The 45,016-nt window shown below is 36.9% G+C and carries 39 protein-coding genes (1 of these 39 running past the window's edge); 27 read left to right on the top strand and 12 right to left on the bottom strand.

Translation table 11 applies throughout. The features are described 5' to 3' along the window. On the bottom strand, positions 1 to 1,904 hold a 1,904-nt coding region (locus ACY651_RS05775), incomplete at its 3' end, for a DNA methyltransferase (protein WP_462250637.1). 335 nt (positions 1,905 to 2,239) lie between these two features. Here ACY651_RS05775 and ACY651_RS05770 point away from each other — a divergent pair. Next, positions 2,240 to 4,018, top strand: coding sequence for a T9SS type A sorting domain-containing protein (locus ACY651_RS05770; RefSeq protein WP_462250635.1), 1,779 nt, complete (start codon positions 2,240 to 2,242; stop codon positions 4,016 to 4,018). A gap of 331 nt (positions 4,019 to 4,349) precedes the next feature. Here ACY651_RS05770 and ACY651_RS05765 read toward each other — a convergent pair whose 3' ends face one another. Then, a complete protein-coding gene (locus tag ACY651_RS05765) occupies positions 4,350 to 5,717 on the bottom strand; it encodes an amidohydrolase family protein (RefSeq protein WP_462250633.1) in 1,368 nt (455 codons plus the stop codon). Positions 5,718 to 5,862: 145 nt separating this feature from the next. Continuing rightward, entirely contained in the window at positions 5,863 to 8,934 is a 3,072-nt protein-coding gene (locus ACY651_RS05760) for an amidohydrolase family protein (protein WP_462250631.1), read from the bottom strand. A 104-nt stretch (positions 8,935 to 9,038) separates the two neighbouring features. Between ACY651_RS05760 and deoC the strand changes: the two genes are divergently transcribed. From deoC to ACY651_RS05740, 4 genes are all read left to right on the top strand, one after another. Next, on the top strand, positions 9,039 to 9,713 hold the full coding sequence (deoC, locus tag ACY651_RS05755) for a deoxyribose-phosphate aldolase (protein ID WP_462250629.1): 675 nt from the start codon (positions 9,039 to 9,041) through the stop codon (positions 9,711 to 9,713). 29 nt (positions 9,714 to 9,742) lie between these two features. Next, positions 9,743 to 10,204 carry an SPOR domain-containing protein gene (locus tag ACY651_RS05750; protein WP_462250627.1) on the top strand — a complete coding sequence of 154 codons (462 nt, stop codon included), beginning with the start codon at positions 9,743 to 9,745 and terminating at the stop codon, positions 10,202 to 10,204. A gap of 117 nt (positions 10,205 to 10,321) precedes the next feature. Continuing rightward, a complete protein-coding gene (locus ACY651_RS05745) occupies positions 10,322 to 11,500 on the top strand; it encodes a M20 metallopeptidase family protein (RefSeq protein ID WP_462250625.1) in 1,179 nt (392 codons plus the stop codon). 182 nt (positions 11,501 to 11,682) lie between these two features. Beyond that, positions 11,683 to 13,083, top strand: a complete 1,401-nt coding sequence (locus ACY651_RS05740) for an MBL fold metallo-hydrolase RNA specificity domain-containing protein (RefSeq protein WP_462250623.1) — start codon at positions 11,683 to 11,685, stop codon at positions 13,081 to 13,083. A gap of 33 nt (positions 13,084 to 13,116) precedes the next feature. Here ACY651_RS05740 and ACY651_RS05735 read toward each other — a convergent pair whose 3' ends face one another. The 3 genes from ACY651_RS05735 to ACY651_RS05725 all read right to left on the bottom strand — a co-directional run bounded on the left by ACY651_RS05735 (position 13,117) and on the right by ACY651_RS05725 (position 16,696). Continuing rightward, entirely contained in the window at positions 13,117 to 14,358 is a 1,242-nt protein-coding gene (locus ACY651_RS05735) for an NAD(P)/FAD-dependent oxidoreductase (protein WP_462250621.1), read from the bottom strand. 154 nt (positions 14,359 to 14,512) lie between these two features. After that, positions 14,513 to 15,583: a hydroxyproline-2-epimerase gene (locus ACY651_RS05730; protein WP_462250619.1), complete on the bottom strand. Its 1,071-nt coding sequence runs from the start codon at positions 15,581 to 15,583 to the stop codon at positions 14,513 to 14,515. A gap of 21 nt (positions 15,584 to 15,604) precedes the next feature. After that, complete coding sequence (locus ACY651_RS05725) at positions 15,605 to 16,696, bottom strand: glycoside hydrolase family 130 protein (protein WP_462250617.1); 1,092 nt, start codon at positions 16,694 to 16,696, stop codon at positions 15,605 to 15,607. 102 nt (positions 16,697 to 16,798) lie between these two features. Between ACY651_RS05725 and ACY651_RS05720 the strand changes: the two genes are divergently transcribed. After that, positions 16,799 to 18,067 carry a sterol desaturase family protein gene (locus tag ACY651_RS05720; protein WP_462250615.1) on the top strand — a complete coding sequence of 423 codons (1,269 nt, stop codon included), beginning with the start codon at positions 16,799 to 16,801 and terminating at the stop codon, positions 18,065 to 18,067. On the opposite strand, the gene ACY651_RS05715 is transcribed toward ACY651_RS05720, so the two are convergent. Next, positions 18,068 to 18,595, bottom strand: coding sequence for a DUF6702 family protein (locus ACY651_RS05715; protein WP_462250613.1), 528 nt, complete (start codon positions 18,593 to 18,595; stop codon positions 18,068 to 18,070). Positions 18,596 to 18,680: 85 nt separating this feature from the next. On the opposite strand from ACY651_RS05715, the gene ACY651_RS05710 reads away from it, so the two are divergent. Further along, positions 18,681 to 19,262, top strand: coding sequence for a HupE/UreJ family protein (locus ACY651_RS05710; protein WP_462250611.1), 582 nt, complete (start codon positions 18,681 to 18,683; stop codon positions 19,260 to 19,262). A gap of 215 nt (positions 19,263 to 19,477) precedes the next feature. Beyond that, a complete protein-coding gene (locus ACY651_RS05705; RefSeq protein WP_462250609.1) occupies positions 19,478 to 21,880 on the top strand; it encodes a M1 family metallopeptidase in 2,403 nt (800 codons plus the stop codon). Between the two features lie 294 nt (positions 21,881 to 22,174). Here ACY651_RS05705 and ACY651_RS05700 read toward each other — a convergent pair whose 3' ends face one another. After that, a complete protein-coding gene (locus tag ACY651_RS05700) occupies positions 22,175 to 22,858 on the bottom strand; it encodes a toxin-antitoxin system YwqK family antitoxin (protein ID WP_462250607.1) in 684 nt (227 codons plus the stop codon). Between the two features lie 24 nt (positions 22,859 to 22,882). On the opposite strand from ACY651_RS05700, the gene ACY651_RS05695 reads away from it, so the two are divergent. The 7 genes from ACY651_RS05695 (at position 22,883) to ACY651_RS05665 (ending at position 31,231) form a co-directional block, all read left to right on the top strand. After that, a complete protein-coding gene (locus ACY651_RS05695; RefSeq protein ID WP_462250605.1) occupies positions 22,883 to 25,498 on the top strand; it encodes a VPS10 domain-containing protein in 2,616 nt (871 codons plus the stop codon). A gap of 230 nt (positions 25,499 to 25,728) precedes the next feature. Beyond that, entirely contained in the window at positions 25,729 to 26,559 is an 831-nt protein-coding gene (locus ACY651_RS05690; protein WP_462250603.1) for a hypothetical protein, read from the top strand. Positions 26,560 to 26,568: 9 nt separating this feature from the next. Next, positions 26,569 to 27,033, top strand: a complete 465-nt coding sequence (locus ACY651_RS05685; protein ID WP_462250601.1) for an OsmC family protein — start codon at positions 26,569 to 26,571, stop codon at positions 27,031 to 27,033. Between the two features lie 49 nt (positions 27,034 to 27,082). Next, the gene (locus ACY651_RS05680) at positions 27,083 to 27,823 is read left to right on the top strand and encodes an LOG family protein (protein ID WP_462250599.1); all 741 of its coding nucleotides are present in this window, start codon (positions 27,083 to 27,085) and stop codon (positions 27,821 to 27,823) included. 320 nt (positions 27,824 to 28,143) lie between these two features. Continuing rightward, positions 28,144 to 28,548 carry a hypothetical protein gene (locus ACY651_RS05675; protein WP_462250597.1) on the top strand — a complete coding sequence of 135 codons (405 nt, stop codon included), beginning with the start codon at positions 28,144 to 28,146 and terminating at the stop codon, positions 28,546 to 28,548. A 10-nt stretch (positions 28,549 to 28,558) separates the two neighbouring features. After that, positions 28,559 to 28,753: a YgaP family membrane protein gene (locus ACY651_RS05670; protein ID WP_462250595.1), complete on the top strand. Its 195-nt coding sequence runs from the start codon at positions 28,559 to 28,561 to the stop codon at positions 28,751 to 28,753. 63 nt (positions 28,754 to 28,816) lie between these two features. Next, positions 28,817 to 31,231, top strand: a complete 2,415-nt coding sequence (locus tag ACY651_RS05665) for a heavy metal translocating P-type ATPase (RefSeq protein ID WP_462250639.1) — start codon at positions 28,817 to 28,819, stop codon at positions 31,229 to 31,231. Positions 31,232 to 31,283: 52 nt separating this feature from the next. Here the strand turns inward: ACY651_RS05665 and ric are convergent, their stop codons facing one another. From ric to ACY651_RS05650, 3 genes are read right to left on the bottom strand one after another with little or no spacing between them, the layout of a single operon-like run. Beyond that, positions 31,284 to 32,000 carry an iron-sulfur cluster repair di-iron protein gene (gene ric, locus ACY651_RS05660; protein ID WP_462250593.1) on the bottom strand — a complete coding sequence of 239 codons (717 nt, stop codon included), beginning with the start codon at positions 31,998 to 32,000 and terminating at the stop codon, positions 31,284 to 31,286. A 60-nt stretch (positions 32,001 to 32,060) separates the two neighbouring features. Beyond that, entirely contained in the window at positions 32,061 to 33,272 is a 1,212-nt protein-coding gene (locus ACY651_RS05655; RefSeq protein ID WP_462250591.1) for a hypothetical protein, read from the bottom strand. Positions 33,273 to 33,332: 60 nt separating this feature from the next. Continuing rightward, entirely contained in the window at positions 33,333 to 33,926 is a 594-nt protein-coding gene (locus tag ACY651_RS05650; protein ID WP_462250589.1) for a Crp/Fnr family transcriptional regulator, read from the bottom strand. A gap of 283 nt (positions 33,927 to 34,209) precedes the next feature. On the opposite strand from ACY651_RS05650, the gene ACY651_RS05645 reads away from it, so the two are divergent. From ACY651_RS05645 to ACY651_RS05610, 8 genes are all read left to right on the top strand, one after another. Then, positions 34,210 to 34,683: a c-type cytochrome gene (locus tag ACY651_RS05645; RefSeq protein ID WP_462250587.1), complete on the top strand. Its 474-nt coding sequence runs from the start codon at positions 34,210 to 34,212 to the stop codon at positions 34,681 to 34,683. A gap of 48 nt (positions 34,684 to 34,731) precedes the next feature. Further along, positions 34,732 to 36,726 carry a Sec-dependent nitrous-oxide reductase gene (gene nosZ, locus ACY651_RS05640; RefSeq protein WP_462250585.1) on the top strand — a complete coding sequence of 665 codons (1,995 nt, stop codon included), beginning with the start codon at positions 34,732 to 34,734 and terminating at the stop codon, positions 36,724 to 36,726. Positions 36,727 to 36,799: 73 nt separating this feature from the next. Beyond that, on the top strand, positions 36,800 to 37,825 hold the full coding sequence (locus tag ACY651_RS05635) for a nitrous oxide reductase accessory protein NosL (RefSeq protein WP_462250583.1): 1,026 nt from the start codon (positions 36,800 to 36,802) through the stop codon (positions 37,823 to 37,825). Further along, the gene (locus ACY651_RS05630) at positions 37,822 to 39,057 is read left to right on the top strand and encodes a nitrous oxide reductase family maturation protein NosD (RefSeq protein ID WP_462250581.1); all 1,236 of its coding nucleotides are present in this window, start codon (positions 37,822 to 37,824) and stop codon (positions 39,055 to 39,057) included. Before ACY651_RS05635 ends, ACY651_RS05630 begins: the two co-directional genes overlap by 4 nt. Next, a complete protein-coding gene (locus tag ACY651_RS05625; protein WP_462250579.1) occupies positions 39,054 to 39,764 on the top strand; it encodes an ABC transporter ATP-binding protein in 711 nt (236 codons plus the stop codon). The genes ACY651_RS05630 and ACY651_RS05625 overlap by 4 nt, the downstream gene beginning before the upstream one ends. Before the next feature lie 84 nt (positions 39,765 to 39,848). Next, the gene (locus ACY651_RS05620) at positions 39,849 to 40,616 is read left to right on the top strand and encodes an ABC transporter permease (RefSeq protein WP_462250577.1); all 768 of its coding nucleotides are present in this window, start codon (positions 39,849 to 39,851) and stop codon (positions 40,614 to 40,616) included. An 87-nt stretch (positions 40,617 to 40,703) separates the two neighbouring features. Next, on the top strand, positions 40,704 to 41,129 hold the full coding sequence (locus ACY651_RS05615) for a hemerythrin domain-containing protein (protein WP_462250575.1): 426 nt from the start codon (positions 40,704 to 40,706) through the stop codon (positions 41,127 to 41,129). An 18-nt stretch (positions 41,130 to 41,147) separates the two neighbouring features. After that, positions 41,148 to 41,546, top strand: a complete 399-nt coding sequence (locus ACY651_RS05610; protein ID WP_462250573.1) for a group III truncated hemoglobin — start codon at positions 41,148 to 41,150, stop codon at positions 41,544 to 41,546. Positions 41,547 to 41,605: 59 nt separating this feature from the next. Here the strand turns inward: ACY651_RS05610 and ACY651_RS05605 are convergent, their stop codons facing one another. After that, positions 41,606 to 42,181: a fasciclin domain-containing protein gene (locus ACY651_RS05605; RefSeq protein ID WP_462250571.1), complete on the bottom strand. Its 576-nt coding sequence runs from the start codon at positions 42,179 to 42,181 to the stop codon at positions 41,606 to 41,608. A gap of 237 nt (positions 42,182 to 42,418) precedes the next feature. Here ACY651_RS05605 and ccoS point away from each other — a divergent pair, with 237 nt between their 5' ends. The 4 genes in view from ccoS to ACY651_RS05585 are tightly spaced (at most 60 nt apart) and all read left to right on the top strand, a layout consistent with a single transcriptional unit that may run on beyond the window. Beyond that, the gene (gene ccoS, locus ACY651_RS05600; protein ID WP_462250569.1) at positions 42,419 to 42,607 is read left to right on the top strand and encodes a cbb3-type cytochrome oxidase assembly protein CcoS; all 189 of its coding nucleotides are present in this window, start codon (positions 42,419 to 42,421) and stop codon (positions 42,605 to 42,607) included. Positions 42,608 to 42,610: 3 nt separating this feature from the next. Then, a complete protein-coding gene (ccoN, locus tag ACY651_RS05595) occupies positions 42,611 to 44,746 on the top strand; it encodes a cytochrome-c oxidase, cbb3-type subunit I (protein WP_462250567.1) in 2,136 nt (711 codons plus the stop codon). 60 nt (positions 44,747 to 44,806) lie between these two features. Further along, positions 44,807 to 44,941, top strand: coding sequence for a hypothetical protein (locus ACY651_RS05590; RefSeq protein WP_462250565.1), 135 nt, complete (start codon positions 44,807 to 44,809; stop codon positions 44,939 to 44,941). A gap of 10 nt (positions 44,942 to 44,951) precedes the next feature. Then, a protein-coding gene (locus tag ACY651_RS05585; protein WP_462250563.1) for a cbb3-type cytochrome c oxidase N-terminal domain-containing protein crosses the window boundary here: on the top strand, positions 44,952 to 45,016 show its beginning. It continues 1,147 nt past the right edge of the window; only the first 65 of its 1,212 coding nucleotides appear in the window; the start codon lies at positions 44,952 to 44,954; its stop codon lies beyond the right edge, outside the window.

Genomic DNA, 45,016 nt, shown 5'->3' with positions numbered 1-45,016 from the left:
AACCCAATTATAATAACATGAACAGCTGCATTTCCCTTTGCTTCATTACCCCATTTAAAAGTTCTATGAGCAAAATGAATTTTGCAGTGATATTTATTAAAAAGTTCTTTCCATAATATTCCCACTTGTTCACCTTGTGATATAGAGTTGGTACTTACAAAAGCAGTTTTAGTTTTGGGTAAATCCTTTCCCTCAATTGCATTTGCTTTTTGCATGTATTGCGCTGCCTTTATGTACCAAGCTGCAACATAGTCCAATACTCCTGCTGCATTAACTCCCATGAAAACATTATCCATATCCTTTTTTTGTTCGGCATTTTGCAAATGCTTTCCGATAAAAGGAGGATTACCTAAAATATAATCATATTTTATTTCAGAAGACTGTGTTATTTCTTTCGGCTTTACAAACTTTACTTCTTTAGTATAAACATTAACGGTTTTATATTCTACAGCGGGTTCTTGTAAAATAATATTAGCCAAATCCGCATGCACAGATACAGTGGTTTCTTTATTCAATAAACTTTGCCAATCTATCCGCAAAGCATTTCCATGTACAATGGTTGCACTTTTTTTCAATGGTATGCGTTTATAATATTCGCCAAAGTTTATGCTTGCCTGTTCATTCATCTGGTGGTCCATCAGCCACATGGCTACGGGTGCTATCTGGCTGGCAAATTCTTCATACTCTATGCCGTAAAACCTATCCACATCTACCAAAAAATAATCGTTTACACTGGTTATTTGCTGGCCTTTTAATAAAACCTTTACAATATCCAGTTCCAGCAAACGTAATTCTCTGTAAGCAATGATTAAGAAGTTGCCGCATCCACAGGCAGGGTCTAAAAAACGCAGCTTACTTATTTTATCGTGCAGTTTTTTTAATTTACCCTTATCGCTTTTTACTTTATTAAACTCAGCCCACAGTTCATCCAAAAACAAAGGCTTTATTAATTTCAAAATATTCTTCTCACTTGTATAATGGGCACCAAGATTTCTTCTTGCTTTTTCATCCATCACACTCTGAAACAGGGAACCAAAAATAGCCGGAGATATTTTACCCCAATCCAATAAACAGGTATCGAGTAATATGCGGCGCATTTCACCATCAAAATGTGCCATGGGCAATTGCTCTTCAAACAACTTACCATTTACATAAGGAAAGGCGGCTAATGCTTCATCTAAGTTTTTAAATCGTTTATCTTCTGCAGTATTCAACACCTGAAACAACTGACTGATGTGTGCAGCAAGGTCACTGCCATCTTCGTTAGTCTTTAGTTCTAAGTATTCACTAAGAATTCCTTTTTCAAAAATGCTGGTGTCATCGGCAAACAAACAAAAAAGTAAACGAACCAAATACAATTCTAAATGGTGGCCGGTGTAACCAATGGCTTTTAATTTATCATGCAGCTTGCCCATCAGTTCGGCAGCTTCAATATTTACAGGGTCTTGTTCTTTATAAGTTCTTTTTTGGTAACCTGCAATAAAACCAAACAGGTGTACATGGTTTACAAAATCGGTGAGTTTAAATTCCTGTTGTGAATTCTCTTCCAAATCATATAAGCGAAATCTTTCAAAATCACTCACCAAAATATAGCGGGGCAGTTCTTTTTCTTTTAAACCGGGGAAATAGTCTTTGGCTTGCTGGTAAGCTTTGTCAAGGTCTTTGCCACGGCTTTTATGTTCTACCAGTATTACACCTTTCCAAAGCAAATCGATAAAGCCAGTTTTATTGTCAATCTTTTTTACCTGCTGCTCAAATGCAGCTACCCTGCGGCGGCCAATACCAAATACATTAAAGAAATCATCCCAAAATGATTTGGCTTCAGCATCTTCGCTTACTTCGTTTTCCCATTCTTTGCTAAAGGCGGTTGCACGGGTTTTTATTTCATTCCAGCTTAATGGCATTTTACTAAAGGTGTTACTTGTAAATATAGTTTATAAGGTGCAATATTAAGCATATACGTCACTTAGCGTTTATAAAAAAATAACTGGTTTTAAAAATAAAACTTGCACTATGCCCTGGTAGAAATAAACTTTTGAAGAGATAAAAAATTATTTAGATGTATACGCTTATCACATGTATGTATCATCTGTATCTTGGAAATATCAGAAATAGTTAACAATAATTTAAGTTTTTTTAATAAAATGGCTACCTTTGCCCTCTACCTTTCTTATCTAAAGCGCTTTTATCTTTATTCCTGGCAAACTAATTTTCAAACCACATAATTAATTTAAACAACATGAAAAATTTTACTTTAACGTTATTGTTTTCTTTATGTCTTATTGGCATGTATGCACAACCGGTGGTAAGCCTTGTGCATAACGATCTAAACACATTAGACCGTACTATACCAAATTTAGTTTCAAACGGTAGTTTTGAAACAGGCGGGCCATCTACCGGAAATCAGGTTTCGTACTTCTGGACAAGGCCCTGTAATATTAATGTACCGGTGGGATGGACTGCTGATGGCGATCAAAACAGCTATGGCTTTTGGGGTTATTTTCAAAGTACTGATGCCTCCCAGTACAACCAGGCACTAAATACACCTGCTTGTGATAATACTTTGCAAACTACATTTACTGATGGAATGATGGCTACTGCCGGTGATGGCCCCAACCTTTTGTATTTTGGTAATTATGAAGTAACTATTAATGGGCCGGCACCAAGCTACAATGCAGCAACTGGTGAATATATCCCGAGGGCACAGGTTGCCGCGGCTGAAGCAGCAATAGGATGGACGAATTATGGTAGTGGTGCTATAATTAAGCCTATAAAATTAAGCCAAACTGTTACTGGTTTAACAGCAGGTAATTATTATGAATTGGAGTTTTGGGTAACCTCAGAATTTTTTGGAGGACCAGGTGGCATATTTCAACTGGACCTGGGGAGTAAAAAGTTTTGGCTTATAACTCCCGGCCCAGAAGATTTAAATGGTTACGGAAGTTCTGAAAGATATCACTTAGTATTTCAGGCAACAGGCGCAAGTACCGTTTTAACTTTTACAAATTTTGGCCATTTCAATTCCAGCTTAAATCCAACTATGGCTCCCTGGTTTGCTGGTGCTGCCAGTAATTTTACCGGAGAATTGGCTGTTGACGATGCAATAATTAACCAGAGAACTATTACAGTTTCGGGTAAAATATTTATTGATGTTAATGGAGATGGAAATTCTGGCGGTGATGCCAACTATACAGCAGCTAACCATTATGTAAATTTGGTTGGTCCGGACGGGAAAATTTTATATTCTGCCCTTGTAGATGCTACAGGTAATTACAGCTTTCCTGCACCGATGAATACTGCTGGTCTGAGTATTCAAATATCTAAAACATCAGCTGCTTTAGAGGCTAACCCTAATGCCGCAGAAGCGCCTACTGGTTACAGTAACACCACACCTGTTTCAATAGCATTAACTACAGTAGCAGCAAATATTACTAACCAGGATTTTGGTGTGCAATTTGTAGTTTTACCTATTTCATTTGGGGAATTTAATGCTGTAAATAAAGACGATAATTCAGTGCTTAGCTGGGTTACTTACAGTGAGCAGGATGCGTCTCATTTTGAAATTGAAAAAAGTATAGATGGTTTTGCCTCAAGTAAGAATACAGTTGGAAAGGTTCAGGCAACTGGCAACAGCTCAGTAAAAAAATCGTATTCATTTGCTGAGAAAAATAATAACAGCCCTGTTAATTATTACCGCATAAAAATGGTGGATAAAAACGGCAGCTTTGTTTACAGCAATATTGTATCAGTTAAGGGCAATAGAAACATTTTTGTTCAGGTACGTTCAAATCCTTTTACTGATAAAATAAGCCTTATTGTACAAGCCTCTGCAAAGTATAATGCTATTGTAAATATTACAGATTTAAGTGGCCGTAAGGTTGTTACTTCTTCTGCAAGATTGGTACAGGGTGTAAATAATGTAGAAATAAACAATCTTAATAATTTACCTAAAGGTATTTACATACTGGAAGTATCGGGATCAACCGAAAACTTTAAGTTTAAATTGCTAAAGAAATAACCTTTAAATAGAAGAGTTATCTGAAATAATATTTTGAGCAGGTTCGTCAACTACGAGCCTGCTTTTTTTATAATTTCACGTTGGATTTATATTGAGTACATTATTTTTTCCTTTGAACGGAATGATACTTTTAATATTTAATTCTCCAAAAATCTTGTATTGATTTGCAGTAGGGTTTGCAGGAATATATTTGATATTGAAAACCTGTTATTTTGGATAAATCCAGATTTCTACTGAACCAACCCAGGTTATAATAAAATAAAGCTCAGTTTATATTGAAAAAAAAAAATCCCATTTTAAAATGGGATTTTTATAACAGAAAAGTGTACGGCTATTTTATAGCATACTTATATTTATACCTTTCAAACAATTGCTTTTGTTTATTATTTAAATCAATTTGCCGCCCTTGTATAAAGGCGTAAGAGATGATATTAGTTTTCATGTCTAAAATATCACCGTCGCTTACCACAACATTGGCATCTTTACCAATTTCAACCGAACCAGTTTTATCGGCAATGCCTAAAATTTTTGCAGCGCTTAAAGTTATGGCTGTTAATGCTTCTTCTTTTGTTAAGCCATAAGCAACGGAAGTGCCTGCATTAAAAGCAAGGTTGCGGTTGCGGCTGTTGCCATCATCATCATTTAATGCAAAGAGTACACCTGCTTTTTGCAAAAGATAAGGCGTTTTAAAAGGTTGGTCAATATCATCATCTACCATTGCAGGTAAATCGTGTAATTGCCCAAGCACTACAGCAATATTGTTTTGCTTTAAAAGGTCGGCAATCTGCCAGCTGTCAACCCCACCATAAATAACCACATCAAATCCAAACTCTTTTACAAAGTCAACTGCTATCAGCATTTCTTTTACAATATTGCAATGAATAAACAGTTTTTGTTTTTTTGTAAACAGGTTTTTTACTGCTTCAAATTTTAAATTATTGTTGTCGTGATTAGCTTCTGCTGCATACGCTTTTGCTTCTCTAAAAAAAGATTTTACATTTTCAATTTGATCTAATCCTCTTTTTACAGGATCTACCGCAGGGGCTTGTGCGCCGCCAAAATTAAAGCGGTTGCGTGGGCGGGCCAATAAAGAAGGCATACGGAAATGTATGGCACCATCTTTTTCATAGGCTGCATCTTCCCAGTTCCATCCGTCTAATTGCACCACCGAAGATGAACCCGAAATAATGCCGCCATCAGGAACTGTGCTGGCTAATAAAATGCCGTTGGAGCGCAAGGTGTTTATTACTTTGCTATCGGTGTTGTAAGCAACAATGCTGCGAACACTTGGATTTATTTCACCAATTTCGCTGGCATCCACCGTTGCTCTTACTGTAGGCACTTCTACCAAACCTAATTGTGTAGAAGTTAAAATTAATCCCGGATAAATATGTTTGCCTTTGCAATCTATAATTTTTCCTGAAGTGGAAGTGCCAGTACCAACTTCGGTTATTTTACCGTTAGTAAGCACTACATTGCCATTATTAATTACCTGACCATTGCCCACATGAATGGTGGCGTTGGTTAAAGTGATGGTTTCTTTTTGCTGCGGTGCAGGGTAAACGGTTTCCTGTGCAGTACTTTTTACAAAAGCACAAATGCAGAGCAAAATTATTCCCATTTTTTTTAAATCCGTCCACAGTATTTTAAAAGAGAATACTGATTTATAATAGCTTGTTTTACTTTTATTATAATCCATACAAATAGTTTTTTAAAGTGTTTAATGTAACTAATTAAGTGCTGTCAGGTTGAGCTTGTCGAAACCGGTCTGTTTTGCAAGCAACCCGCCTTCGACAAGCTCAGGCTGACAACTTTTGTATTTGTTACTTTATTGATCAAAATGTTTAATTATTATTTTCCAAATCATCGGCATCAATGCTTAACAAACCATGGCTGTGATAATGATCCATACAGTTATGAATGATCTCATACCTTGGCCTTGGCCTTTGAAAATTACCCGGTGCAGCACCAGGTGCGCCGGCTGCTTTTTTTGCAGCTGCTAATTTTTGTACCAGCCTGGCTTTTTCTGCCTGGTTTTGTTTACGCATTTCCATATCTTTTTCCCTGTCGAAATAAATAATGCCATCCACAATTGTTTTTTCTGCTTTGGCATAAATGCTTAAAGGGTTATCGCTCCATAAAACTAAGTCAGCATCTTTACCCACTTTTATGCTGCCCACTTTACCATCTACATGCATCATTTTTGCAGGGTTGATAGTAACCATTTTTAATGCATCTTCTTCGTTCATGCCGCCATACTTGATACTTTTTGCAGCTTCCTGGTTTAAGCGGCGTGCCATTTCTGCATCATCAGAATTAATAGCTACGTTTAAGCCAACCTGTTGCATAATATAAGCATTGTATGGAATAGCATCCACCACTTCCATTTTATAATTCCACCAATCGCTGAAGGTAGATGCATTGGCGCCATGCGCTTTCATTTTATCTGCTACTTTATAACCTTCTAAAATATGAGTGAAAGTGTTTACAGGAAAACCAAATTTTTCTGCCACTTTCATCGTTGCATTTATTTCGCTTTGTACATACGAATGGCAGGTAATAAATCTTTTCTTATTCATTATTTCTACCAATGCATCCAATTCTAAATCTCTTCTTACTATCATTGGTGTGGCACCTTTCTTTTTGTTATTTTCTTCTGCAGCCTTCCACATTTTTTGATAATCGCCTGCTCTTGTAAATGCATCTGTCATCACTTGCTCAACACCCATTCTGCTATCCGGAAAACGGATATTGCCCTGTGTACTGGAACTGCGTTTTACATTTTCGCCTAAAGCAAATTTTATAAACGGATCGGCTCCTGCAAATTTTAAATCCTCTGCATTAGCACCCCAGCGTAATTTTATTAATTGTGTTTGTCCGCCAATAGTATTTGCTGAGCCATGCAAAATATGTGAGCTAGTAACGCCTCCGCTTAACTGCCTGTAAATATTGATGTCATCAGGCGCAATATTATCTGCAATTCTTACTTCGGATGTTACACTTTGTCCGCCTTCGTTAATTGATGCAGCCGCAATATGTGAGTGCTCATCAATAATGCCTGCAGTTAAATGTTTGCCTTGGCCATCAATAATTTTTGCTGATGCATCGGATAGGTTTTTTCCCACCGCTGTTATTTTTCCGTTCTTAACCAATACATCTGTTTCTTCTAATTTACCTGCTGCATCACTGGTCCAAACGGTAGTATTTTTTATAAGAATATTTTCCTGCTTTGGCATTTCTTCTGCACCAAAACTTAAAAAAGGATAAGTTACTTTTCCTAAAACCAAAGGTATTTTTGGTTTTGCACTGTCGGGCTTTGGTTCTAAAAGATGATCGAAATTTGCAGTCCATGTAAAAGTATTTCCTGCTACATCTCTGCCGGTACCATTCCATACATTACCATTGGCAATACCACTTAAAATAGTTTCTTTAGCATCTCTGCCACGGCCTTCAGTATAACTTAATTTTACTAATTTACCATCGTAACTGTATTTGCCGGTAAGAGTATCTTTACTAATAAAACTAGCAACACCTGCATCTTTTAAATCGAGTGTAAATGATTTTGCATTGCTTGCTGTAAATTTATAAGAGCCCTTAACATCGTACCAGCTTTCTTCTTTCACTGCATTTTTAATTCCCTGTGTCCAGTTCTGCAACACTATAGTTTTTTCTGCAAATATTGGCCCAGATGTAATAATGAAATTGGCTAATTTTCCATTCTCTAAACTGCCCACTTTATCATACATACTTAATAAAGTTGCAGGTGTTTTAGTAAGAGATTCCAATGCTTTTGTTTCGGTTAAACCGTATTCAATAGCTTTACGCAGGTTGGGCATAAAGTCGGTGGGATTAGTTAAGTCTGCAGCCGAAATAGAAAAATTAATCCCTGCTTTTTCCATAGCAGCGGCATTACCCGGCGCCAGTTCCCAATGTTTTAAATCATCTAAGCCAACAAAGCGTAAATCATTAGGATCATCTACATCCATTGCTGCAGGATAATTTAATGTAAGAATGTATGATGCTTTGGTTGCAGCAATTTCTTTTATGCGCTGGTACTCGTTACCACCACCTTTAATAATATATTGCACGCCAAATTCATCCCCAATTTTATCGGCACGCAGATCATTCCATTTATCACTGGCATCAAAAATTTGCGGCAGGGTTTGGTTATCGTTCCAGCTTTTTAAACTAAGGTTGGTACCTTCTTTAGCCGGGCCAGATTTATACCATTGTGCATCTAAATATGTTTGACGAAGCAATGCAATTACACCCATAATAGAGTTGGGATAACTTTGTGTAGATACGCCTTTAGTAAAAGAATAAAAAGCTGCAGCTTTTTCTTTAAGCATGCTAAAATTATCTGGTTGTGTAGCTAAAGAAACAAAAGCGCCACTTCCCCGTGCAATACCATCTTTTTGATGTGTAAGTACAGCACCAAAACCAATATCACGTAAAGCTTTTGCTTTAGCATCGTCGCCGGTAAAAATTTTAAAGCCATCTGTTTCACTTTTTATGGCCTGGTTCCATCCATAAGCGCCTTTAGTATTGGAGGTAATTTGCTGTGGACCAAAAAAGCCACCACCAACTGTTGGGGTACGCTGTGGCGTTGTAATGCCATAATCGCTGAAAATATCTATAAAAGAAGGGTAGATATATTTTCCTTTGCAATCAATTACTACCGCATCTTTCGGCAGGGTAATATTTATACCGGCATTTTCTATTTTTCCCTGTCGGATAACCAATGTTGCATTTTGTAAAGTGGTTTGTGCATCTTTTACAATGGTGGCATTGGTAAATGCATAGCAGCCATCTTTTGGGCTGGCAACATCATTAACAGGAAAGGTGGATTGTGCTTGTATTTGTAAGGCAATTGTTACAAATAAAAACAGCAATGCCGGAAATTTTAATTTTTGCATGCTATATAGTTTTGGTAAATGAAGTTATGAAAACTAAAAATAACGATTCTATTTATTGTAACAGTCACCATTGATGGAATTTTGTTTGCGGTTAATATGTATTTTTGCTGCCTGTTATGAATATTTCCTCTTATATAGATCATACGGTTTTAAAACCAACTACCAGCATTGCCGATGTGGAAAAACTTTGTGCAGAAGCAATGCAATATAATTTTGCTGCAGTTTGTGTACCTCCATTGTTTGTAAAAAAAGCAAAAGAGCTTACTGGTGGCAGTAATGTAAAAGTGGCTACGGTTATAGGTTTCCCTTTTGGTTACTCTGCAATAGAAGCTAAGGTGGCAGAAATAATTTTAGCCATTTTAGATGGTGCCGATGAACTGGATATGGTAATAAACATAAGTGCCATTAAAAATAAAGACTGGCAATTTTTAGCCAGCGAAATTAATACAGTAATGCCTATTATAAGAGGCAAAGGAAAAATTGTTAAAGTAATTATTGAAAGCGGCATTTTAACTGATGAAGAAATTATTACCTGCTGCGATATCTATGGCGCTGCCGGCGTAGATTTTATGAAAACCAGTACGGGTTATGCAGAAAAAGGTGCATCTGTACATGCGGTGCAACTAATGAGGGTACATTTAGCGTCTTCCATAAAAATTAAGGCAAGCGGGGGCATTAAAGATTATAAATTTGCTTTGGAATTAATTAATGCCGGCGCCGACAGAATTGGGTGCAGCAGCAGTGTTAAAATTGCAGCAGAAGCCGCATTGCAAAATTGATGGAACAATTTTTGTAAAATAAAATGATTATGAAAAGAACGGGAATACTTTTTTTTGCGTTGATATTTTTTATGGCTGCCAATGCACAAACCGTAAAAACAGACGATACAGCCAGCGGCAAAGTAACTGTAAATAAAGACCCACGCCTGGATATTTTAGCAAAACAACAGGCTGAATTTAATAAAGCTACAGTAGGCTTGGGTGCTAAGGCTGCAAAGGGTTACCGCTTATTGGTTGTAAGCAGCAACGACAGAAATTTTGCCATGAAGGTAAGGACACAGCTTCTGCAAAGATATCCTGAGCAAAAAGTATATATGAGTTACCAGGCACCGTTTATTAAATTAAAATTTGGCGATTTTGTTGACAGGGCAGATGCTGAAAAATACCGAAAGATGATTACCAATTCTAAAATTGTAACTAACAATGTTTATTTAGTATCCGAAATTGTAGAAGTAAAAGTGGATAAGAATAAAGAGAATGATGATAATTAGTTTAACAGTTGATTAGTTTAATATTTGCAATTATGGTATTCAAAATAAAATGATGTAATTTGAATGGAGTTTCAGTAATGAAACTCTTTTTTTTAAAAATTTTGATGAATTGATTTTATGCTGAAAGAAAAAATACAACTGCTGGCAAAAAAATATGCTGATGAATTTATTGCAGTGCGCCACCACATTCATGCACATCCCGAATTAAGTTATAAAGAATTTGAAACCAGTAAATTTGTACAGCAAAAATTGCAGGGCTGGGGCATTCCTTTCGAAATAAAAGCTACAACCGGAGTAGTAGGTTTAATAAAGGGAAAAAATCCTGATAAAAAAATAATTGCCTTACGTGCCGATATGGACGCATTGCCTATTACAGAACAAAACGATGTGCCTTACAAATCATTAAACGAAGGCGTAATGCATGCCTGCGGCCATGATGTACACACCACCTGTTTATTAGGTGCTGCAAAAATATTAAATGAATTAAAAGAGGAATGGGAGGGAACCGTAAAATTAATTTTTCAACCGGGGGAAGAAAAAAATCCTGGTGGTGCAAGCCTTATGATTAAAGACGGTGTGCTGGAAAACCCCAAGCCAGAAAAAATATTTGCATTGCATGTGCATCCGGGGATGGAAGTGGGGCAATTGAGTTTTAGAGGAGGTATGATAATGGCGAGTGCTGATGAAATTTATATTACCATAAAAGCAAAAGGCGGCCATGCAGCATCGCCGCATTTAACTGCCGATACCATCTTAATTGCATCGCAATTGGTTGTAAGCCTGCAACAGATTATAAGCAGGAATAACAATCCTTTTAACCCTTCTGTTTTATCCATCACTTCTTTTAATGGTGGCAATACTACCAATGTAATACCCAGCGAAGTAAAATTAATGGGAACATTCAGGGCAATGAATGAAGAGTGGCGTTTTAAAGCACATGAATTAATAAAAACCCAAACTGTTGAACTGGCAAAGATGATGGGAGCGGAGGCCGATATTACAATTGATGTGGGTTATCCATTTGTATTAAATGATGAAGCACTGAATATTGTTGCCAGAAAAAAAGCAGAAGAATTTATGGGTGCAGCAAATGTTTTTGAAACAGAATTAAGAATGGGCGCAGAAGATTTTGCGTATTACTCTCATAAAATACCAGCCTGTTTTTTTAGATTAGGCGCAGGTAACAAAGCAAAAGGAATTACAATCGGTGTGCATACACCGATATTTAATATTGATGAAGGGGCGATTGAAGTAGGGATGGGTGTGATGGCGTGGATGGGAACCCCTGCCCCCTAAAGGGGAACTTAGATTGTTACTTTACAATTTATTAGTAGCTGCTTTATAATTGTTATCCTACATTTGGATTATAAAACGATTTGCATAGAAATCATTAATAAAAAATAAAACTCAATCAATAGTACACTGACCTATGCAGCAGAGTATATTGATTGAGGTTCCCCTTTAGGGGACAGGGGCTTATGAAAATTGCTTTCCACGGCGCTGCAAGAACTGTAACAGGTTCCAAACATTTATTGACTTTAAAAAACGGTAATAAATATTTACTGGATTGCGGTATGTTTCAGGGCATGGGCAAAGAAACGAATGCGATGAACCGTAGTTTTGGTTTTGATGCAACAAGTGTAACTGCCTTAATACTTTCGCATGCACATATTGACCATTGCGGACTGATACCAAAATTAGTTGCCGACGGGTTTAAAGGAAAAATTTATTGTACCCCTGCAACAAAAGAACTGGCGGCAGTGTTAATGGAAGACAGTGCCGGCATACAGGAAAATGATATTAAATACGAAAATAAAAGAAGGGCACAGGAAGGCTTACCCTATTTAAAACCTTTGTACACTACAGAACAGGCACTGGAAGCAGCGGAATATTTTGTACCTGTTGAGTACGATAAATGGTTTACAGTTGATGAAAATATTGAAGTGCTGTACACCGATGCCGGGCATATTATTGGCAGTGCTGCGGTGCATTTAAAAATAAAAGAAGATCGTAAAATAACAAGACTAACCTTTAGCGGTGATGTAGGCAGATACCGGGATGTAATTTTAAAATCGCCTGCGGAATTTGAACAGGCCGATTATATTTTGTTAGAATCTACTTATGGTAACAGCCTTCATAATAATGCGCTTGCCACTCCCGATCAAATTTTAGAATGGATAGAAAAAGCCTGCATACAAAAAAAAGGAAAATTAATTATGGCTGCGTTTAGCGTAGGCCGTACACAGGAAATATTATTTGCATTAAATCAATTGGAACTGGAAGGCAGATTACCCGATGTGCCTTATTTTGTTGATAGTCCACTGAGCGTAAAAGCAACAGAAATTGTAAAACATTATCCTAGTTATTTTAACAGCACTATTCAAAAAATTTTACAAAGTGATAACGATCCTTTTGGATTTAAAGGATTGAAGTTTGTAAAATCGGTTGACGAATCGAAGATGCTGAATTTTAGAAACGGGCCATTGGTAATCATTTCTGCAAGCGGTATGGCAGAGGCCGGAAGGGTAAAACATCACATCAGTAATAATATTGAAAGCAGCCGTAATACAATTTTAATGACCGGTTATTGCGAACCCAATTCGCTGGGTGCAAAATTGCAGGACGGACGTAAAGAAGTAAATATTTTTGGTGTATTGCACGAAGTGAATGCAGAAATCGGAAGCATACGCAGCATGAGTGCTCATGGCGATTATGATGACCTGTGTCAATTTTTAGCCTGCCAGGATGCCAAACAGGTAAAGAAATTATTTTTAGTACATGGCGAGTACAACGTACAGCTAGATTTTAAAGAACGCTTAATGAAAAAAGGATTTGAGGTGGAAGTGCCGGAGATGCATAGTGAAGTTGTGTTGAGTTAACCTTAGGAGGGTATAAAACCCTCCAGGAATTTTTTAAAACCTTTCCACTCTAAATGCACTGATATCGATAGAAGTTGTTTTACGTTTTATAAGTTCACTCACAATTTTTCCTGTACCGGTTGCTTCAGAAATGCCCAGCATGGCATGACCGCCGGCAATAACTAAATTATCATACATAGAATGTTTGCCAATAAAAGGTAAGCCATCCGGCGTAACAGGTCTTAACCCATTCCATATTTTATCTGTTGGAGGAAAATCAATTTTTAATCCGGGATAAAAATCTTTTGCCGAGTTATAAATGCCCTGCATTCTTTTTACCAGCACTTTATTATTAATGCCGCTCAATTCCATGGTTCCGCCAATTCTTAATTGATTTCCCCATGGGGTAACCGCACATCTGCCATCAACTAAAATAGCGGGGTACTTAATATTTTTTTCTACAGCGGGGTAAGTATAACTGTAACCTTTACCCGGCTGCAGTAATAATTTTATATCCAGCATTTTGGTAATTACTGGCAGCCAGCTTCCGGTTGCAATCACAACCTGGTCGAAATCAAATTTTCCTTTATCAGTAATTACAGCAGTAATAGTTTTGCCGCTTTTTTCAAAGCCCGTAACGGTGGTGTTAAGCTGCAGTTTAACACCTTTCTCTACCAAATAATTTTTTAATGCCAGCATCATTTTTCCGGGGTTAAAATGGCAGTCGTCTTTAAACAAAACTGCACCAGCAACGTTTACTTCCACATTGGGTTCCAATTTTTGTACATCAGCTTTTAATAACCGATCTACTTTTAAACCAAATTGCTCCGCTTCATCTGCCAAATGAAATTCGTGGTCTAATGTTTTTTGCTGCTTGCACATCATCAGGCAGCCAATGGTTTCCATTTCAAAATTGTCGCCAATATCTGTTCGCAAATCATTTATAAGCCTGCGGCTTAATTGTAAAATATTATTTAAATGAGGTGAATTTTTTTGTACTGTTGCAGCGTTACTGCTTTTCCAAAAATGGTATCCCCATTCCATTAAATCCATACTCAGCCTTGGTTTAATATAAAATGGCGAAGAAGGGCTGAGCATCCATTTTAAACCCTGGCTAATAATGCCCGGGCTGGCCAATGGTACAAAATGACTGGGAGAAATATAACCCATATTACCAAACGAACAGCCGTCGGTGATATCGCCACGCTCAATAATTGTTACATCGTAACCTTGTTTTTGTAAATAGTAAGCACTGCATAAGCCAATTACACCGCCTCCAATAATATTCACATTCATACTCACTGCTCCGCTGCGGCGGAGAACCTCAATTCAAAACTATACTGCTGCATAGCGCAGTAAAAAATGAATTAAGTTTTAGTTATTAAAATAATTCCTATGCAAATCAAAATATTTTTAAAAATAAGCTTTTCTTAAGTTCCAAAAATGCATTTTACAAAACCTGAAACCCCAATGCATAGGGATCATCCTCTGTATCAATAGTAATTATATTCTGTCCATACACTTTAGCCCAGCCTTCAATACTTGGCCGAATAGCCGCTTTTCCCCCAAGTATTACTTCTTCTTCAATTTTGCCGGTAAATTTACTGCCAATTATGCTTTCATGAATAAATTCATCACCTTTTTTTAATTTCCCTTTGGCATACCATTGCGCCATACGTGCCGAAGTACCCGTGCCGCAAGGGCTGCGGTCAATAGCTTTATCGCCATAAAAAACGGCATTACGTGCAGTAGAAGTTTTATCCAGCACTGCACCCGTCCATAAAATATGACTGCAACCTTTTATCGTTTCATCTTCCGGATGCACAAATTCATATTTATCATTAATGTTTTTTCTTAGTTCTCTTGCCCAGCTTATTAATTTATCAGCAGTATAATTTTCTATTCCTTCGAAGTTTTTTTGTACATCTACAATGGCATAAAAATTTCCACCATAACTCACGTCAACAATTAATTCACCTAACTCAGGGCAATTAACTGTTAATTCTGTTGCTGCTAAATAGGAGGGAACGTTTGTGAGCTTTACAGAATCAACTTTTATTTTCGCTCCAATCTTCTCCATTTCTCTCCCCTTCCGGGTTCCTGCAAAGGAACGAACGTAGTTCAGGCGGGGCTTTGTTTTATACACTATATTTACCAACCCCGCCGGTGCTTCCATCTTTACAATACCCTTTATTTTCGGTTGTATCAATCCTTCTTCAATAGCAATGGTAATAGTGCCAATAGTGCCATGGCCGCACATGGGTAGGCAGCCACTAGTTTCTATAAATAAAACCGCCACATCATTTTCTGGATCATGCGGTGCATATAAAATACTGCCACTCATCATGTCGTGCCCACGGGGTTCGTACATTAATCCTTTTCTTATCCAGTCAAATTCTTTTAAAAAATGCTGGCGTTTTTCGCTCATATTATTGCCATGCAATACCGGGCCACCTTCTTTTACAAGGCGTACAGGATTACCGCAGGTGTGGGCATCAATGCAAGTAAATGTTTGTTTCATTTTACTAAACTCAAAATTATTTTATTTTTTTATAGCCACACCCACCATGCTATCCGCTGTGCCGTAATATAAAAAGTATTGATTTTTAAAATACACCAATCCTTCAATAAATGTTGTGCCAGAAGTATATTGTCCTTTTATTTCGTGCGGCAAATCTGGTTTAATAAAATAAGTAGTACAGCGGTCTAATAATTTTTCAGGATGTTTGGCATCAAACAAAGCCTGGCCGCCGCAATAAATTCCTTTAGCAAGTAAAGGATCTGCATCATCATTTTCTGCATTCTTTCCATTGTACAATAAAACAATTCCTTTGTCAGTTAGTATAGCCGGTGGGCCGGGTTCTACCACATGGCTGTCAAACATTTTTTTTCTTGCAGTAAGTATGGGTGCTAATCCTTTTTTCAAATCAATCACCGGCCTCCAGTTAATTAAATCGGTTGATGTTGCTAAATAAACAGGGCCTTCTCCCCAATACATCCAGTATTTGCCATTAATTTTTGCGGCAACAAATTTTCCATTTTTTAATTTTGTTACCACCGATCCTGATTTACTCCAGGTATTTACATATTTTCCTTTGTAAGCTTTTAAAAAAGCCGGGCCTTGTTTTTTCCAGTGCAATAAATCGTTACTCGTTGCAACACTCAGCCTTGCCACATCACGGTTCCAGCTGGTGTATAGTAAAACATAAGTGCCGTTTTCGTTTTCCACAATCCTTGGGTCTTCGCAACCGCCGGGATAATCGTATTTCATAAATTCGCTGCTGTCGGGGTACAATACCGGCTCAGGATTTTTTTTAAAATGTATGCCATCATCACTCACTGCTATTCCAATCCTGGAAGTACGCATTCCAATGCCAACTCCCGGTAAGTCTTCGGCTCTGAACAATATATATACTTTATTATTTCTTACTATTGCGGCTGGATTAAACACATCTGCTTTTTGCCATTGCACGGTTTGCTTCTTTATCGGGCAGTTAAAAAGAAAATTGGAATCGGCCTGCATAATTGGATTGGTAGCAGGTTTTACAAATTCTCCCAATTGCCAATTAGTAACTTTGGTCTGGCTAAAAGCTGGGCAGCTAAACAGTGTAACAAGGATTAAAATATTTTTCATAAATTGTATTTTTTTAAAGTGAAAATTCCGGTGATTGCTGCACACTACATAAACCGAATATGCGTTTAACATTGTATAGTTACGAAAAAGATTTATTAAACTATGGAACAATACGGAAAGATTTTATTGATTGCCATGCCGGCATTTTTGCTATTGGTGTTATTTGAAAAATGGTATGGCTGGCGCAAAGGAAAAGATACGGTAAATAACATGGATATGATTTCCAGTTTAAGTTCTGGTGTTACCAATGTTACTAAAGACGTGATTGGAGTATATTTCGTTATCCTTTCTTATCCATTTTTATTACGCATGCTGGCGCTTACGCATGTATCCAACACCATTGCTGTGTATGTAATTGCTTTTTTTGCACTTGATTTTGCAGGCTATTGGGTGCATCGTTTGCAGCACAGTGCAAATTTTTTCTGGAATGGCCATATTGTGCATCACAGCAGCGAAGAGTTTAACCTGGCCTGCGCATTGAGGCAAAGTATATCTTCAATCATAAAAACGTTTGCTATTTTTCTTTTACCTGCGGCTTTGTTGGGTGTACCGGCAGAGGTAATTACAATTGTTGCACCGCTGCATTTGTTTGCACAGTTCTGGTACCACACTCAGCACATAAACCGTATGGGATTTTTAGAAAAAATAATTGTTACGCCTTCGCATCACCGGGTGCACCATGCCATTAACCCGGAGTATATTGATAAAAACTACGGGCAGATTTTTATTTTTTGGGATAAATTATTTGGCACTTTTCAGGAAGAGAAAAAAGAAGTGCCGGCGGTTTATGGTATTACAAGGCCTGTGCAAACCTGGAACCCCATAAAAATAAATTTTCAGCATGTATGGCTGCTCGTTAAAGATGCCTGGAGAACTAAAAGCTGGAAAGATAAATTTACTTTATGGTTCAGGCATACAGGTTACCGCCCTGCAGATGTGGCGGCTAAGTATCCTGTTTATAAAATTGAAAATGTGTACGATTTTAAAAAATATGCATCAGCAGAATCTAAACCTTTATTAGTTTGGATATGGATACAATTAATAATGCTGCTGTTATTTGTGAGTTACCTTTTTGCAAATATCGCCAGCATTGGTGCACCGGGCATTTTTATTTACGGCGCTTTTATATTTTTATTTGTGTATGCTTTTACCGAGTTAATGGATGGCAGCAGGGGAGCTATTTTTTGGGAGGTACTAAAAAACACCATTGCCATAAGTTTAATTTTTTTAATGCAGGATTGGTTTGGTGTAAATAAATTTTCTACTGTAATTCCTTATATATTGATAGAGTATTTTGCCATTTCAACATTTGTAACTATTTGGCTGGCGCAGAAAAATGGTAAAACGAATAAAGTACAAGCAACAGTGTAATTAAAATTCAAAACTTGCCTTATCTGCAGGGTTATCCAATTTGGTACTCTTTCTGTTGCCGTCAACCGTTATATGTATAATACCTATCTGTTCTTTTTTGTATTCGTATAAAATATTATTAGTAATATCTATTTTTTGCAACGATGTAATATTTTTTACCTCGTAAAAACTTACAATCCCTTCTTCCTGCTGCTCGTAACCTATAAATTGCAGCGCTACTTTTTTTCCATTGGCAGTTAGTAATAAATGTTTTTGTACATAATCACTCACTAATTTATCCGTGGCTGCTTTATCTTTTGGTTTTAAAAGATCAACAGTGGTTTTATAATTCTGGCGTAATGTTTTTTCAAAATCGTCGGTAAAAATTTTGCAGCTCACCTCCAAAGTTTTATCTTTTGCATTCAATTCAATTTCGGTAACGCTTACAAAAAGAGGGTGAGCCGTCAGTTTTGGTAAAGATTTATCTGCAACTGGCGAAAAATTGACCAAAGCGAAAACTGTTAACCACTTAAATAAAATAGATACCATTTAGCACAGATATTAGTTAATAAAAATTAGATTAGAGATATTTGAACAGCAAAACTAACACAAACATTCAAGCAACAGGCACTTCATGCAGGATTTTGCATTTTATTTTAAATTAGGGTGGCAGCATATTATAAGCCTGGATGCTTTGGATCACCTGTTATTTATACTTGCTTTAAGTGCTATTTATTTGCTAAGCAACTGGCGGCAGGTTTTAGTTTTGGTAACGGCTTTTACCATTGGCCATTCACTTACGCTAGCCTTAAGTGTGTATGAAATACTTGCTGTAAAAGACAGTTTGGTGGAATTTTTAATTCCCTGTACCATTATTATTACGGCGGTATTTAATTTTTTTCAAAAAGATTTTACACCCAAATCTTTACGGTTAAATTATTTTTTAGCTTTGTTTTTTGGGTTGATACACGGTTTGGGCTTTGCCAATACTATACGTTTTATGCTGGCAAAAAATCAGGGTATTGGATGGAGTTTATTTAGTTTTAATATAGGGTTAGAGGCCGGGCAAATTGTAGTGGTGATGTGTATTTTATTATTAAGTTTTTTAATAGTAAATAAATGGCAGGTTAAAAGAAAATGGTGGGTTTGGGCATTGTCGGGTGTAGCTTTTTGCATAGCTTTAAAAATGGTGGTGGAGAGAAATCCTATCCCCTAAAGGGGGAATTGCGAAGATTGAAGTGGATGGCATTAGAAAAATAAAAAATTCAGTAATGCTCAATAAAGAACCAATGTACAAGAGTCCCGAAATAATCGGGATGAGACATGCGACGCCAATAAAGTCAAATAGAATTACTTAAGTTCGTAACAAAAATATAAAACATAAACTACGCTTCACCCCTTCAGGGGATGGGGGCAATAATAAACAAAAGCATGAAACAATTAACAGCCTTAGCTATTTTATTTTCATTTTGTATTTCAGTTGCTGCACAGGATATTAAAAATAATCCCGGCAGTAATCATGGAAACAGGTTTGAACAGTTGGGAACAATTTTGCCAACTCCCAACGAGTATCGTACCGCAAGCGGTGCACCAGGGCCTAAGTACTGGCAGCAGCGCTGCGATTACGATATTGTGTGTGAACTGGATGAACCCAACCGCCGATTAACAGGCAAGGAGACACTAACTTATTACAATAACTCTCCTGATGTGTTAACCTATTTGTGGATTCAGCTGGATGAAAATGAACACAGTACTTTAAATAATTCAGGGTATCAAAACAGTAACATGATGCCAGCCAGAATTAATGAAGCGGATATACAACGCTTTACCGGTAAGGTTGATAAAGACAAAGAATACGGGGACAATGTTACCCGTGTAGCCGACGCCGCTGGTAAGCTTTTAAAATATACCATTAATAAAACTATGATGAGGATCGAATTGCCTCTACCACTAAAACCCGGCCAGCAATTTATTTTTAAAATAGACTGGAATTATTATATAGCCGACCGTATGAAATTCGGAGGCCGTGGCGGGTATGAATTTTTTCCCGAAGATGGTAATGATCTGTTTACCATGACGCAATGGTTTCCACGCCTGTGTGTGTACAGCGATTTTCAGGGATGGCAAAACCACCAGTTTGTGGGCAGCGGCGAGTTTGCATTAACTTTTGGTAATTATAAAGTAGCCATGACGGTTCCTGCAGATCATGTTGTAATGTCAACAGGGCAGGGGCAAAATTTCCAGCAGGTTTTATCGCCTGCACAATTTGCACGCTGGCAAAAAGCACAAACGGCAACTGATGTTACCGAAATTGTAACATTAGATGAAGCTGTTGCAAGAGAAAAACAAAAACTTAAAGAAAAAAAGACCTGGATATTTAAAGCTGATATGGTTCGTGACTTTGCCTGGGGCTCATCAAGAAAATTTGTGTGGGATGCCATGCCTGCAATGGTGGAAGGGAAAAAAGTAATGTGCATGAGTGCGTACGGTAAAGAAGCGTATAGTTTGTACAGGAAGTTTAGTACTAAAGCAGTAGCGCATACCATTAAAACCTATTCCAAATTTACCATTCCGTATCCTTACCCTGTTGCACAAAGTTTAGAGGCTGCTAACGGAATGGAATACCCCATGATATGTTTCAACTTTGGCCGTACCGAAAAAGATGCCAATGGCGTGTACAGTGCCAACAGCACTTACAGTGAGGGAACAAAAAATGGTATGCTGGGTGTGGTGATACATGAAGTGGGCCATAACTTTTTCCCTATGATCATCAACAGCGATGAAAGGCAATGGACATGGATGGATGAAGGGTTAAATTCTTTTTGTGAATATTTAACTGAAGAATTATGGGATAATAAATTTCCGGTAAGCAAAGGCCCTGCTTATAAAATTGTTGATTATATGAAGCTGCCCAAAGATCAATTGGAGCCAATTATGACCAATAGCGAAAACATTATTCAGTTTGGTCCCAATGCTTACAGCAAACCATCAACCGGTTTAAATATTTTAAGAGAAACTATTATGGGCCGTGATCTTTTCGATTATGCTTTTAAAGAATATGCAAGGCGCTGGGCATTTAAACATCCTACACCTGCAGATCTTTTTAGAACAATGGAAGATGCCAGCGGCGAAGATTTGGATTGGTACAGGAGAGGATGGTTTTATGGCACCGAGCCCTGCGATATTTCTTTAGATACTGTGAAGTGGTCAGTGTTAAGTACAGAAAGTGTGAGCAGGCCTGCAAGTGGAGGAGTTACAAAAATGCCCGTAGCAAAACCTATATTAAATACATTTGATGATATTTCTAAAATAAGAAACCGTGAAGATAAAAAGATTGTGTTTGCAACAGATGCCGATGAAAGCTTAAAAGATTTTTACTGGAGATACGATCGTGGGCTTGCAAAAGTGGATAATACACCTTTTGAAATTACCATGCCTGCGCCCAGCACTGATACTTTAACAGAAGCCGAACGTTTTTTTATTGCCGGAAAGAAAAACATGTACGAACTAACGTTTAGCAATAAAGGTGGTTTGGTAATGCCCATAATTATTGAGTGGACATTTAAAGATGGTACTAAAGAAGTGGACAGAATACCGGTACAGGTATGGCGTAAAAACGAAAACAAAGTGGTGAAAACATTTATGAAAGATAAAGAAGTGGCATCGGTAAAATTAGATCCGTTGAGAGAAACGGCTGATATAAACGAAGGCAACAACAGCTGGCCATCAATTACAACAGCCAGCAAGTTTCAATTATTTAAAGGCGCTGGCGGCCGTGGGGCACGTGGTGCTGGCGGAGGCGGTAACCCCATGCAGAAAGAGATTAAAAACTAAAAGCTGAGATAGTAAATTTCAAAAAATCTGTAAGTTTTAAAACGCTTACAGATTTTTTATTTTGTAAGGTGATAAGAATTTTTCTGCAGGTTTTGCAATAAAATTGAACGGCCCGATTAACACCATTTAAAGTTTTGGAAAAATGAAGTTGGATTTCATTTGTATTATTTTAAAAATATTTTGATAAGTAGTGTAATAAATCTTTCCCTCTAACAATCTCCATTAAATTTTTATTTAAAAGGTTTTACTAATAAAACCTTTTAAATAACTTAATCAACAATTACTTTGTATTCCCTACGTCCCGGTCCTTCCATCCCGTACCACTTTTTTCTTGCCTTTATTTTTCTTTTCCCACTCCAGCATTTGGGGCGTCTTCTCTACTTTTTTTGGTTTGGCCTCCACTGCAGCAGCAGTTATTGCTTTAGCACCTGTTTTTTCTAAAAGCCCACGGTCATATTTTTCGCTTTTCACCAAACGTCCACTGCCCGGTTCGTAATACCGCCATTCGCCGTGCCTTACACTATATTGTTCGGCCTTTACAATTTTGTAATCTACAATTTCATTGCTGCCTGTACCGTACACTGCAACAGTATCGTATGGTGCATCGGGGTTGTAGCCACGCCAGCTTTCTTCACGGTATAAATCTCCCAGGTAAGTGTAGTATTGCTGTATGCCATCTTTGCCACCCAGTTTATAATTTTCCACCCCAATAATATCGCCGTTTAAATTATACATACGCCAAATGCCTTCCTTCTTATCATTTTTAAAAAGGCCTTCCTCTTCATAACCAGGTTCGCCACGCAATTCATCAATATGTATTACCCATTTACCCTGTTTTAAATTATTTTTATCAATAGCATTAATGGTATCTCTTTTATCATTTAATTTGTAAGATTTATATTGAGCAGCACCATTCATCAAAAACAAAAATTGAATGATGATCAATAGAAACAATTGCCGTATTTTTAATAATCTCATTTTTATAAAATTTAATTTTTATTTATGTTACCAGCTTCTGCAATTCTATTCGTCTTCATTGGCGTCGCACTCTTGTACATTTGTAATTTTACCGAGCGTAAACAACCCACTATTTCAAAACTTCTTTTCAGCAAATTTACAGTTTTACTTCTTTTTATAAGTGTTAATTCTGTATATGCACAAATCAAGCCAACACCGGCTGCTGAAAGATTAAACGGTTTACAAAAAAGAAAATTGCTGGAAGAAAAATCTTTGTTAAAAAATATTTCCTTCCGCAACATTGGCCCTGTACAAATGAACGGAAGGGTAGTGGATATTGAAGCTAACCCTAATGACCCTACAGAATTTTATGTGGCTTATGCCAGCGGTGGATTATGGTACACCAATACCAACGGCCTTAGTCTTACACCGGTTTTTGATAACGAAGATGCCTTTAGTATTGGGGATGTGGCTGTAAACTGGAACACAAAAACTATTTGGGTAGGCACCGGGGAAGTTAACAGCAGCCGTTCTTCTTACAGCGGCACCGGAGTTTATAAAAGCAGCGACAATGGAAAAAGCTGGCAATATTTGGGCTTACCAGAAAGCCATCATATTGGTAAAATAGTATTGCACCCCATCAACAATAATATTGCATGGGTGGCAGCACTCGGCCATTTATATTCTGCCAGTAAAGAACGTGGCGTTTATAAAACTATTGATGGAGGCAAAACATGGAAACAAACTTTATTTGTAGATGATAACACCGGCGCAGTAGAAATGGATATCAATAATAATAATCCTAATGAAATTTATGCAGCAACATGGTACAGGGAACGCAGGGCATGGGACTGGAAAGAAAGCGGAAAAACTTCTGCCATTTATAAAAGTAGCGACGGTGGAGATACATGGAAGTCTGTAACCTTACCCGGCAGTGGTTTTGCCACCGGCGAAAAATTAGGCAGAATTGGTGTGGCCGTTTTTCAAAAAAATCCAAATATTGTTTATGCAGTAATTGATAACAACAATTTAAAACCAGATACAGCAAAGAAAAAAATTGACAGCACAAAATATAATTTAGACGATTTTAAAAATATCAGCAAAGAGAAATTTGCAGAACTGAATGATAAAAAATTAGACAGTTTTTTAATAAGAAATAATTTTGATGTAAAATACCGTTCGGCCTCTGTAAAAGAATTAGTAAAAAATGATAAGGTAAAACCAACAGCCGTGTACGAATGGCTGGTAGCTGATGATGGTTTTCAAAACGCAGGCATTATTGGCTGCGAAGTTTACCGTAGTGATGATGCCGGGATGAACTGGAGAAAAGCCAATACAAAAGAGATCACCACATTTAATACCTACGGTTATTATTTTGCAAAGCTTAGTTTATCTGCCACCGATGAAAATAAAGTAGTGGTATTGGGTTATAATTGTATTTACAGCAGCGATGGGGGCAAAACATTTAAAGTAACTGATAAAAATGCAACGCATGCCGATTGGCATGCCTGCTGGATAAACCCTAACCGAGACGGGCACTGGATTGCAGGCAATGATGGCGGCTGTAATATTACTTACGATTATGGCAAGCATTGGTTTAAAGTAAACAATAATGCTGTTGGGCAATTTTATGGCATTACTACCGACGACGCTAAGCCGTATAACGTTTACGGTGGCCTGCAGGATAATGGTACCTGGTTTGGCAGCAGTAAATTAAATAATAATTTTGGCGGCGATGATGATGAAGATGGAGAAAAAGAAGATGGTCCCGATGCATACGCATGGAAAGGTATTGGCGGCGGCGATGGTATGCAGGTGCAGGTAGATACCAGAGATAATAAAACAGTGTACGCCGGTTTTCAATTTGGGTATTATGGCAGAAGGAATACAGAAATTGGCGGCAGGGGATTAAGCATACATCCCATGCATGATTTAGGCGAACAAAAATTGCGGTATAACTGGCAAACACCTATTTGGTTAAGCAAACATGCACCCGATGTTTTTTATTATGGTACCAATAAATTACACCGCAGTTTAAATAAAGGCGAAAAGATGGAAGCCATCAGCGGCGATTTAACCAATGGCAAACACGATGGCAAAATTCCTTTTGGTACATTAACCACCATTGTAGAATCGCCAATGAAATTTGGATTAATTTATGTGGGCAGCGATGATGGCAACATACAGGTAACAAAAGACGGCGGTTATAATTTTACAAAAATAAACGTAAACATAAAAAATGTTCCGCAGGGTTTGTATGTAAGCCGTGTTATGCCATCGATGTATAAAGAATCGAGAGTGTATGCCACATTAAATGGTTACCGCAACGATAATTTTACAGCATATTTATTTGTTAGTGAAGATTACGGTGCTACCTGGATGCAACTGGGAAATGATTTGCCAGCCGAACCTTTAAACGTAATAAAAGAAGATCCTAAAAAAGAAAATATTATTTATGTGGGCAGCGATAATGGCCTGTATGCATCATTTGATATGGGCAAAACATTTATGACAGTGGGGAATAATTTGCCCCGTGTGCCTGTGCATGATATTGCCATACAGCAAAGAGATAACGAATTGGTGGTAGGCACACACGGCCGCAGTATTTACATCACTAAATTAGATGCAGTGCAGGCTGCGTATGAAAAAACAAAAAAATAAATTCATTTCTTAAACTAAATTTTTTACAGTGGCTGGTGTTTTAACCAGCCACTTTTATTTTACTGCTGTTTGATACAGTGTTGATTATGATTAAGCTATTTGCCGGTGCTTAGTGGCATTGTTTTTGCCGATTTTATAAATGATATCCATCATTTTTACTACTGCTGCAAATCATATGTACAATCTTGCTGCAAAAGTAATTTTATAGTAATCTTTAAAACTTATCAGTTATGAAAAAGATAATAATTGCATTAGATGGCGAACATTTTCCCAAAGGCGCATTTGAATTTGCCAAATACGTCAACAATCAAAAAGAAATATTACTGGCAGGCGTTTTTTTAAGCCCGGTTGATTATTCAAAACTAATGGCTTACTCAAGTGGTATGGAAGGGATTGCCATCATGCCGGAATTACTGACGAAAAATGATGATGATGAGGTAGTAAATAAAAACATTCATTTGTTTGAAGATGCCTGCATTACTGAAGACATACAGTACAGGGTGCATAAAGATTTGGACATGATGGCGCTTTCTTCTTTAGTGGAAGAAACCCGTTTTGCTGATGTACTTTTAGTGAGCAGCGAATTATTTTTTAAAAACGTTGAAACAACACAACCCAATTATTACCTGGAAGAATTATTGAAAAAAGCAGAATGCCCGGTGATGCTGATACCGGAAAAATTTGAAGAGCCAGGACAAATTTTACTGAGTTATGATGGCGGCCAATCCAGCATTTTTGCTATTAAACAATTTGCTTATCTTTTTCCGGAGCTGGTAAATAAAAAAAGTATGCTGGTAACAGTAACTGAAGATGATAAAGAGGAATTACCCGAATATGTGATGATGAATGAATTGGTGGCAAGTCATTATCCGGCGCTGGAATTGCAAAATTTAAAAATGGACAGTAAAAAACATTTTGTTGACTGGCTCGCAGAGCAACCCAACAGTTTTATTGTAATGGGTGCTTTTTCAAGAAGTATGTTTTCTGAATTGTTTAAAAAGAGCTTTGCAAAAGATATAATTCGTGAAATAAAAATGCCACTTTTTATTTCTCATAAATAAAAATAATAAATGCTAAAAACAGAAAAGCACCAGTATTTTTTTGAAGTGCAGTTAAACTGGCAGGAAGGCCGTAAAGGGATACTTACTGCCAACGATGTAAAAGATACTATCAAAGTAGCTACACCGCCGGAGTTTGCAGGCGGTGTGCCGGATATGTGGAGCCCCGAGCATTTATTTTTAAGTTCGTTAAGCAGTTGCTTTATGACAACTTACCTTGCCATTGCAGAAAAAAGGAAATTCTCCATTGCTGATTTTGAATGCAATGCCATAGGGCAAATTAATTTGGTAGAAGGCCATTTAGAATTTACAACTGTAAATCTTTTTCCAAAAATATTTGTAGAAAAAGAAGAAGATATTGTTGTTGCCAACGACATACTCACTAAAACTTATAAACACTGCATTATAGCAAACTCAATCAAACCCCACCTTATTCATCACGGCGAAGTGCTTGTAGATAAACATGTTTTAAAATAGTTTAATTATTTTACTGAAAAATAATTAGGTTTAGGTAGAAATAATGCCAATGATAGATTCCGAAACTAAACCTGCAGTAAAAGAAGAAATAAAATTTTTAGAAGGCCCCCAGAGCCGCTGGGAAGAATTTAAGTTTGCCATTAAAGTATTGTTTGAATTTATAAAGGGCTTCAGGGCTTTGCATTTTGTTGGGCCATGCGTTACCGTATTTGGCTCGGCAAGGTTTAAAGATGGTCATCCTTATTATGAAATGGCCGAAATACTCTCCGGTAAAATTGCACAATTAGGTTTTACAATAATGACGGGTGGTGGCCCCGGCATAATGGAAGCCGCCAATAAAGGTGCTAAAGCAGTGGGTGGAAGAAGTGTTGGCTGCAATATTGTTTTACCAATAGAACAGCATCCTAATCCATACCTGGATAAATGGGTAAACATCCGCTACTTTTTTGTACGTAAAACTTTGCTGCTTAAATATTCTTACGCTTTTGTGGTAATGCCCGGCGGCTTTGGTACATTGGATGAATATTTTGAGGCTCTTACTTTAATTCAAACAAAAAAAATAAGTGAATTCCCTGTTGTAATTTTTGATACCGTTTTTCATAAAGAATTAATAGAACATATTGCTTTAATGAAAAATAAATCTACCATCTCTGATAGCGATACCCATCTTTTTTTAGTTACCGATTCAATTGACGAAGCGGTGGAGTATATCAAACAAAATAGTGTGGTAAAATTTAACCTCAAAACTCAAAAGCCTTACAAACCTTTTAGCTGGCTGTTCGAAAAATAAATTAAGCTATTTGCTATTTTATTTTTGGAGCATTTTTTTATTGGTTAGTGCCAATCAGAAATTGAAAGAATACTGTCAGCCTGAGCTTGTCGGAGGCGGGTTGACTCTTACATCGGTTTCGACAATCTCAACCTGACATTTTTTTAATCGGATAGATTCAATGTTTAATTTGTATTAATGCCTGGTTAAAATTTAGCTCAATTAAATATAGAGCATTCAAAATAGCTTTTATCAATTCCTGATTTATCTCATACATCTTTTTGACGCTGGTCATTTTAATTTTTCTGCTTACAAGGCATCTTTGTGTAATAAACAGCATTATGAAACATACATTGCTTTTAGACGAAACAAAATGCAGGTTATTCATAAATGAGAATGCCGGCTGGCAAAATGCAATAAAAGCACAGGTAAAAGAAATACCTCAATTAAAAATAATGCTTGAAAATGTGCAAAATGCGGATATCGTAAATGGACCAGCTGATAAAACCGGAACTGATATTTTCTTTAACAGCGAATTAATGCAGCAGCAAAACGAAATGAAAAAATTAGACGAAGCAATAGAAGAACAGCAAAAAAGACTTTTGCAGGATTGTGATTTAAAAAATCAGCAGGATATTGATGCATTTTGCACACAGGATATTTTGCGGCAAAGGATAAAGGCCATAGAAAAAACATATATCGATCTTAAATGCAATTTCATGAATTATTTATCAACCATATCTTAAATACAATTTTATGCAATGCAATGTAGGTAATACCGACAGGTCAGTTAGATACACGCTGGCTATTTTAATTGGGGTGGCGGGGCTTTATTATGCAAGCTGGTGGGGATTGCTTGCAATCGTGCCACTGCTTACAGGTGTAATTTCTTTTTGCCCCATTTATAAAATATTGGGCATAAATACCTGTGCTAAAAAAAGTGTTCAATAGTTTCTGTCTTTAAAGCTGCTGTATAATATTATATGGCGGCTTTTATTTTTTAAATTCCGCTTTATTAAAACAATATCAAACATACCAACTAAATGTTATCATTGCGGCGAAAACTGCGATGATAAGAGCATAGCTATTGAAGAAAAAAACTTTTGCTGCCAGGGGTGTAAACAGGTTTTTTTGCTTCTCAGCCAAAATGATCTTTGTGTATATTACAACTTTGATAAAAATCCCGGTATAAAAGCAAAAGGTAAATTTGTAAGCGAACGTTTTGCTTATCTCGATGACGAGATCATCAAAAATAAATTGGTGCAGTTCAGCAGCCCCTCACAAATTAATGTAACTTTTTCGCTGCCGCAAATGCATTGCTCTTCCTGTATTTTTTTATTAGAGAACCTGCACCGTATTGATACAGGCATAACAAAATCGCAAACTAATTTTCAGCGTAAAGAAGTCTTTATCATTTTCGATCCGCAAAAAATATCCTTGCGTAAAGTAGTGGAGTTGCTGGCTTTTATTGGCTACGAACCCAATATCAGTTTAAAAGATACCGTATCGAAAAAATCAACCAAATTTAACAAAAAACAAATTTATAAAATTGGTGTGGCAGGTTTTTGTTTTGCCAATATCATGATGCTGAGTTTTCCTGAATATTTCAGCAGCGGCAATATAGAACAGAATGGATTGAAGGAAACTTTTACATGGCTCAACTTTTTTTTATCAATACCAGTTTTATTTTTTAGTGCTTCCGGGTTTTTTATTTCGGCTGTAAAAGGTTTGCGGCAGCGGTTTTTAAATATTGATGCACCCATTGCATTAGCGATTACGGTTACTTACGCAAGAAGTTATTATGAAATTATCAGTGGTCATGGTGCAGGTTATTTAGATAGTGGAACAGGCATTGTTTTTTTTATGCTCATTGGCAGATGGTTCCAGGATAAAACTTACGATTCTTTTTCTTTCGACAGGGATTACCGTTCTTATTTTCCCCTGGGAGTAACAGTAATTAAAGACAGTATCGAAAAAAATATTCCTGTTACACAATTACAAAAAGGCAATAGAATTATTATACGTAACGAAGAAATGATTCCTGCAGATGCCATTTTAATGAGTGGTAATGCCAGTGTAGATTACAGTTTTGTCAGCGGCGAAAATACACCGGTACAAAAATTAAATGGTGAGTTGATCTATGCAGGCGGCAAACAGTTGGGCAGTGCGATAGAACTGGAAGTGGCTGGAGAAGTTTCTCAAAGCTATATTACCCAACTTTGGAACAATGATATTTTTGCAAGTAAAAAAAATACAGAAAAATCTTTCATTCATCCCTGGAGCAGGTATTTTACGTTGACTTTATTTACGGTTGCAATTATTACTTTAATTTTTTGGTGGATAAATGATCCTTCAAAAATTTTACCAGCTGTTTCATCAGTTTTAATTGTTGCCTGCCCCTGTTCATTATTGCTATCTGCAACATTTACTTACGGTAATATGCTCCGCATATTTGGTAAAAATAAATTGTACTTAAAAAATGCAGGCGTTATAGAAGCACTTGCAAAAATTAATAGGGTTGTTTTTGATAAAACAGGAACCCTCACCCATAACAAATCCTCGTTGGTAAATTATGAAGGCACACCATTAACCGAAAAGGAGTTGGTTGCAGTAAAAAATATTACACGGCAATCGGCTCACCCTTTAAGTAAAATAATTACAGCGTGGTTACAAAATGGTTCAATGAAAATGGAACCGGTTCAGCATTTTAAAGAGTATGCCGGTAAAGGAATGGAAGCAACAGTAAATGATGTAAATGTAAAAATGGGTTCTGCAAGTTTTATTAATCAGTTTAGTAATGGCTTTGTTACATACGATACCGGCACACATGTGCATGTAATGATGAATAATGTACACATGGGCCGCTTTAATGTAAGCAACCAATACCGCAGCGGAATAAATAAACTGGTAAAACAATTGGAGAGTAAAAATTTTGATTGCTATGTTTTATCAGGGGATAATGATTCGGAAAAAGAAAATCTGCAAAATATATTTGGAAAAAAAGCCGTTCTTCAATTCTATCAATCACCGCAACAAAAACTGGAGTTTATTAAAACACTTCAGCAAAAGCAGCAAAATGTGCTAATGCTGGGTGACGGATTGAACGATGCCGGTGCTTTAATGCAAAGTAACGTAGGCATTGCTGTAAGCGACAATACTACACAATTTTCTCCGGCCTGCGATGCTATTTTAGACGGCACTAATGTAAAACTGCTGGATAAGTTTATTGCTTTTGCTAAATCAGGTAAAAACATTGTTACAGCAAGTTTCATTCTTTCTATTTTGTATAATTTCGCAGGATTATCATTTGCAGTACAAGGGATTTTATCTCCAATGGTAGCAGCCATTCTTATGCCTGCAAGCAGTATTAGTATTGTTATATTGGTTACTGTTTTAACTTCCGCCAGTGCAAAACTAAAAAGCCTGTAATAATTTACTATTACAGGCCCAACTATTTAAAAGTACTTAGAATATTAATTTACTAAAATTGAGTGACTAAGTTTTCTGCAAGCGGAAATAATAAATTATTTTCCAGGTGTACATGTTTGTGCAGGTCTTCTTCAAACTCTTTTAATTCTGCAAGGCAAACTTTAAATGTTGTACAGGCATCTTCTGGTGCTGTGTAGTTGCCGGTTAATGTTCTTATTTCATACAATAATGTTCCTGCATGGTCGTGTTCCATCTCCAAAACATTTACCGGGGCGCTAATGTATCCGGCTCCGGGTTTTGTTATTGGTTCTTTTTTTATCTGGTGCTCCAGATCTTTAATTCTTGGAAATAGAACCCCTTCCTCTTTTTGCATGTGCAGGGTCATCTCTTCTTTTATAGCAGTAAATATTTCAAACACTTTAATCATGTATGGAAAACGGTCGCCATGTTTTGCTACCACTTTTTCTATATGTGATAAAATTCCGGGCATACTTTGTTTTACATAAAAATGATGATGGATTAAAATATAGCTAATAAGCTGTTCTGCATTCATTTCAGTAAAAGGCAATTGTATTTTTTTTTCTGTATCAGTTGCGCCTTCTAATTCTTTTAAAAGATCTTCTACTGATAACCCTTTTTCATTGCAGGCTTCTGCAAGTGTTCTTTTGCCTTTACAGCAAAAATCGAGATGGTGTTTTTCCAAAACCGGCACTGCCTGGTGGTTAAGGGTTACAATGGATGCTAATGTTTGATTCGCTAAGTTTATCATAATATATAATTTTCACAAAGGTGTTTATCTTTATTAAAATCAATTATGATTGAAATCAGTTTACTTTTTTATTTTTTGATTAGTTACTAAAATTAACAATCCTGTAAACATAATGATTGCTGCAATTAACAAAGCCTCATTTATAAAAGGGATGGTAATGTAGTTTAAAGCAGCAACACCCTGCGTCATTAAAAAAACTTCGTTGATTATGATGCCAACTGCAAAAATACCTGTACCAGTAATGGATCTTTTATTTATTAGTATGGATTTTACTGCAAACATATATCCCAAAATAAATAAAGTAATAATGCCCAGTAGTACCAAATGCAAATAGCCAATAACAATTGGCCTGAAACCAAATGCCAGATCGCTGAGTGATGGAATGGTAGAGCCCAGCTGCAACAGTAGTTTAATGCTTAATGCAACGGCAGAAAAAATCAACAACCATTTAGCAATAACGGGCATAGTTTTGTTTAATGTAAAAGCTTGTTTTTTTATGATGCCCACCATATATATCCAGCCCAAAATTTGTGCAATTGCTGCAGCAATAACTAAAAGATAAACCCATAATGGAATGGGCATCCACAAGGTGGATAAAAAGTATGCTGGCAAAACTGCCGCTGCAAATAAAATAAAAATTCTATTTAAAATAACCGGCCGGGCATCAATGGAAACTTTTGAACTGATTAAACCCATGCAGGCAAAAAAGAACCAGCCATTGTATTGAAAGTGTAAGTAAAAATATTCTGCAGCCAGGTACCAGTTTTGATGTATAATTTTTTCTATCCGCATAAAAGCCAAACCAAAAGCACCCAGCGAAGCGAAGGCATTTAATACTACCGCAGCTTTAAACCACCAGGCAACAATATTTTTTTCTGAAATGGTATTTAAATCTTTCCAGTACATAATTGCAAACGCATACGATACAAATATGGAAAGTGTAGAAAAGGTTATAGAATAAGCTCCATATCCCTGTACAGGAAATGTAACCAGCATGCCAAATGCTGTAAAAAGATTTGCATTTAAAATAAAGCGGTATTTTTTAAAAATATTTTCGCCCTTTTTATTGGCAATATATACCACCAGCAAAACCATTAATGACTGCGTTATCCATCCGGTAAAAGCAAAATGAGAGTGGCCGTGCAATAAATGTTTTTGATCTATAAAGGGCAATGAAAATGCGATCTTGTACCTTAGTATCACACCAATGGTTGCTACCAGCAGTAAATTAAATAAACAAATTTTTATCCAGCGTTGTAAATAAAAAGCCATAACAAATATTTAATTCATAAACTTTATTGCAGATCATTTTTTAAGCGATTGAAACTTTCACTAACAATAAACCTTGCCTTTATCAATTACCAACCGGCCTTTTGTTTGTAAACTTTTAATGGTACGTATTACAGTTTCTACCCTTAAACCGGTCATGTCGGCAATTTGCTGGCGGGTTAAATTAATACGGTTACACTTGGGGCAAATATTTTTTTTAGTTTGTTTAAAATAACTAAGCAGGGTAGATATACTGTGCTCCGGGTTGTGATTGGCCATCTCCTTTAAAATAAAAAATTTAAATCGTAAGCGCTGGGTTAGCTGTTTACTAAAGGCAAGATGTATTTCCGGGCTTTCTTTTATCAACTCATGAAAAGTATGACGTTGCAGGCGAATGATAACCGAGTCTTCATTAGCAATAGCTGTTGCAGCAAAGGGTTCATCATCAAACAAAGGCAGCTCTCCAAAACTTTCACCGGGGTCAATAATAATTTGTAAAAATTCTTTGCCATCATCATTAATATTTACCCAGCGGACGCTGCCACTTACCAACTGGTAATAAAATTGCGATGCCCCACCTTCCTGAAAAATTATTTCGTTTGCAGTTACTTTTTTAAATGCTGCTCCCCATGCCAGCAAAGTGTCAATATCAATCATCTTAAATGAAAATTTAGGTATGCTTAATTTGACCCAATATCAGCGTATCAGGCTTTGGAGAAAATGACAGGTATTATACCAGCATGTGATTAAAATCATATCCTGTTTACCCGGTAATGTTTTTTTTTGGCTTCTTAATGATGATGGAACTGTCTAAGACATTTCCGTAACGGGGAAGAAAATTTAGAGAAGGAATTTTTATTGTTATGATTCTACGCATAAAGGTACAACTATATCGGGTGTAATGTTGTAAAATCATTTTTACAAACAAAAAAGAATTATCATGAAAAAATTAGCAATCATTTTTAGCGCAGCAGTTTTTGTAGCTGCCTGCGGTACCGGTGCAGGTGCCGATACAAAAGCTGAAACCGATACAAAAACTACTGCAACAGACAATGGCAATCCATCTTACGATCCTAAAAGGGGAGAAGGAAAATTTAATAATGTAGAAGTTGGTGCTACACTGGATGCAGCCATGGCAGCCACAGGCGAAAAAGTTTACGGTGTTAAATGCAGCAGCTGCCACAAACTTACCGATGAAAAATTAGTAGGCCCGGGATGGAAAGGAGTTACCTCACGCCGCACCCCGGAGTGGGTAATGAATTTTGTTACTAATACAGATGAGATGCTGAATAAAGATCCGGCTGCACAGGCACAATTAGAAATTTGTTTGGTGCGTATGCCTAATCAAAATTTAGCCGATGCAGATGCAAGGGGTTTGTACGAATTTATGCGTAAGAATGATGGAGTAAAATAAATTACCAGATCAAAAAAAATAAAAGGTAAGTATTTAAATCAATTTAAAATGATAAACAAGAAAGGTATAACAGTAATACTTGCAGGTGTTAGTTTACTGTTGGGCGTTAGTTCCTGTAAACCGAAAAATGCCGGTAATGCTGTAAGCTCCGATGCGGCTGCAAAAACTTATGTTGCACCGGGCAAGTACGATGAGTTTTACAATTTTGTATCAGGAGGCTTTAGCGGCCAAATGAGTGTGTACGGATTACCAACGGGACGTTTACTCAGGGTAATTCCTGTTTTTTCGGTTGACCCGGAAAAAGGCTGGGGCTACAGCGAAGAAACCAAACCCATGCTCAACACTTCTCATGGTATGGTACCATGGGACGATCTGCACCACGTACAGGTTTCAAAAACAAATGGCGAGTATGACGGCAGATGGGTTTTTGGTAATGCTAACAACACACCACGTGTGGCACGTATTGATTTAAAAACTTTTCGTACCGCAGAGATCATTGAGTTACCCAACAGTGGTGGCAACCACTCTTCTCCTTTTATAACTGAAAATACAGAATACGTAGTAGCGGGTACCCGTTTCAGTGTACCACCCGATGATGCCAATGGCGATGTACCTATCAGCACTTACAAACAAAACTTTAAAGGCACCATAAGTTTTATAAGTGTATCAAAAGATGATGGCACAATGGATATTGCTTTTCAACTGCAATGCCCCGGAGTTAATTTTGATTTAAGCCGTGCCGGTAAAGGTGTGTCGCATGGCTGGTTTTTCTTTTCTACTTATAATACAGAGCAAGCCAATACCTTGCTGGAAGTAAATGCTTCGCAAAAAGATAAAGATTTTATTATGGCCGTAAACTGGAAGAAGGCTGAAGAATATATTAAAGCAGGTAAAGGCAGAAAACAATCTGTAAAATATGCACACAATGTTTACAGCGATGTTACCCATTCGGCAACATCAACTATAAAAACCGAAGTAACAGTTTTAGATGTAAAAGATTTTAAAGACCTGTGTTACTTTTTCCCTTGCCCCAAATCGCCGCATGGTTGCGATGTTAGCCCAACCGGCGAATATATTGTAGGCAGCGGAAAATTAGCCGCATTAATTCCGGTTTTTAGTTTTGATAAATTACAAAAAGCCATTGCTGCAAAAGATTATATTGGCGAGTTTGATGGCATACCCATTATTAAATACGAAAGTGTTTTATACGGCGAAGTAAAAAAACCGGGCCTTGGCCCTCTGCATACCGAGTTTGATAACAAAGGCAATGCTTATACTTCTATGTTTGTTTCTTCGGAAATTGTAAAGTGGAGTATTAAAGATTTAAAAGTTTTAGACAGGGCGCCTACTTATTATTCTGTTGGCCATTTAACTGTTGCAGGCGGCGATACTAAAACACCCAACGGAAAATATTTAGTAGCGTATAATAAAATTACAAAGGATCGGTTTTTACCAACAGGGCCCGAGCTTTCGCAAAGTGCACAGCTGTATGATATCAGTGGCGATAAAATGCAATTGATCTTAGATTATCCCACCATTGGCGAACCACACTATGCACAAATTGTGCCTGCAGATTTAATAAAAAACAAATCAGTGAAGTTTTTTAAAATGGAGGATAATAAAAACCCCTATTTTTCTAATGGCGAAGGACAAACGAAAGTAGTACGTGAAGGCAACAAAGTTCATGTGTATATGACCGCTATACGATCTCACCTTACACCCGATAATATTGAAGGTGTAAAAATGGGCGACGAAGTTTATTTTCACGTTACTAACCTGGAACAGGATTGGGATGTGCCGCATGGCTTTGCCATTAAAGGTGCCGCCAACGCAGAGTTATTAATTATGCCCGGCGAAACTCAAACATTAAAATGGAATCCGGACAGAGTAGGCATGTTCCCGATGTATTGTACTGATTTTTGCAGTGCATTGCACCAGGAAATGTCTGGTTATATAAGAGTGTCGCCAGCAGGAAGTAATGTTCCATTATTATTTTCTACGGGTAAAAATTATCCTAAGGCAGATACGGCAAATAAAAAATAAGTTTTGGTAAAATAAAAAAGGAGCAGGTTATTATGTCTGCTCCTTTTTAAAATTAGCGCAATAATTAAGTACAATGCAAACTTCACATTTACAAAATTGGGTAAGATTACTGTTGATACTTTGCGGAGCAGCATTAGTGGTGGTGTTATTTGTGCCCATGTGGAAAATAGATTTGCAGGCACCGCAATATCCCGAAGGATTAATGTTGTTAATATATCCAAATAAACTGGCAGGTAATGTGGATATTATAAATGGATTAAACCATTACATTGGCATGAAGACCTTGCATACCGAAGATTTTATGGAGTTTACAGTGTTGCCATATATCATAGGTTTTTTTGCAGCGGCTTTTATTGCTGTTGCTGTTACCAACCGAAAAAAAATGTTGTATGCACTGTGCTTTTTATTTGTTGTCTTTGGCATTTTAGCCATGTACGATTTTTGGCGTTGGGAATATAACTATGGCCACAATTTAGATCCCAATGCTGCCATCATTGTACCCGGCATGGCATATCAGCCACCATTAATTGGCTTTAAACAATTATTAAATTTTGGCGCTTACTCCATACCTCATATTGGTGGCTGGATTTTTTTAAGCGTGGGAATGCTATTGGTATTTTGTACGGTAATGGCCTGGAAAAAAAACAGCAAATCAATTCCGGTAAATAAATTATCAACTGCTGCAGCTGCGTTTTTTTTACTATTCGGTTTTGCCTCCTGCAATACAGGGCCGCAGCAAATAGCAATTGGTACCGATAATTGTTACTTCTGTAAAATGACCATCAGCGATGAACGGTTTGGTGCAGAAGTGGTAACGGCAAAAGGTAAAGTGTACAAGTTTGATGATGTGCATTGTGTAGTATCTTTTTTAAAAACAAATGAAGTAGCACCTGCCAAAGTAAAAGATATTTATCTTACCGATTTTTGCAGTAACCATCAACTCATCAATGTAAAACAAACGTTATTGTTAAAAAGCGATATTTTAAAAAGCCCTATGAATGGTAATATTGCTGCGTTTGATAACAGAGACAGTTTAATAAAAATGCAACAACGCTATCCCGGCAATACTATAGATTGGGCACAACTGGTACCACAGTGAAAAAATATATTTCTATATTGATCTTATTGCAGTTTTATTTTTTTGCAAATGCAAAAACAATTGTTGTTGCAAAAGATAAAGCCATTACAACCATTCAGCAGGCATTAGTTATTGCAGTTAATGGCGATACTATTTTAGTGCAGCCTGGTGTGTATCACGAAAAAAATATTATAATCAGTAAAACAATTTTTTTAATTGGCTTCAATAATCCCGTGCTGGATGGCGATAATAAATACGAGATCATTTCTGTAAAAGCAAATGGGGTGGTAATATCAGGATTTAAAATTATTAATTCGGGTGTATCAAGTATTGAGGATTATGCAGGCATAAAAATTTATAACTGCAGGGATGTGGTGATAAAAAATAATATTTTAGAAAATACTTTCTTTGGGATTTATGCACAAAACGCTATCAATTGCAGTATCGAAAAAAATGCTATCACGGCATTTAGTAAACAGGAGCAGCAAAGCGGTAATGGCATACATTGCTGGAAGGCCGACAGCCTGCGTATTATTGCCAATACCATCAGCGGGCACAGGGATGGAATTTATTTTGAGTTTGTAACCCACTCCATCGTATGGCGCAACACCTCAATTAATAACATGCGTTATGGCCTGCATTTTATGTTTAGTAACAATGATGCCTATATCACCAATATTTTTACCAATAATGGGGCTGGCGTGGCAGTAATGTTTTCTCACCATGTAAAAATGTTCAATAATTTTTTTGAAGAGAACTGGGGCGATGCCGCATATGGTTTACTGTTAAAAGAAATTGCCGACAGCTATATCGATAATAACCGCTTTACAAAAAATACTGCGGGTATACATATGGAAGGCGCCAGCCGCATCAGCATGCAAAAAAATGTTTTTGAAAATAATGGTTGGGCATTAAAGATTCAGGCAAGCTGTATGGATATTGTTTTAACCAATAATAATTTTATCAGCAATACATTTGATGTAGGTACCAATGGTAGTTTGGTATTGAATACGTTCAACAATAACTACTGGGATAAATACGACGGGTATGATTTAAACAAAGATAAAATTGGCGATATCCCTTACAGGCCGGTAAGTATGTACTCCATGATAATAGAACAAAATCCACCGGCCATGATGTTGTTCAGAAGTTTTATGACAACGCTGTTAGATAAAACAGAAAAAATTTTACCCACGCTAACACCAGAAAATTTAAAAGATGATTTTCCTTTAATGAAAGCTTTACCGTTATGATCATTGCAAGTAATGTTTCAAAAAAATTTGGCAAACTGCAGGCATTAGATAATGTTTCGGTAACCTGCAACAAAGGCGAATGCATTGCCCTGATTGGCCCAAACGGCAGTGGCAAAACCACTTTAATAAAAAGTATTTTGGGTATGGTGGTTTGCAACAGCGGCTTTATAACTTTTAATGGAAAAAATATTTTACACGACTGGCAATACCGTGCCCATATTGGTTATATGCCGCAAATTGGCCGCTACCCCGATAATATGACGATTGGGCAAATGCTGGATATGATGAAAGATATTCGCCGGCAAAAAAATATGGAGCTGGATGAAGAGCTGGTGCAGCAATTTAAATTAAACGAATTACTGCATAAAAGAATGAGAACATTATCGGGCGGTACCCGGCAAAAGGTAAGTGCGGCACTTGCATTTTTATTTAACCCCGATGTGTTGATACTGGATGAACCTACGGCGGGGCTTGACCCTGTGGCTGCCGAAATTTTAAAGGAAAAAATCATCAGCCAAAAAAAGAAAGGCAAACTGGTGTTGATCACCTCTCATATTTTAAGTGAGCTGGATGAATTGGTAACGCAAGTTATTTATATGCAGGAAGGTAAATTGATATTTCATAAAAGTATTGGAGATTTACGAGCCGATACCGGGCAGGAAAAATTATCGAAGGCAATTGCTGGAGTAATGTTGAAAATGCAATGATGAGATGAAGGTGAGTAAAATAAAATTATAAAAGTTGCCTGAAGCCTACATCGTAAGGTTTGGAACGGCTCATAAAATATACGGATGAAAAAAATTATCAAGTATGTGATCATTGATATACTGCGTAATAAAATTATGCTGGCCTATACTTTTTTTCTTTTATTAATTTCTTTAACTGTTTTTAATGTAGAAGATAATACGGCCAAAGGCTTATTAAGTTTACTCAATATTATTTTAATAATTGTGCCGCTGGTAAGCATTTTATTTTCGGCCATTTATGTGTACAACAGTGCCGAATTTTTAGAGTTGATGGTCAGCCAGCCGCTAAAAAGAAATACCATTTGGTTAAGTGTGTTTGCCGGCTTAGCCAGTTCTTTGGCATTAGCATTTTTTGTTGGCGCCGGTGTTCCTATTTTATTATACCAGCCCACTGCTACAGGATTGATGATGTTGGGCACAGGTTTATTACTCTCGGTAATTTTTGTGGCCATTGCCATGCTGGCTGCTGTAATTACCAGGGATAAAGCAAAAGGCATTGGTGTTACTATTTTGTTGTGGTTATATTTTTCTTTATTGTTTGACGGATTGGTGTTGTTTTTATTATTTCAATTTTCGGATTATCCTTTAGAAAAAGCCATGGTGGGTGTAAGTGTACTAAACCCGATTGATTTAAGCCGTATTTTAATTTTATTAAAAATGGATATATCGGCACTGATGGGATATACCGGTGCCATTTTTAAAAACTTTTTTGGTACTCAAACTGGTGTACTGTTGTCTTTTTTTGTTTTAATAATGTGGGTAGTATTGCCCACCTGGTTATCGCTGAGAAAATTTAACCGTAAAGACCTGTAATTATACACTTATCTAATACAAACGGTATTATCAATTTAAATGGATGTAAGCATTTTAAAAGTTACGCATAATTATAAATACAAACAAATGAAACGACACGAAGCACTGGCCCCACTTTCAAGAGATCATCACGAAGCTTTAATACTGGCGCAGCTGTTAAAACATGATGCACCCGTTTATAAAAACCTGCCCACTCAACCCAATGAAAAAGCGGCCTATGCAGTTAATTTTTTTACTACTCATTTACAAAAACATTTTTTGCAGGAAGAAAACATGCTGCAGAAAGTGAAAACCTATAACAAAGAAATAAAAAAATTAACCGAAGAAATAATAAACGAACACCAGTATTTAAAAACCATTTTTTTATCTCTTGACAAAGCAGATAATCTTTCTGTAACACTCGATGTACTGGGCACTGCATTGGAAAACCATATCCGAAAAGAAGAAAGAATTTTATTTCCTTTAATTCAACAACACTGCCCTGCCGAAATTTTAAATACGCTGGTGTTGTAAAAACCAAAAACCAGCAGTATGAAAAAAGATATAGAAACCATACAGGATATTCAACTGCTGGTAAATAGTTTTTACAATAAAGTTAAAGCCGATAAGACAATAGGATTTTTTTTTACCGATGTTGTGAAAGTGAACTGGGATAAACATTTGCCGGTAATGTATCATTTTTGGGAAAATGCTCTGTTTTATACCGGCACTTACGAAGGGAGCCCAATGGAAATACACAAAAACCTGCACAAAATTGCACCACTATCTGCCGAACATTTTAAACAATGGTTACACCTTTTTAATACCACGGTAGATGAATTGTTTAAAGGTAAAACAGCATCCCTTGCAAAACAAAGAGCGTTAAGTATTGCTACTGTTATGCAGGTAAAAATTATTTCAGAATATTCATCAGCCGATAAAATATATTAAACAAATAAAGCAGCAATACTTATTGCCACTTTTATCATTGGTTAAAAAATATACCGCATTTATTTTACAGCAGGTTGTAACAGCACAGCATCTATTACATAAACAATACCATTTGATGCTGGCACGGTAGCAATAACATTTGCCACACCATTTATCATCAGCTTGCCATCTTTTTTACTAATGGTGATGTTGCCGCCATTTACCTGGCCAATGCTTTGCCCGTCCTGCAGCATATCTTCTTTAAATACCCCAACAGAAACATGGTATTGTAATATGTCGGTTAGGTCATCTTTTTTCTCTGGCTTTAATAAACCATCCACTGTACCAGCCGGTAATTTTTCAAAAGCAGCATTAGTGGGTGCAAAAACTGTAAACGGTCCGGCATTACTTAATGCATTCACAAGATCGGCCGCTTTTACTGCAGCCACTAAAGTAGTATGATCTTTACTTCCTATTGCAACCTGTACTACGTTTTTAGCCGACTGATCATCCTGCACGGCCGATTGCCCGGCACCTGCTGCAGTATTTTCAGTTGAAGTTGCAGAAGTAGAAGTTTCAGTTGTACCGGCATTATTACAGGCCAGGAAAAAACTAAGCGAAGTAATTGCAGCGATAGTTTTTATTGTTCTTTTCATATCATCTTTTTTAGGTTTAAATAATGCCCTAAATATAGTTTGCAGTTATTTTTTTAAATATGATTGCAATCACAATTATAAAATAACAAGTTTAACCTTAATAAAAGAAGCAGTTCTTTTGGGTTCATCAAAAATGTATCAAATAAAACCTGATTAGGATCACATTTAAGCTTGATTATCGTCAGCAGTGCAAATGGTTACTCCTGCTAATTTTGAATTCAACAAAAAATAAAATCCTTGAGTGTATTATTCATTCTTATTGGCGTAAGCATACTGGTAGCAATATGTTTTTTAGCAGCCTTTTTGTGGAGCGTACAATCTGGCCAGTACGACGACGATTACACGCCTTCGGTGCGTATGCTTTTTGATGATACAAAATCCATCTCTTCACCAACAAACAGCGACTCAATAAAACTCAAAAAATAAAATATGCAGGTAGAAAAATTTTACTACGATAATAAGATCGTTAAAAACTTTGCTTATGCCACTGTACTGTGGGGTGCTGTAGGAATGCTGGTTGGCCTTTGGGTAGCTTTGCAATTAGTTTTTCCTGCCATGAATATTACGCAGTATGGATCCTTTGGCAGGCTGAGGCCTTTGCATACCAACGCAGTAATTTTTGCATTTGTGGGTAATGGTATTTTTATGGGTGTTTATTATTCTTTACAGCGTTTGTGCAAAGCAAGAATGTTTAGTGATAAACTGAGCAATATACATTTTTGGGGGTGGCAGTTTATTATTGTTGCGGCTGCAATTACACTTCCTATTGGCCTTACACAAGGTGCCGAATATGCTGAATTGATTTGGCCGATAGATTTGGCTATCACGGTTATTTGGGTGGTGTTTGGCTGGAATATGTTTGCCACCATTATTAAAAGAAGAGAAAAACATTTGTACGTAGCCATCTGGTTTTACATTGCCACATTTGTTACGGTTGCAGTTTTGCATTTAGTACGCTCAGGCGAATTGCCTTATACCTGGCTTAAAAGTTACAGTTGGTATTCTGGTGTGCAGGATGCGTTAGTGCAATGGTGGTACGGCCATAATGCGGTGGCTTTCTTTTTAACCACACCTTATTTGGGATTGATGTATTACTTTTTACCAAAAGCGGCTAACCGACCTGTTTATTCCTACCGGCTTTCCATCATTCACTTTTGGTCGTTAATATTTTTATACATCTGGGCAGGGCCACATCATTTATTATATACTGCATTACCTAATTGGGCGCAATCGCTGGGTATTGTATTTTCTTTGATGCTCATTTTCCCCAGTTGGGGCGGCATGATAAATGGTTTACTAACATTGCGTGGCGCATGGGACAGGGTACGGGATGATGTGATTTTAAAATTTATGGTAGTGGCTGTTACTGCGTATGGTATGGCAACTTTTGAAGGGCCGATGCTTTCTTTAAAAAGTGTAAGTGCCATTGCACATTATACCGATTGGATTGTAGCGCATGTACACGTGGGTGCTTTGGGCTGGAATGGTATGCTAACTTTTGGTGTGCTGTACTGGATAATTCCACGAATTTTTAAAACCACTTTGTATTCAAAAAAATTAGCCAGCTATCATTTTTGGTTAGCCACACTGGGTATTTTATTTTATGCTATACCCATGTACTGGGCCGGCATACAGCAAAGTTTAATGTGGAAACAATTTACTGAAGCCGGACAGTTAAAATATACATTTTTAGAAACAGTTACTTATATGAAACCATTCTATGCCATGCGCTCATTAGGAGGTTTGTTGTATTTGAGTGGTGTTTTATTTATGGTATATAATCTTTACAAAACAGTAAAGTCGGGCAAATTGGTTGCCAACGAAGAAGCAGAAGCAGCGCCATTACAAAAAGATTACACCGCACACAAAGGCGAACACTGGCACCGTTGGGTAGAAAGGAAACCTGTGCAGCTAATGCTTTTAAGTTTAGTAGTAATATTAATTGGAGGCATTATAGAGTTGGTACCCACATTTTTAATAAAAGAAAATGTACCTACCATCAGCAGTGTAAAGCCCTACACACCATTAGAGCTTGAAGGAAGAGATATTTATGTAAGAGAAGGATGCTACACCTGCCACTCTCAAATGATACGGCCATTCCGGAGCGAAACAGAACGCTATGGAGAATATTCAAAAGCGGGAGAATTTATTTACGATCACCCTTTTCAATGGGGAAGTAAACGAACCGGTCCCGATTTGGCAAGAGAAGGTGTGGGTAATTTAAAAAAATCAGACGGCTGGCACTTCCGGCATTTTCGTGAGCCTTCGTCTATGAGTGAGGGTTCTGTAATGCCTCCTTATGCATTTATGATTGATAATGTGTTGGATACTTCAACAACGATAGCAAAAATAAAAGCCATGCAAACATTGGGTGTGCCGTATCCAAAAGGGTACGAGTATCAGGCCATCAGCGATTTAAAAGCACAGGCAAATGGTATCCGTATCAATTTAAAAATTGAAGGCATACAGGTACCAGCCAACAGGGAAGTGATTGCATTGATCGCTTATATGCAAAGATTAGGAACAGATATCAGTAAAAATAAAACCGCTACTACAAATAAATAAGCAATGTTTAAATTCATAAAACAGTACGCTGAAACAATCAACAATGCCAATATATATCCCATGATATCATTGTTTATTTTCTTGATTTTTTTTATTGTGCTTTTAGTGCTGGTAAAAAAAATGGGCAAGGAAAGAGTAACCCAATTATCTAATCTTCCTTTTGATGAAGAAGAAGTTAATAACGCCACCAAATAAATTAATCAGTATGAAGTATATTAATTTAATACAGAAAAAGTTTGCACTGACTGCCATTTTTTTATTGCTATTAAC

It is taken from the genome of Ferruginibacter sp. (assembly GCF_031391665.1).
Taxonomy (GTDB): domain Bacteria; phylum Bacteroidota; class Bacteroidia; order Chitinophagales; family Chitinophagaceae; genus Ferruginibacter.
This window is presented reverse-complemented; position numbering and strand designations above follow the sequence as displayed.

Bases quoted from the DNA above. Each gene is read 5' to 3' on its own strand.
- ACY651_RS05770 (WP_462250635.1), top strand. From the start codon at position 2,240: ATGAAAAATTTTACTTTAACGTTATTGTTTTCTTTATGTCTTATTGGC.
- ACY651_RS05765 (WP_462250633.1), bottom strand. From the start codon at position 5,717: ATGGATTATAATAAAAGTAAAACAAGCTATTATAAATCAGTATTCTCT.
- ACY651_RS05760 (WP_462250631.1), bottom strand. From the start codon at position 8,934: ATGCAAAAATTAAAATTTCCGGCATTGCTGTTTTTATTTGTAACAATT.
- ACY651_RS05750 (WP_462250627.1), top strand. From the start codon at position 9,743: ATGAAAAGAACGGGAATACTTTTTTTTGCGTTGATATTTTTTATGGCT.
- ACY651_RS05745 (WP_462250625.1), top strand. From the start codon at position 10,322: ATGCTGAAAGAAAAAATACAACTGCTGGCAAAAAAATATGCTGATGAA.
- ACY651_RS05740 (WP_462250623.1), top strand. From the start codon at position 11,683: ATGAAAATTGCTTTCCACGGCGCTGCAAGAACTGTAACAGGTTCCAAA.
- ACY651_RS05735 (WP_462250621.1), bottom strand. From the start codon at position 14,358: ATGAATGTGAATATTATTGGAGGCGGTGTAATTGGCTTATGCAGTGCT.
- ACY651_RS05730 (WP_462250619.1), bottom strand. From the start codon at position 15,583: ATGAAACAAACATTTACTTGCATTGATGCCCACACCTGCGGTAATCCT.
- ACY651_RS05725 (WP_462250617.1), bottom strand. From the start codon at position 16,696: ATGAAAAATATTTTAATCCTTGTTACACTGTTTAGCTGCCCAGCTTTT.
- ACY651_RS05720 (WP_462250615.1), top strand. From the start codon at position 16,799: ATGGAACAATACGGAAAGATTTTATTGATTGCCATGCCGGCATTTTTG.
- ACY651_RS05715 (WP_462250613.1), bottom strand. From the start codon at position 18,595: ATGGTATCTATTTTATTTAAGTGGTTAACAGTTTTCGCTTTGGTCAAT.
- ACY651_RS05710 (WP_462250611.1), top strand. From the start codon at position 18,681: ATGCAGGATTTTGCATTTTATTTTAAATTAGGGTGGCAGCATATTATA.
- ACY651_RS05705 (WP_462250609.1), top strand. From the start codon at position 19,478: ATGAAACAATTAACAGCCTTAGCTATTTTATTTTCATTTTGTATTTCA.
- ACY651_RS05700 (WP_462250607.1), bottom strand. From the start codon at position 22,858: ATGAGATTATTAAAAATACGGCAATTGTTTCTATTGATCATCATTCAA.
- ACY651_RS05695 (WP_462250605.1), top strand. From the start codon at position 22,883: ATGTTACCAGCTTCTGCAATTCTATTCGTCTTCATTGGCGTCGCACTC.
- ACY651_RS05690 (WP_462250603.1), top strand. From the start codon at position 25,729: ATGAAAAAGATAATAATTGCATTAGATGGCGAACATTTTCCCAAAGGC.
- ACY651_RS05685 (WP_462250601.1), top strand. From the start codon at position 26,569: ATGCTAAAAACAGAAAAGCACCAGTATTTTTTTGAAGTGCAGTTAAAC.
- ACY651_RS05680 (WP_462250599.1), top strand. From the start codon at position 27,083: ATGATAGATTCCGAAACTAAACCTGCAGTAAAAGAAGAAATAAAATTT.
- ACY651_RS05675 (WP_462250597.1), top strand. From the start codon at position 28,144: ATGAAACATACATTGCTTTTAGACGAAACAAAATGCAGGTTATTCATA.
- ACY651_RS05670 (WP_462250595.1), top strand. From the start codon at position 28,559: ATGCAATGCAATGTAGGTAATACCGACAGGTCAGTTAGATACACGCTG.
- ric (WP_462250593.1), bottom strand. From the start codon at position 32,000: ATGATAAACTTAGCGAATCAAACATTAGCATCCATTGTAACCCTTAAC.
- ACY651_RS05655 (WP_462250591.1), bottom strand. From the start codon at position 33,272: ATGGCTTTTTATTTACAACGCTGGATAAAAATTTGTTTATTTAATTTA.
- ACY651_RS05650 (WP_462250589.1), bottom strand. From the start codon at position 33,926: ATGATTGATATTGACACTTTGCTGGCATGGGGAGCAGCATTTAAAAAA.
- ACY651_RS05645 (WP_462250587.1), top strand. From the start codon at position 34,210: ATGAAAAAATTAGCAATCATTTTTAGCGCAGCAGTTTTTGTAGCTGCC.
- nosZ (WP_462250585.1), top strand. From the start codon at position 34,732: ATGATAAACAAGAAAGGTATAACAGTAATACTTGCAGGTGTTAGTTTA.
- ACY651_RS05635 (WP_462250583.1), top strand. From the start codon at position 36,800: ATGCAAACTTCACATTTACAAAATTGGGTAAGATTACTGTTGATACTT.
- ACY651_RS05625 (WP_462250579.1), top strand. From the start codon at position 39,054: ATGATCATTGCAAGTAATGTTTCAAAAAAATTTGGCAAACTGCAGGCA.
- ACY651_RS05620 (WP_462250577.1), top strand. From the start codon at position 39,849: ATGAAAAAAATTATCAAGTATGTGATCATTGATATACTGCGTAATAAA.
- ACY651_RS05615 (WP_462250575.1), top strand. From the start codon at position 40,704: ATGAAACGACACGAAGCACTGGCCCCACTTTCAAGAGATCATCACGAA.
- ACY651_RS05610 (WP_462250573.1), top strand. From the start codon at position 41,148: ATGAAAAAAGATATAGAAACCATACAGGATATTCAACTGCTGGTAAAT.
- ACY651_RS05605 (WP_462250571.1), bottom strand. From the start codon at position 42,181: ATGAAAAGAACAATAAAAACTATCGCTGCAATTACTTCGCTTAGTTTT.
- ccoN (WP_462250567.1), top strand. From the start codon at position 42,611: ATGCAGGTAGAAAAATTTTACTACGATAATAAGATCGTTAAAAACTTT.
- ACY651_RS05590 (WP_462250565.1), top strand. From the start codon at position 44,807: ATGATATCATTGTTTATTTTCTTGATTTTTTTTATTGTGCTTTTAGTG.